Here is a 56916-nt window from a genome sequence, read left to right as displayed (position 1 = left end):
CTGATTTCCAAATCCATCACCACGGGTCTGCTGTTCTTCTCGTGCGCGGTCGCCTGGATCGTGTTGAGCCAGTGGATATGGGGCGGGCTGCAGGCCTTCACGGTCGAACTGTTCCCCTTCATCAACGTCGGCGACTTCCAGTCGGTCTGGTCGATCCGCATCGACGCCCTGTCGGCGGTCATGCTGGTGGTGGTGACGACGGTGTCGTCGCTCGTGCACCTGTATAGCTGGGGCTATATGGCCGAGGACCCGGACAAGCCGCGGTTCTTCGCCTACCTCTCGCTGTTCACCTTCGCCATGCTGGCGCTGGTSACCGCCGCCGACTTCATGCAGCTGTTCTTCGGCTGGGAAGGGGTGGGGCTGGCSTCCTATCTGCTGATCGGCTTCTGGTACAAGAAGTCCACGGCCAGCGCCGCCGCCATCAAGGCCTTCGTGGTCAACCGGGTCGGCGACTTCGGCTTCGCTCTGGGCATCTTCACGGTGTTCTGGATGTTCGGCACCATCCAGTTCGCCGAGCTGTTCCCGATGATCGCCTCSAAGGCGGGCACGGGCTGGGAATTCCTSGGCCACACCTGGTCGGCGATCGATCTGGCGGCCTTCCTGCTGTTCGTCGGCGCCATGGGCAAGTCGGCCCAGTTCTTCCTGCACACCTGGCTTCCGGACGCCATGTTCCTGGTCGGCGATCGATCTGGCGGCCTTCCTGCTGTTCGTCGGCGCCATGGGCAAGTCGGCCCAGTTCTTCCTGCACACCTGGCTTCCGGACGCCATGGAAGGYCCGACGCCCGTGTCGGCCCTGATCCACGCGGCGACCATGGTCACCGCCGGCGTCTACATGGTCTGCCTGCTGAGCCCGATCTTCGAATACGCCCCGGTCGCCTCGGCCATCGTCGCCCTGGTTGGCGCGATCACGGCCCTGTTCGCGGCCACCGTGGGTCTGGCCCAGAACGACATCAAGCGGGTCATCGCCTATTCGACCTGTTCGCAGCTGGGCTACATGTTCTTCGCGGCGGGCGTCGGCGCCTATCAGGCSGCCATGTTMCACCTGTTCACCCACGCCTTCTTCAAGGCCCTGCTGTTCCTCGGCGCCGGCTCGGTCATCCACGGGATGCACCACGAGCAGGACATGCGGAAGATGGGCGGGCTGTGGAAGCTGCTGCCGGTCACCTATGCGGTGATGACCATCGGCACGATCGCCATCACCGGCCTGGGCATTCCCGGCGTCGGCGGCTTCGCGGGCTTCTACTCCAAGGATTCGATCATCGAGAGCGCCTTCGCCTCGTTCGCCAACGGCCACAGCGCCATGGGGCTGTTCGCCTTCATGGTCGGCATCCTGGCCGCCGGCCTGACCGCCTACTATTCGTGGCGGCTGGTGTTCATGACCTTCCACAACAAGCCGGTGTGGAAGGACGCGCATCACGACGATCACGCGCACGCGCATGACGACCACGCCTCGCACGCCCAGCTGGAAACCCATTCCGAGCCCATCGGCGACGACGCGCATGAGGACCACGGCCACCACGGCCCGCTGCATCCGCACGAGAGCCCATGGGTCATGCTGGTTCCGCTGCTCCTGCTGTCGGTCGGCGCCGTCGCGGCGGGTCTGGTCTTCGCCCCGTACTTCATCGGCGACGGCGAGCACGCCTTCTGGCGCGGCGCCATCTTCACCGGCGCCGAGAATCACGTCCTGCACGAGAGCCATTCGGTCCCGACATGGGTGAAGTGGTCGCCGCTGATCCTGACGCTGATCGGCACCTTCGCCGCCTTCTGGCTGTATGTCCTGAAGGAAGGCATGGCGCGGCGCATGGCCGACCGCGGCGGGGTCATCCACGSCTTCCTCTACAACAAATGGTATTTCGACGAGCTGTATGACGCCGTGTTYGTGAAGGGCGCCAAGGCGGTCGGCGAYCTGTTCTGGAAGGTCGGCGAYGTGAAGATCATCGACGGSYTSGGCCCGAACGGYGCGGCCTGGGCSTCGCTGAAATCCGCGGCCCGRCTGGCGAAAATCCAGTCCGGCTATGTSTAYCACTATGCGTTCGTGATGCTGCTCGGCGTGGCCGGTTTCCTCGCCTTCGCCATCTATGCGTGGGGAGCCTGATCTTGCCCCAGATCCCCTACATCCTCAGCGTCGTCACCTTCCTGCCGCTGGTCGGCGCGGTCGTCGTCACCTTCCTGCTGATGTGTACCACTATGCGTTCGTGATGCTGCTCGGCGTGGCCGGTTTCCTCGCCTTCGCCATCTATGCGTGGGGAGCCTGATCTTGCCCCAGATCCCCTWCATCCTCAGCGTCGTCACCTTCCTGCCGCTGGTCGGCGCGGGACTGATCCTGCTGGCGCGCCTGTTCAACAAGGGCTCGGCCGATGGCGCCGCGCGCTGGATTGCGCTGATCACCACTGTTGCGGTTCTGGCGGTCTCCGCCGTTCTGGTGATGCAGTTCAAGCCGGAGCTGGCGACCTACCAATTCGTCGAGCGTTACGACTGGTTCGCGGCGGCCCAGTACCACATGGGCGTGGACGGGATCTCGATCCTGTTCGTSCTGCTGACGGCCTTCCTGATGCCGATCTGCATCGTSGCCAGCTGGAMSACGATCAMSGAYCGCGTCGTCGACTACATGATCGCCTTCCTGGTGCTGGAGACGCTGGTCATCGGGGTGTTCACCTCGCTSGACCTGTTYYTGTTCTACATTTTCTTCGAAGGCACCCTGGTGCCGATGTTCATCATCATCGGCGTGTGGGGCGGRGCGAACCGGATCTACGCCTCGTACAAATTCTTCCTCTACACCCTGCTGGGCTCCGTCCTGATGCTGCTGGCCATGCTGTGGATCTCCGTCCTGATGCTGCTGGCCATGCTGTGGATTGAACACTTCCTGGTGCTGGAGACGCTGGTCATCGGGGTGTTCACCTCGCTGGACCTGTTCCTGTTCTACATCTTCTTCGAGGGCACCCTGGTGCCGATGTTCATCATCATCGGCGTGTGGGGCGGRGCGAACCGGATCTACGCCTCGTACAAATTCTTCCTCTACACCCTGCTGGGCTCSGTCCTGATGCTGCTGGCCATGCTGTGGATGGCCGCCGAAACCGGCACCACCAGCATCCCCGCGCTCAAGGACTACGCCTTCAGCCCGACCGTGCAGCCTTTGCTGTGGCTCGCCTTCTTCGCGAGCTTCGCCGTCAAGATGCCGATGTGGCCGGTCCACACCTGGCTTCCCGACGCCCACGTGCAGGCGCCGACGGCCGGCTCGGTCATCCTCGCCGGCATCCTGCTCAAGCTCGGCGGCTACGGCTTCATCCTGTTCAACCTGCCCATGTTCCCCGCCGCGTCGAAGATGTTCGCGCCGCTGGTGTTCGTGCTGTCGGCCGTGGCCATCGTCTACACCTCGCTGGTCGCCTTCCGGCAGACGGACATGAAGAAGCTGATCGCCTATTCGTCGGTGGCGCACATGGGCTTCGTGACCATGGGCATCTTCGCCGGCAACGCCCTGGGCGTGCAGGGCGCGGTGTTCCAGATGCTCAGCCACGGCCTGATCTCGGGCGCGCTCTTCCTCTGCGTCGGCGTGGTCTATGACCGGATGCACACCCGCGAGATCGCCCTGTACGGCGGCCTGACCGCGCGGATGCCCTGGTTCGCGGCCATCTTCCTGCTGTTCACCATGGCCAATGTCGGCCTGCCGGGCACCTCGGGCTTCATCGGCGAGATCCTGACCATGACGGGCGTCTACGGCGTCTCGACCTGGACGGCGCTGTTCGCGGCCACGGGTGTGATCTTCTCGGCGGTCTACGCCCTGACCCTGTATCGCAACGTCATGTTCGGCGAGATCACCAACCCGGCGATGAAGGCGATCACCGACGTCGACAGGCGCGAGCTGCTGATCTTCGTCCCGCTGATCATCGGCACCCTGTGGCTGGGCGTGCAGCCCGGGCTGGTGCTGGATTACACCGCCGCCTCGGTCGAGGCCCTGACTTCCGCCTTTCAACTTGCGATCGGCGGGTGAGACGATGATGCCTGATCTTGATTTCGCCCTGCGCCTGTCGGCCCCCGAGAGCACGCTCGCCGTCGGCGGCCTCGTGCTGCTGATGCTCGGCGCCTTCCTGGGCGAGAAGAGCGCGCGCCTGATCTCCATCCTGTCGGTCGCCCTGCTGGCGGCCGCCACCGCCGTGACCGTGACGGGTCCGCTGGGCCAGGCCTTCAACGGCGCCTATGTGGCCGACCCGCTGGCGGTCTACGGCAAGGCCCTGATCTTCCTGTCGAGCGCCGTGGCCATCGTGCTGGGCGGCGGCTGGATGCACCGTGCGAAGATCGCGCGGTTCGAATATCCGATCCTGATCGTGCTGGCCTCGGCCGGCATGGGGATGATGGCGTCGTCGGGCGATCTGATCTCGCTCTACATCGGCATCGAGTTGCATTCGCTGGCCCTCTATGTGCTGGCCGCCTTCCATCGCGACGATCTGAAGGCGTCCGAGGCGGGGCTGAAGTATTTCGTGCTGGGCGCCCTGTCATCGGGGCTGCTGCTGTACGGTGCCAGCCTGATCTACGGCTTCACCGGCTCGATGCGGTTCGACGAGATCGCCGCCTATGCCGCGACCAATCAATCGACGGGCCTGATCTTCGGCCTGGTGTTCCTGATCTGCGGCCTGGCTTTCAAGGTTTCGGCGGCGCCGTTCCACATGTGGACGCCCGACGTCTACGAGGGCGCGCCGACGCCGGTCGTGGCCCTGTTCGCCACGGCTCCCAAGGTGGCGGCCATGGTGCTGATCGCTCGGACCCTGGAAGGGGCCTTCGCCGGGTCGCACGACCAGTGGGCCCAGGTGCTGATCCTGATCTCGCTGATCAGCTTCGCCGTCGGCGCTTTCGGCGGTCTGGCGCAGAAGGACTTCCAGCGCCTGTTGGCCTATTCCTCGATCGCCAACATCGGCTACGCCCTGCTGGGCATCGCCGCCGGCACCACTCTGGGCGTCCAGGCCATGCTGGTGTTCATGACCCTGTATGTGATCGACCAGTTCGGCTTCTTCGCCATCCTGCTGTCGCTGTCGCGCGGCGGGCGGCCGATCCGGCGGATCGCCGACCTCGCCGGTCTGCGCAAGGACAGGCCGGTGACGACCCTCGCCCTGACGGTGCTGTCGCTGTCGGTGCTGGGGATGCCGCCGTTCTCGGGCTTCTGGGGCAAGTTCTACGTCTTCGGCGCCGCCGCCGACGCCGGCTACTGGATGGTCGGCGCCGCCGGTCTGGTGGCCTCGGTGGTGGCCGGCTTCTACTATCTGCGGATCATCAAGCTGATGTGGTTCGACAAGGCGCCGGAAGGCGTCGAGCCGACGGACAAGGCGCCGATCGAGGCCAGGACCATCGCCTGGGCCGCGGCGGCCTTCGCCTTCCCGCTGGTGATCGTCGGTCTGACGTGGATCGAGCCGCTGAGCCGCGCCGCCGCCGTCGGATTCGGAGCCGGATAGGGCGCCATGCCCGCCGCCCCGATCCTGCTGCTGGAAGAGACCGACTCCACCAATGCGGACGCCCGCCGCCGGGCCGAGGCCGGCGAGACCGGGCCGCTGTGGATCGTCGCCCGCCGCCAGACGGCCGGGCGCGGACGGCGCGGGCGCGAATGGGCCAGCGAGGGCGGCAATCTGTTCGCCACCCTGCTGCATGTGACGCGCAAGACCCCGGCCGAGGCGGCGCAGGTGACCTTCGTCGCCGCCCTGGCCATCGCCGACCTGCTGGACGCGTATGCGCCGCCGTCGCTGGTGACGATCAAATGGCCCAATGACGTGATGCTGGCCGGCGAGAAGGCCTCGGGTGTTCTGGTCGAATCCGGGGCGCACGAGAGCGGGGGCCTCTGGCTGGCGGTCGGGATCGGCGTCAATCTGGCGCATGCGCCTGACGGGACCGAGCGGCCGGCGACGGCCCTGGTCCAACATCTACGCGGCGACGTGCTGACGCCGCCGACGGTCGAGGCGGCCGCCGCGACGCTGGCCGAGGCGTTCGCGGTGTGGATGGAGCGGTGGGAGACGCTGGGCTTCCAGCCTATCCTCGACGCCTGGCAGGCGAGGACACCGGGGCTGGACGGGCCCGCCGTGGCGCGGCTGGGGCGCGAGACGGTCGAGGGCCGGGCCGAGGGCGTGGCGCCGGACGGGGCGCTGAAACTGAGACTGGCGGACGGGTCGCTGCGGCTGATCTCGGCGGGCGACGTCTTTTTCGGGGAGGCCGCGTAATGCTGCTGGCGATCGAACAGGGCAACACCAATACGCTGTTCGCGGTGCATGACGGGAACGAGTGGGTCGCCCAGTGGCGCACCGCGACGCACGCCAACCGCACGGCCGACGAATACGCGGTCTGGCTGAGCCAGCTGCTGGCCATGCGCGGCCTGTCGATCGGCCAGCTGGACGGCTGCATCATCTCCAGCGTGGTGCCGCAGTCGATCTTCAATCTGCGAAACCTGTCGCGGCGCTACCTGTCGGTCGAGCCGCTGGTCATCGGCGACAATGTCGAGCTCGGCATGACGGCGCGGATCACCAAGCCGAGCGAGGCGGGGGCCGACCGGCTGGTCAACGCCATCGGGGCCCATCTGATGTACCCGGGCGACCTGATCGTCATCGACAGCGGCACGGCCACCACCTTCGACGTGATCGCCGCCGACGGGGCCTTCGAGGGCGGGGTGATCGCGCCCGGCATCAACCTGTCGCTGCAGGCCCTGCACGAGGCCGCCGCAATGTTGCCCCGCATCGCCATCCAGAAGCCCGATCGCGTGATCGGCAAGGACACGGTCTCCAACATGCAATCGGGCGTCTTCTGGGGCTATGTCGCCCTGATCGAGGGCCTGGTCGCACGCATCAAGGCGGAGTGGGGGAAACCCATGACCGTCATCGGCACCGGCGGCGTCGCTTCGCTGTTCGAAGGGGCCACCACATCCATCGACCGGTTCGATCCGGACCTGACCATCCGCGGCCTTCTCGAAATCTGGCGGCGGAATACCCACTCTAAGGACGTATGAAAAAGCAAACCAACGACGAGTTCGTCTTCCTGCCCCTGGGCGGGTCGGGCGAAATCGGTATGAACCTGAACCTGTACGGCTACGGCCCCGAGGCGAACCGCGAGTGGATCGTGGTCGACGTGGGCGTGACCTTCGGCGACCTTTCGACGCCCGGCGTCGACGTGATCGTGCCCGATCCCGCCTTCCTGGAAGGCGAGACGATCCGCGGCATCGTCCTGACCCACGCCCATGAGGACCATATCGGCGCCTTGGGCTGGCTGTGGAGCCGGATGAAGGCGCCGCTGTACGCCACGCCTTTCACCGCCTACCTGATCCGCGAGAAACTGCGCGAGGCCGGGATCCTGGACCAGGTCCAGCTGATCGAGGTGCCGCTGGGCGGGACGGTCAACCTCGGCAAGTTCGACGTCACCTTCGTCACCATGACCCACTCGATCGCCGAGCCGAACGGCCTGGCCATCAAGACGCCGCTGGGCACGGTGCTGCACACCGGCGACTGGAAGATCGACGAGGACCCCGTCATCGGCGAGGTCACCGACGCCGGCGCCATCACCCGGCTCGGCGACGAGGGCGTGCTGGCCATGGTGTGCGATTCCACCAACGTCTTCGTGGACGGGACGGCGGGATCCGAGGGCATGGTCCGGGAAAAACTGTCCGAGCTGATCAGCGGGCTGAGGGGACGCATCGCGGTCGGCTGCTTCGCGTCGAACGTCGCCCGCATGGACAGCGTGATCCGCGCCGCCGAGAAGGCCGGCCGCCGCGTGTCGCTGGCGGGTCGGTCGATGCACCGCATCACCGCCGCGGCGAAGCATGTCGGGATGCTGAACGACATCAAGCCCTTCCTCTCCGAGCAGGAAGCCCGTGTCTGGCCAGCGGACGATATTCTGTATCTCTGCACCGGCAGTCAGGGCGAGGTCCGCGCCGCCCTGTCCCGCGTCGCCGAGGGCACGCACCCCTACATCAAGCTGAGCAAGGGCGATCACTGCATCTTTTCGTCGCGGGTCATCCCCGGCAACGAGCTGTCGGTCGGTCGTCTGCAGGACAAGCTCGCGGATCGCGGCGTGCGGCTCTACACCGAGAAGGACCACCCGGGCATCCACGTCTCCGGCCACCCCTGCCGGGAGGAGCTGAAACAGATGTACCAATGGGCGCGGCCGAAGATCGCGGTCCCGACCCACGGCATGCGCCGCCATCTGGCCGAGCATGCGAACCTTGCGAAGGACATGGGCGTGCCGGAGACGGTCACCCCTCGCAACGGCGACATGGTTCGCCTGGCCCCCGGGCCCGCGGCCATCATCGACGAGGTCCCGAGCGGCCGKCTGTATGTCGACGGCGGSCGYCTGGTCACCGAACAGGGCGAGGCCCTGCACGAGCGSCGTCACGCCTCGACCAACGGCGTGCTGATCGTCAGCTTCGCCATGGACAAGCGCGGCAAGATCGTCAGCTTCGCCATGGACAAGCGCGGCAAGATCGTCAGCGACATCGACGTGCGGGTCCGCTGGTCACCGAACAGGGCGAGGCCCTGCACGAGCGGCGTCACGCCTCGACCAACGGCGTGCTGATCGTCAGCTTCGCCATGGACAAGCGCGGCAAGATCGTCAGCGACATCGATGTGCGGGCCATCGGCCTGCCGGGCGACGCCGAATCGCCGCTGGGCGATGCCCTCGACGATCTGGCCGAACGCGCCGAACAGGCGGTGATGAAGCTGAAGGGCGCGGCGCTCGAGGACGAGATGGTCATCGAACAGGCCGTCTCGCGGGCGCTGAAGAAGGCCAGCCAGCAGATCTGGGACCGGCGGCCGATCGTCGAGACGATCATTCTGCGGATGTAATCGGGGCAGTCAGGCCTTTGAACCGGCGGGTTCGCTTCCTATAAGGAGCCGAATCCGCCGCCCAGGACCGCCCCATGCCCGACGCCCCGCCCGAGTTTCTCTACAAGCGCGTCCTGCTGAAGGTCTCGGGCGAGGTGCTGATGGGCGATCAGGCCTATGGCATCGACCAGAAAACCGTGGCGACCGTGGCCCAGGCCGTGGCCGACGTGGCCCGCGAGGGCGTCGAGATCTGCCTCGTCATCGGCGGCGGCAACATCTTCCGCGGACTGAGCAAGGCCGCGGGCGACATGGAGCGCGCCACCGCCGACTATATGGGCATGCTGGCGACCGTCATGAACGCCCTGGCCATGCAGGCGGCGCTGGAGAAGATCGGCGTCCAGACCCGGGTGCAGAGCGCCCTGACGATGAACGCCGTGGCCGAGCCCTATGTGCGCCGTCGCGCCCTGCGCCATCTCGAAAAGGGCAGGGTGGTGATCTTCGCCGCCGGCGTCGGCGCGCCCTTCTTCACGACCGACTCGGGCGCCGCCCTGCGCGCCGCCGAGATGGGCTGCGACGCCCTGCTGAAGGGCACCAGCGTGGACGGAGTCTACACGGCCGACCCCAAGAAGGACCCGGCCGCGACGCGGTACGAGACCCTGACCTATCACGATGTCCTGGCCAAGGACCTGAAGGTCATGGACGCCTCGGCCATCGCCCTGATGCGTGACTCCGGCATTCCGATCGTGGTCTTCTCTATCCGGGAAGACAATTCGCTGCGCCGGACGTTGACGGGGGAGGGGACCTTTACGGTCATCTCTTCCAAAAAGGCCGCCTGAGCCTTCAAAGCCAAGAAAACGCGAGAGAAACGACCATGGCCAAGCCTGACCTGAAAACCTATCGCGAGCGGATGGACAAGTCCGTCGCCGCCCTGAAGGAAGAGTTCAACGGCCTGCGGACCGGCCGGGCCAACGTCGGCCTGCTGGATCCCGTGCAGGTGCAGGCCTACGGCTCCAACGCCCCGTTGAATTCGGTCGCCGCCATCAGCGTGCCCGAGCCGCGCATGATCTCGGTCAACGTCTGGGACAAGTCGATGGTGGGGCCGGTCGAGAAGGCCATCCGCGCCGCCGGCCTGGGCCTGAACCCGATCGTCGACGGCCAGACGCTGCGCATTCCGGTGCCGCCGCTGACCGAGGAACGCCGCAAGGACCTGGCCAAGCTGGCCGGCAAATACACCGAGCAGCAGAAGATCGCCGTCCGCAACGTGCGCCGCGACGCCAACGAGGACCTGAAGAAGGCCGAAAAGGCCGGCGAGATCAGCCAGGACGAGCAGAAGAAGATGGAGACCGAGGTCCAGAAGGACACGGACGCGGCGATCAAACGCATCGACGAGGCCTTGAGGGCCAAGGAAGTTGAGATCATGCAGGTTTGACGGCGCGAATTGCCGTAGGATAAGCGCCGATGCCCGCCAACCTTCCTCATCCCGCCGCGCCGACTGACGGGCCGCGCCACGTCGCCCTGATCATGGACGGCAACGGCCGCTGGGCCGAAGCGCGTGGCCTGCCGCGCGCCATGGGGCATCGCGAAGGCGTGCAGGCGCTGAAGCGCACCGTTCAGGCCGCGCCGGCGCTCGGCATCACCTGCCTGACGGTGTTCGGCTTCTCGACCGAGAACTGGCGCCGACCCGCGGAGGAGGTCTCCGACCTGATGGGACTGGTCCGGTCCTACGTCGCCAGCGACCTGAAGCGGCTGGAGCGCGAAGGCGTGAAGGTGCGGGTGCTGGGGCGGCGCACCGGCCTGCCCGCCGATATCGCCGCCATCATCGACCGGGCCGAGGCGACCACGGCCCACAACGACAAATTCATCCTGCAGGTCGCCTTCAACTACGGCGGCCGGGCCGACATCGTCGATGCGGCCCAGCGCCATATCGATCTGGTGATGGCCGGCAAGGCCAGGGGACCGCTGGATGAGGACGCGCTGGGTCAGGGTCTTTCGACCGCCGGCGCGCCGCCGGTCGATGTGATCGTGCGCACCTCGGGCGAGCAGCGGCTGTCGAACTTCCTGCTGTGGGAAGCCGCCTACGCCGAGCTGGTCTATCAGAACGTGCTCTGGCCCGACTACGGCCCCGACGCCCTGGCGGACGTGGTCGAACAATACCGTAACCGGGACCGGCGTTTCGGCGGACGCGCGACGTCGAGCCCGGCGCCCGCCCTCGCGGCCGGCTGATGGCGGTCAAGGCGGGCGACATTGGCCTGAGGGCCGCATCGGCCGTCGTGTTGGCCCCTGCCGCCGTTCTGGCCATCTGGGCCGGCGGCCTGTGGTTCCTGGGCCTGATGCTGCTGGCCTGCGCCCTGCTGGCGGTCGAATGGGCGACGATGAGCGCCGCGAAGGCGTGGCGGGTCATGGCCGGGGCGGTGGCCTTCGGTCTGGTCGCCGGCGTCGTGGCGGCCCACGCCGAGCAACTGTCTCTCGCCCTGGTGATGCTGGTCTTCGGGTCCGTGGCTGCGGGCCTGTTCGCGCGCAACCGCGGGCAGGAGGCTCTGGATGCGGCCTATGGGGTGCTCTACCTCGGCTGGCCTGCGGTGCTGCTGATATGGCTGAGGGATGTCGACAGTCAGTCGGGGCTGGCCTGGACGGTCTCCGCCTTCGCCATCGCCTGGGCCTCGGACATCATGGCCTATCTGGTCGGCAGCCTGGTCGGCGGGCCCAAGCTGTGGCCGCGCTTCTCGCCCAACAAGACCTGGTCCGGCTTCATCGGCGGTCTGGTCGCAGGGACGGCCGCGGGCGCGCTGCTGGCCATGTATCTCGACATGGGCGTCAATCCGGCCTGGGGCGCGGTGCTGGGACTGGCGGCGGCGCTGGCGACCATGGCCGGCGACCTGTGGGAATCGGCCCTGAAGCGACGCTATGGCGTCAAGGACGCGGGCAAGCTGATCCCGGGCCACGGCGGCCTGCTGGACCGGGTCGACGGCCTGATGTTCGCGGTCGTGGTGGTGGCCTGCGGGCGGCTGCTGGCCGGCGTGTTCGGAGGGGGCGCGTGATCCGGCGGCGCGTCACGGTTCTGGGCTCGACCGGATCGGTCGGCTGTTCGACCCTGGACCTGATGCACCAGATCCAGGCGGCCGGTACGGGCGCCTTCGAGGTCGTCGCCCTGACGGGGGGAGCCAATATCGCCCGGCTGGCGGAACAGGCCCGTCGCTGGAAGCCCGGCATCGCGGTGACGGCGGACCCGTCCCGGCTGCAGGAGCTGCGCGACGCCCTGGCCGGAACGGGCGTCGAAGCCGCGGCCGGCGACGAAGCCGTCATCGAGGTTGCGACCCGGCCGGCGGACTGGATCATGGCGGCCATCGTCGGCGCCGCCGGCCTGCGTTCGGCCTGGGCGGCGGCCGCGACAGGGGCGACTCTGGCGCTGGCGAACAAGGAAAGCCTGGTCTGCTGCGGCCCGGCGCTGATCCAGCGGGTGCGGCAGTCCGGCGGGCGGCTGATCCCGGTGGATTCGGAGCATTCGGCCATCCACCAGGTCTTCCCGCATGAGGCGCCGGAGCGGGTGGCGAAGCTGGTGCTGACGGCGTCCGGCGGACCGTTCCGCACCATGCCGCGCGAAACCCTGGGCGCCATCACGCCGGAACAGGCCGTCGCCCATCCCAACTGGAGCATGGGGGCCAAGATCTCGGTCGACAGCGCGACGATGGCCAACAAGGGGCTGGAGGCGATCGAGGCGGCCTATCTGTTCGACATGCCGGCCGAGCGGATCGAGGTGGTGGTGCATCCCGAGTCCATCATCCACAGCATGGTCGAATACGTGGACGGCTCGACCCTGGCGCAGATGGGGCCGCCGGACATGAAGACGCCGATCGCCTACGCCCTGGCCTGGCCGGACCGCGTCGCCTGGCCGGCGCCGCGACTGGACCTGGCCGCGCTGGGCCGGCTGACCTTCCAGGCGCCCGACGAGGAGCGGTTCCCGGCCCTCAGGCTGGCCCGGCAGGCGCTGCAGGCGGGAGGGGCGGCCCCGACCGTGTTCAACGCCGCCAACGAGGTCGCGGCCCTGGCGTTTCTTGACCGTCGGCTGGGCTTTCTCAATATTGCCGCAGTCGTCGCCGACACCTTGTCGCGCGTGACGGCCCAGCGGGCGGTTTCCTGTTCCGACGATGCGTGCGACGCGGCCCTCGAGGTTGATGCGCAGGCGCGGCGGACGGCGGAATCGATCATCCAGGGCATCGCGGCGGCAGCCTGACGGCGGAGGGGACCCTTATCGGCATGACGGGCTTTCTTGGTCAGGCATTGCTCTACATCGTACCCTTCCTGCTGGTGCTGACGTTCATCGTCACCATCCACGAGCTGGGCCATTTCCTCGTCGCGCGCGCCTTCGGCGTGAAGATCGACCGTTTCTCCATCGGCTTCGGCAGGACCATCGCCGCCCGGACCGACCGGCGCGGAACCGAATGGCGGCTGGCCTGGCTGCCGCTGGGCGGATACGTGAAATTCGCCGGCGATCTGGACGCCTCGAGCGTGCCCGACCAGGCCGGCCTGGCGGAACTGCGCCAGCGCGTCGTCGCCGAGAACGGAGCGGGGGCCGAACGCGACTATTTCCATTTCAAGCCGATCTGGCAGCGTGCCCTGATCGTCGCCGCGGGCCCGGCCGCCAACTTCCTGCTGGCCACCGTGCTTTTCACCATCCTGTTCAGCGTCATCGGCGAACAGATCGTCGCGCCCCGCGTGGCCGTGGTTGCGCCGGGCAGTCCGGCCGCCGCCGCGGGCTTCCTGCCCGGGGACCGGATCACGGCCATCAACGGCCGTCCGGTCGAGGAACAGGCCGAGGTCACGCAGACGGTGATCATGAGCGCCGGCGACCCCCTGCGGTTCAGCGTGGATCGCGCCGGCCGGCGGCTGGAGCTGGTGGCGACGCCGCAGCGACAGCTCGAGAACGACGAACTGTCGGGGCGGGTGCGCGTCGCGCGCATCGGCCTGGCGCTTCAGCCCCTGCGAGAGGACTACCGGTTTCGCCGCCTGAACCCGCTGGAAGCGGCCGGGAAGGGCGCGGAGATGATCGGGACGACGGTCGGGACGACCGGCACCTACATCGGCCGCATCTTCACGGGCAAGGAATCGGGCGATCTGCTGAGCGGGCCCATCGGAATCGCCCGGGCCGCCGGCGGCGTCACCCGTCAGGCTGTGGCTGCGAATCCCGACCCCGGCTATATCGCGGCGAACCTGGCGCTGACGTTTCTTCAGTTCGCCGCCATAGTTTCGATCGGAATTGGCATTGTTAATCTGCTGCCGATTCCGGTTCTGGATGGGGGCCACCTGCTGTTGATTCCGGTTCTGGATGTTGCAAAAGCTGAGCCTGTTCAAATTCCTCGGCGGGCTCGCATGACGAGCCGACGCCAGCCCCCGATGGTCCCCCGCATGATCCGACAAGACGCGTCCGCCCTTCACTTCGCCCGGCGCCTGAGCCCGAGCTTGCTGGCCCTTGCGGTCGCGGCCGGTCTGGCCGGGCCGGCCCTGGCCCAGACGGCCCCGGCTATCCAGCCCGGCGCGCCGATCGAAGCCGCGTCGGCGCCCCAGGCCGCGCCGGTCCAGGAAGAGCGGCTTGTGATCAACCGGATCCTGGTGCGCGGCAACCAGCGCATCGACCAGACGACGGTCCTGTCCTACCTGCCGATCCAGCCCGGCGACACGGTCGACGCCTCGGTGCTGGACGTCGCCGTCCGCACCCTGACCCGGACCCAGCTGTTCGCCGATGTCCAGCTGGGCGTCTCGAACGGCGACCTGATCGTCCAGATCGTCGAGAACCCCATCATCAACCAGGTGGTGTTCGAGGGAAACAGCGCGCTCAGCGAGGACAAGCTCACCGAGGAGGTCACCCTGAAGCCGCGCGGCATCTACACCCGCGCCCGCGTCCAGGAGGATGTCGGCAAGATCGTCGAGCTCTACCGCCTCTCAGGCCGGATTTCGGCGACGGTGACGCCCAAGCTGGTCCAGCTGGACCAGAACCGGGTCGACGTGGTGTTCGAGATCGACGAGGGCCCGGAAACCGGCGTTCGCGCGATCACCTTCCTTGGCAACACCGCCTTCTCGGACAATGACCTGCGCGGCGTGATGGTGACCCAGCAGTCGGCCTGGTACCGCCTGTTCACCACCAATGACAATTACGACCCCAACCGCCTCGACTACGACCGGGAGCAGCTGCGAAAATTCTACACCAACCGCGGTTACTACGATTTCCGCGTCCTGTCGGCGATTTCGGAACTGGCGCCCGACGACGGCGCCTTCGGCATCACCCTGACGGTGGACGAGGGCGACCGGTATAATTTCGGCACGGTCGACGTGGTCACCGAGAACGACCGGCTGAATCCGGACTTCCTCAAGATGCTGCTGCCGATCCGGACCGGCGACCTCTACGAGAGCGACAAGATCGAAACGGCGGTCGACGCCCTGACCTTCGCCGCCGGATCCGCGGGCTACGCCTTCGTCGAGATCGAGCCCACCTACAAGGCCAATCCGGAGACGGACACGGTCGATGTCACCTTCAACGTCAAGGAAGGCCAGCGGGTCTACGTCGACCGGATCAACGTGATCGGCAACACCCGCACCCTGGACAACGTCATCCGCCGCGAGATGATGCTGACCGAGGGCGACGCCTTCAACCGCACGCTTCAGGAGCGCTCGCGCAACAATCTGCGGGCCCTGGGCTTCTTCAAGGACGTCACGGTCGAGGAGGCGCGCGGTTCGGCGCCGGACCGCTCGGTCATCAACGTCACCGTCACGGAACAGCCGACGGGCGAACTTTCGGTCGGCGCGGGCTTCAGCTCAGTCGACTCCTTCGTGGTCAACCTCGGCATCACCGAGCGGAACTTCCGCGGTCGCGGCCAGAACGTCGTGGCCCGCCTGGAATGGGGCTCGTTGCGCCAGCAGATCGACTTCCGCTTCACCGAGCCGAAATTCCTCGGCCGCGACCTTCGCGCCGGTTTCGACGCCTTCCATTCGCGCTACGACCTCAGCGAATATTCGTCGTATGACTACCGCTCGACGGGCGGAGGCGTGCGTCTGTCGTATCCGTTGAACGGCTACACGCTGCTGAGCACCCGCTACTTCCTCAAGAGCGACGAGATCATCGTCCCGCAGGGCTACTGCACGCCCGGCGGGTCCGGTTCGACGGCGCTCTGCGACCAGGTCGGTTCGTTCCTCAACTCGTCGGCGGGCTACACCCTGATCGTCGACCGCCGGAACGACCCCGTCCGGCCGACGCGCGGCTGGACCGGGTCCTTCCGCCAGGACTTCGCCGGCATCGGCGGGGACGTGAACTACATCAAGACCGAGGGCGACGTTTCGGCCTATTGGGGCATCACCCCCGAATGGGTGGTCACCGCTACCGCATCGACCGGCTATATCGCGGGCTGGGGCGGCGATCCGATCCGCATCAACGACCGCTTCTTCAAGGGCGGCAACAGCTTCCGCGGCTTCGAGACCGCCGGCCTGGGTCCCCGCGACCTCAACACCACTGACGCCCTGGGCGGCAATTTCTACGCGATCGGCACGCTCGAGCTGACGGTCCCGAACTTCCTGCCCGAGCAATACGGCATCCGCACCTCGCTGTTCACCGATGTGGGCACATTGGGAGTCCTGGACGACCGCTATACGGTGAATTCGCTGGGCAATCCGGATCCCGGCATCGTTGATGACCTTGAGCTGCGCGCCTCCGCCGGCGTCAGCATCCACTGGCGCTCGCCCATGGGCCCGATCCGCTTCGACCTGAGCCACATCCTCGGCAAGGAAGAATACGACAAGACAGAAACGTTCCGCTTCTCGACATCCACCCAGTTCTAATTGCGGGACACGGTTCCGCTCAAAGGTCCAAGATGAAATTGTTCGCTCTCGGCGCTTTCGCGCTCGCTTCGCTGGCCGCCGGTTCGGCCGCCGCCCAGGCCCAGGCTCCGGCCAACCCCGGCCCGGCGATTGCCGGCGTCTGCATCTTCCACAACGACCGCTTGCTGGCCCAGTCCACCGCCGGCCAGTCGGTCCAGGCCGGCATGCAGCGTCTGGTCACGGAAGTGCAGGGCGAGCTCCAGCCCTACGCCGCCACGATCCAGACCGAGGCCCAGCAGCTGCAGCAGGGCGGCGCCGCCGCCGATCCGCAGGGCACGCGCCGTCAGGCGCTGCAGCAACGCGCCCAGGAGGCCCAGCAGCTGGAGCAGACCCGCCAGCAGGAGCTGCAGTACACCCAGCAGCTTCAGATCCGCGCCATCGCCCAGGCCGCCGATCCGATCCTGGTCGCCGTCTACCAGGAGCGTGGCTGCGGCCTGCTGCTGGACCGCTCGGCCGTCTATATCGCCAACCCGGCGATGGACATCACTGACGTGGTCATCCAGCGCCTGAACACCGCCCTGCCGTCGCTGAGCTTCAACCGCACCCCGGTGCCGGTGCAAGCGCCGCAGCAGTAAGCTTTTCCATGCCCGATCCGCGCTTTTTCGACAGCCTGCCGGCGCTCAGCGTCGCCGAGCTGGCCGGGCGGATCGGGGGCGAAGTGCACAGAGGCGGAGACCGTCAGGTCTCCGCCGTCGCGCCCCTGGCGTCTGCGGGGCTGACCGACGTCGCCTTCCTCGGCGACCGAAAATTCCAGGCAGCTCTGGCCGAAACCCGCGCCGGCTGCGTGATCGTGCCCCCCGGCGCGGTCGAGTTCGCGCCGGCGGGCGCGGCGGTGATCGTCTCCGGCGAGGCCCCGGCCGCCTGGGCGCGGGCCTCGGTCCTGCTTCACCGGCCGATTCCGCTGGACGTGGCGGTCAAGCGCGATGAGGCCGTCGAGGACGGGTCCGTCGTCCTCGAACCGGGCGTGGTCCTGGGCGCGGGCGTTCGTATCGGAAGTGGAACGCGTATCGGCGCCAACACCGTCGTCGGGCCCGGCGTGCAGATCGGGCGCGACTGCCAGATCGGCTCGAACGTCACGGTCGGATTTGCCCTGATCGGGGACCGGGTGAAAATCTATTCCGGCGCGCGGATTGGCGAACAGGGATTCGGCGCGACGGGATCGCGGGCGGGCCCGGTCGATATTCCGCAGCTGGGACGCGTTATCCTGCAGGACGGGGTCACCGTCGGCGCCAACTCCTGCATCGACCGCGGGGCCTATGACGATACGGTCATCGGCGAGAACACCAAGATCGATAATCTGGTCATGATCGCCCACAACTGCATCATCGGCCGCAACTGCCTGATGGCGGCCAACACCGGCATCTCGGGTTCGGTGATCGTGGGCGACAACGTCATCTTCGGGGGCAAGGCGGGGATCGGCGACCATATACGGATCGGCGAAGGCGCCCGCGTCGCGGCCGGCGCCGGGGTGCTGGCCGACATTCCCGCCGGCGAGACCTGGTCGGGCTATCCGGCCAAACCTCTGCGTCAGTTCTTGCGCGAAACGATCTGGCTCGCCAAACAGGCGTCCGGAAAGGCGCGTTCGTAAGCGTCGTCGGCGAGGAAGGCCGCAGGATGAGCGACGAAGGCAAGATCGACTACGCCGAGGTGATGCGGCGCCTGCCTCACCGGTACCCCTTCCTGCTGATCGACAAGGCCGAGGACTTCGTGCCGAACACCTCGATCACCGGCATCAAGAACGTCACCCACAACGAGCCCTATTTCCCGGGCCATTTCCCCATCGACCCGGTCATGCCCGGGGTGATGATCGTAGAGGCCATGGCCCAGACGGGGGCCCTGCTGATGTCCAAGTCGATGGACGTGACGGTCGAGGGCAAGGTGATCATGTTCATGTCGATCGACGGGGTCCGCTTCCGCAAGCCGGCCCGGCCCGGCGACCAGCTGAGGATGAAGGTGGTGGTGACCAAGATCCGCGGCGACATCTTCAAATTCCGCGGCGAGACCTTCATCGACGGCAAGCTGGCGTCCGAGGCCGACTTCGCCGCCATGATGGTCACCGTCGACAAGCCGGTGAACGCGTGAGCCGCATCCACGCCACGGCGGTCGTCGACGCCGGCGCGCGGATCGCCGATGGCGTCGAGGTCGGCCCCTGGTGCATCGTCGGCCCGGGCGTGGTGCTGGAGACCGACGTGCGGCTGGTCAGCCATGCTGTGGTGCAGCAAGACACGACCGTCGGCGCTCGAACGATCATCCATCCGTTCTCCGTGATCGGCGGAGACCCGCAGCACGGCGGCTACAAGGGCGAACCGGTTCGGCTCGAGATCGGGGCGGACTGCCTGATCCGGGAACACAGCACTTTCAACCGCGGCACGCCCGTCGGCGGCGGGCTGACCCGCATCGGCAAGGGTTGCCTGTTCATGACCGGGTCCCACGTCGGCCATGACGCCATTGTCGGGGACCATGTCACCTTCGCCAACCACGCCACCCTGGGCGGCCATACGGAGATCGGCGACCGGGTCTTCCTGGGCGGTCTGGCGGCGGTCCACCAGTTCGGGCGGGTCGGGCAAGGGGCCATCATCGGCGGACTTGCGGCGGTGACGAGAGACGTCATTCCGTATGGTTCGGCCTGGGGCAACCACGCCCGCCTGCACGGGCTGAACCTGATCGGTCTGAAGCGGAAGGGGTACGACAAGACGGCGATCCGCCGCCTGCTGGCCGCCTATCGCGACCTGTTCGAGGGCGGCGGGACCTTCGCCGGGCGGCTGGATGCGGTCGAAGGCGCCTATGCCGACCTGCCCGAGATCATGGAGATCACGGCCTTCATCCGCGCGGCCGGCAAACGGCCCCTGTGCCTGCCGGGCGAATGAGCGGTCCCGGCGGCAAGCTGGGTCTGATCGCCGGCGGCGGCGCCCTGCCCATATCGGTGGCGGCGCGGTGCGAGGCCGAGGGCCGGCCAGTGTTCGTGGTGCGGCTGACGGGTTTCGCCGATCCGCATCTGGCGCGCTATCCCGGCATAGAGGCCGGCATGGCCGAGATCGGCAAGGTGTTGTCGGCGCTGAAGAAGGCGGGCTGCGCGGCGGTGACCTTCGCCGGAACGGTCAACCGGCCGGATTTCAAGAGCCTGAAACCCGACTTCAAGGGCGCGACCCTGCTGCCGGGCATCGTGGCGGCGGCCAGCAAGGGCGACGACGCCCTGCTGCGCAAGATTCTGTCGGTGTTCGAGAACGAGGGTTACGCCATCGAAGGCGCCGACGACATTCTGGGCGGAGAAACCTTGCCCACCGGCGCCCTGGGCGCGATCGAGCCGTCGCCCGGACAGCTTTCCGATCTCAGGAAAGCGCTTCATATAGCGGAAAAGGCAGGCGAACTTGATATCGGTCAGGGCGCCGTCGTCTGCGACGGCCTGGTTCTGGCGGTCGAGGCGCAGGAGGGCACGGACGCCATGCTGGCCCGGGTCGCCGCCCTGCCGGCGGATTTGCGGGGCTCGGTCGCCGGCCGCAAGGGCGCGCTGGGCAAGGCGCCCAAACCGATCCAGGACCTGCGCGTCGACATGCCGGTGATGGGCGCGCGCACCGTCGAAATGGCCGCCGCGGCGGGCCTGGCGGGCGTCGGCGGCATCGCCGGCAAGCTGATCCTGATCGATCACCCCGCCATCGTCGAGGCCGCCGACCGGCTCGGTCTGTTCGTATGGGGAGAGCCGGGCCGATGAGCCGGCCGCTGAAGATCATGCTGGTTGCGGCTGAGGCCTCGGGCGACGCCCTGGGCGCCGGCCTGGCCGAGGCGCTGAAGGCGCGGCTGGGGCCGGACGTGGTCTTTGTCGGTGTCGGCGGCCCCCGGATGGCGGAGCAGGGTGTGCGAAGCCCCTTCGACATCGCCGAACTGTCCATTCTCGGCTGGCTTGAGGGGCTCAAGGCCTATGGCCTCGTCAGGCGACGCGTGACCGACACCGTCGCCCTCGCCGTCGCTGAAAAGCCTGACGCCGTGGTCCTGATCGACAGCTGGGGCTTCACCATCCGCGTCGCCCGCGCGCTGAGGAGGGCGCTGCGAGGCGTGCCGCTGATCAAATATGTCGGGCCCCAGGTCTGGGCCTCACGACCGGCGCGGGCGAAGACCCTGGCGGCCTCCGTCGATCACCTCCTGGCGCTCTACGCCTTCGACGCGCCGTGGTTCGAGCGCGAGGGGCTGCCGACGACTGTGGTGGGCTCACAGGCCCTGCATGTGGACTTCAGCGGCGCGGATCCGGCGGCCTTCCGGGCGTCGCGCGGCATCGCCGCCGACGCCGGCCTGTTGCTGGTGCTGCCCGGCAGCCGGCCTTCGGAGATCCGGTTGATGACGCCCGTCTTTGAGGCGGCCGTGGCCAGACTGAAGGCGGCCGACCCCGCGCTGGAGGTGGCCGTGGTCGCCGCGGGCACCGTCGCCGACGATGTCGCGGGACGGGTGGCGGGCTGGCCCTTCCGGGCGCATCTGGTGCCCGAGAGCGAGAAATACGCCGCCATGCGCGCCGCCACGGTCGCCCTCGCCACCAGCGGCACGGTGTCGACCGAACTGGCCCTGGCCGGCGCGCCCATGGTGATCAGCTACCGGTTTCAGCCGCTCAGCTATGCGATCATGAAGCCGTTCTTCACCGGCAAGTACGCGACCCTGTTCAACCATGCCGCCGGCGCCGAGATCGCGCCCGAACTGATCCAGAACGACGCCACGCCGGAAAAGCTGGCGGCGGCGGTCGGACGGCTGCTGGCGGATCCGGAGGCGCGCCGGGCGCAGGCGGCCGGGCAGACGGCGGCGCTGGACCTGATGGGACGGGAAGGCCGCGATCCGTCCGAGATCGCCGCCGACGCCGTGCTGCGCGTCATCGCGAGCAGGGCGGCCTAGCCGCCCTGGCGACGCCGGGCCAGCCGTATGGCGGCCGCCACGCAGGCCCCGAACAGGGCGCCTTCCAGACCGCCGGTGATGATCTGGCTGACCGGACCGAAACTGCTTTCGCCGAACAGGGCGCCTATCCGTTCAATCCCGAGGCGTGAATCAGGAAAGCCGTTGGCGAGTTGCTGAAGGCTGCCGCCCATGAGCCGGCCGCCGAGCATGGGGATCACCGCCCCGGCCGCTCCGCCCGCCAGACCTGCGACGGCGACGGCGTGGGAGGGCGACGAAGGCCCCCCGATCCGGAGGCCCAGCCAGACGCCGAAACCGATCGCGCCGCCGAGCAGGGCGCCCTCGGTGGCCCCGGTGATCTCGCCCGGGCTTTGGCCGAACAGCAGACTGAAGGCGTCGATGCCGATCAGCTTGACCACGGCGCCGGTCATCATCCCGCCGACGGCGCCGCCGAGCGTGCTCCCCAGCCAGGGTCGGCCGGTGGACATCGCCCCGCCTGCGATTCCGAGGCCTACGCCGCCGCCGCCCAGAAGGCCGACCACGGCCGTCAGGCAGACCAGCACAAGAATTATCGAGACCGCCCCCATGCCGGACTGCAGGGGCTGGGCGGCGACGATCAAGCCGTAGAACAGGCCGCCAAGGACCCCCGCGGCTCCGCCTCCGATCATTCCAGGTCCGGCGAACCGGACGACGTTCGACCAGGGCGAGAGGCCGGGAGCCTCCCGGCGCGATGGAGGAGCAAGATCCGCTTCGCCGCCGGGTTCCGGATCGATCCGCGTGACCGGCGCGATGAAGCGGTAGCCGTGCTTGGGCACGGTCTCGATGAATCGCGGATTGGCCGCGTCATCGCCCAGCTGCCTGCGGATGGTCCGGACGCATTGGGTCAGGGCTTCGTCGGTGACGGGCACGCCGCGCCAGACCTCGTCGAGGAAGCGATCCTTGGAAACCAGCCGGCCGTCCTCGCGCACCAGCATCGCCAGGGCGTCGAGATAGCGGGCGTTCAGTTCCACCGGCACGTGGTCCCGCGTCAGCAGCCTGTCGCCGGTGTCGAGCTGGAAGCGTTCGAAGCGAAAGCGGCCGTGCGCCATGTGTTCAGAAAGACCCCGGGTGTCGCCCAGCGTCCCCCATCAACGTCGGCAAGGCAATGGCCTGACATCCAACGAAAAACGCCGGAGCGAAGGCCCCCGGCGTCTTGTCGTGCGGGTCGTATCAGCCGCGACTGCTGATCGGCACGTAATCGCGTTCGGTCGGGCCGGTGTAGAGCTGGCGCGGGCGGCCGATCTTCTGGCCGGGGTCGGCCATCATTTCCTGCCACTGGGCGATCCAGCCGACGGTGCGGGCCAGCGAGAACAGCACGGTGAACATCGACGTCGGGAAACCCATCGCCGACAGGGTGATGCCCGAATAGAAGTCGACGTTGGGGAACAACTTTCTCTCGATGAAATATTCGTCGTTCAGGGCGATGCGCTCCAGCTCCTTGGCGACCTGGAACAGGGGGTCGTTGGGGTCGCCGACGGCGGCCAGCACCTCGTCGGCGCTCTCCTTCATCACCTTGGCGCGCGGGTCATAGTTCTTGTACACGCGGTGGCCGAAGCCCATCAGCTTGTATTTCTTGGCCTTCACGCCCTCGATGAACTCCGGGATCCTGTCCGGGGTGCCGATCTCCTTGAGCATGTTCAGCGCCTCTTCATTGGCGCCCCCGTGCGACGGACCCCACAGACAGGCGATGCCAGCGGCGATACAGGCGAAGGGGTTGGCGCCCGACGAGCCGGCCAGGCGGACGGTCGAGGTCGAGGCGTTCTGCTCGTGGTCGGCGTGCAGGATGAAGATCCGGTCCATGGCCCGGGCCAGCACCGGATTGACGACATAGTCCTCGGCCGGGACGGCGAAGCACATGCGCAGGAAATTCTCGGCGTAGGTCAGGTCGTTGCGCGGCGAGATGAAGGGCTGGCCGATATGATATTTGTACGCCCGGGCCGCGATCGTCGGCATCTTGGCGATCAGGCGGATGGCCGAGATGTTGCGCTGGACCGGATCGTGGATGTCCAGGCTGTCGTGATAGAAGGCCGACAGGGCCCCGACGGTGCCGACCATGATCGCCATGGGATGGGCGTCGCGGCGGAAGCCCTCGAAGAAGCGGTCGAACTGCGAATGCAGCATGGTGTGCATGGTGACGCTGCGCTCGAACGCCTCATACTGGGCGGCGGTCGGCAACTCGCCGTGCAGCAGCAGGTGGCAGACCTCGACGAAGTTGGACTGCGACGCCAGCTGGTCGATCGGATAGCCGCGGTGCAGCAGGGTGCCGATATCGCCGTCAATGAAGGTCAGGGCGCTTTCGCACGAGGCGGTCGAGGTGAAGCCGGGATCGTAGGTGAAGGCCTCGGTCGCGCCATACAGCTTGCGGATGTCGATCACGTCCGGCCCGGTGGATCCTGACAGGACCGGCAGTTCGACGCTCTTGTCGCGGAAGGTGAGGGTCGCCGAGCCGGCGGGTTTGGCTTGTTCAGTCATTGAAGCCCCTGGGGGTTTGGCGGAGACCGGCGCGGAGAGGCGCAATCCACGGTCTGATGAATTGTCAGATAGTCTGTTGCAGCGCATCATCCAAGCGCCCGAGGCTTTCTTCGCGTCCCAGGGCGGCGAGGGTTTTGGCGATGTCGGGCGAGACGCCGTCGCCCGTCAAGGCCGCGCGCACGGCGGGGCCGATCTTGCCGAAGCCGACGGCCTCCTCCTCGGCGAAGACCTTGAGCTCGGCCTCGAGCGCGAACACGTCCCAGCTGGCGAACAGTTTCAGCCGATCGCGCAGGCGGGCGATGCGTTCGCCCGATTCGCCCGCCAGCATCGGCAGGCCTTTTTCGTAGATCTTCAGAGGGCGCGGACGCAGGACGAAGGCGGTCTGGTCGGCCAGTTCCAGCACCGTCCTGGCCCGGTCTTTCACGAACGGCATCGCCGCGAGCAGGCGCGCCTCGTCGTCCGGGCCCAGGGCGTGGCCGCGGGCCAGATGCACGTCGAGCGTCATCTTGGCGAGCCGGTCGTCGTCGGCCAGCCGAATCCAGTGGGCGTTGACGTGGGCCAGCTTGTCGAAGTCCAGCCGGGCCGGCGCCTTGCCGACGCCGGTCAGGTCGAACCATTCCAGCGCCTGGGCGCCGCAGCTCCAGCGCCGTTTTCGCGCGGTCCTTCACGAACGGCATGGCTTTGAGCAGGCGCGCCTCGTCGTCGGGCCCCAGGGCGTGGCCGCGCGCCAGGTGGACATCCAGCGTCATCTTGGCCAGCCGGTCGTCATCAGCCAGCCGGATCCAGTGGGCGTTGACGTGGGCCAGCTTGTCGAAGTCCAGCCGGGCCGGCGCCTTGCCGACGCCGGTCAGGTCGAACCAYTCCAGCGCCTGGGCGTCGTTGAACAGYTCGTCGTCGCCRTGGGCCCAGCCCAGCCGGGCCAGRTAGTTGCGCATGGCCTCCGGCAGATAGCCCATTTCGGCGTATTCATGCACGGCCTGGGCCCCGTGGCGCTTTGACAGCTTGGCSCCGTCGGGGCCGTGGATCAGGGGGATGTGGGCGAAGCTCGGGCGGGCCCAGTCGAGCGCGTCATAGATCAGGCTCTGGCGCGCGGCGTTGTTGAGATGGTCGTCGCCGCGGATGACGTGGGTCACGCCCATGTCGTGGTCGTCCACCACCACGGCGAGATTGTACGTCGGCGCGCCGTCGGAGCGCAGCAGGACCAGATCGTCGAGATCGTCATTGGCCCAGCTGACCGTACCTTGCACCTGATCCTCGACCGTCACCTGGCCGGGCAGGGGGCGGCGGAAGCGGACGACGTGAGGCTGCGTCAGATCGTCGACGGAAGGTTCGCGGTCCCGCCACGGCGATTCGAACGTGCGCCGTTCGGCCTTGGCGAGGTCCCGCAGGCGACCGGTCTCTTCGGCAGAGGTGAAGTCTCGATAGGCGGCGCCCCGCTCCAGCAGGTCGTTGACCACCTCGCGATGGCGGTCGGCGCGGCTGAACTGGAAGACCGGCTCCTCGTCGGCGAACAGCTCCAGCCAGCTCAGGCCGTCGAAAATGGCCTTGACGGCTTCGTCGGTCGACCGTTCCCGGTCGGTGTCCTCGACTCGGACCAGGAACTTCCCGTTGCGTCCCTTGGCGTACAAATAGTTGAAAAGCGCCGTTCGGGCGCCTCCTATGTGCAGGGAACCGGTCGGCGAAGGGGCGAAGCGGGTGACGACGGCTGGCGTGGGAGCGGACGGGGAGGTCATGGCGGGCGTTATAGCGCCGACGCCGGCAAAGCCCAGCCTCGCCGCGCGCGGCCGGACCTTACTGTCGGATCAGTTCCGCGCACAGACCCTGCGGTGGCGGATGTGGGCGCCGGTGGCGTTCGGCGGCGGCTGCGCGGTCTATTTCGCGTTGAAGAGCGAACCGCCGGCCTGGCCGTTGCTGCTCGCCGCCCTGATCGCCGCCGCACTCTGGCTGGGCGCGCGGCGTCTGGCTCTTGGGCGCGTCTGGACCCTGCCGCTGCTGATGCTCGCCTGTTTCGCCCTCGGCTTCGCCGTGGCCAAGCTGCGGACCGACGCGGTCGCCGCGCCCATCGCTCCGGCCATGGCCGAGCCTACGGTGGTCGAGGGTTGGGTGGTCGATGTCGACAGTCCGGGATCGGCGGGGCCGCGCGTTGTGATCGCACCGGTGCGGATCCGGGGCCTGACGCCGGAGCAGACGCCGGTCCGCCTGCGCGCCACGGTCCGGGGCGAGACGCCGGCCCCGGGTCAGGCGGTGCGGCTGTTCGCGATCCTCAACCCGCCGCCGGCCCCGGCCAGTCCGGGCGCCTATGATTTCGGACGCAACGCCTTCTTCCAGAGCCTGGGCGGGGTGGCCTTCTCGCTCGGGGAGACACGGCCGGCGTATCTGACGCCCCCGCCGTGGCGGGTGCGGGCGGCGATGGCGGTCAACGGCATGCGGTTCGCGCTGGCCCGCCGCATTGTCGCGCGCCTGGGCGACCGGACGGGCGGAATCGCCGCGGCCATGACCACCGGGCAGGAGGCGTGGCTGAACCCGGACGACGTCGATGTGATGCGCGATTCCGGGCTGGCCCACATCCTGTCGATCTCGGGCCTGCATATGGCGGTGGTCGGCGGCTTCGCCTTCTTTCTGGTGCGGCTGCTGGTCGCCGCCTGGCCGTGGCTGGCGCTGCGCGTCCCGGGCAAGAAGGTCGCGGCGATCGGAGGGCTGCTGGCCGTGGGGACCTATCTGGTGGTGTCCGGCGCCCCGCCGCCCGCCGAGCGGGCGGCGATCACCGCCTCTATCGCCTTCCTCGCCATCCTGCTGGACCGGCAGGCGATCACCATGCACGCCCTGGCGGTCGCGGCCTTCGTGGTCCTGCTGCTGCAGCCCGAGGCGATCGTGACGCCCGGCTTCCAGATGTCGTTCGCGGCGACGGCGGCCCTGGTCGCCCTGGTCGAGGCCTGGCCGCGCCGGCCGAAGGAAATCTCCGCGCCCCTCCCGATCCTGATCGTCCAGCGGGCGGGCGCATGGCTGGCGGCGGCGGTGCTGGCCAGTCTGGTCGCGGGCGCCGCGACCGGACCGTTCGCCATGCAGCATTTCAATCGCACGGCCATGTACGGCCTCGCGTCCAATCTGGCGACGGCGCCGGTGTCGGACTTTCTGATCATGCCGATGCTGGCGCTGGGCGCCTTGCTGGAGCCCCTGGGCCTGGGCGGGCCCTTCCTGTGGCTGGCGGGGCAGGGGATCGGCCTGATGCTGGCCATCGGCGCCTGGACGGCGGGCCTGCCCGGCGCGGTCCGGACCGTGGCGAGCGCGCCGGACCTCGTCCTGCCGATCTCCTTCCTCGGCGTGCTGTTCTGCTGCCTGTGGCGCGGGCCGTTGCGGTGGCTGGGCCTGCCGTTCGCGGCGGCGGTCATGCTGTGGCCGCGCGCGCCGACGCCGGATGTCTGGATCGGCGACGGCGGGACCAACGCCGCCTGGGTTCAGGCAGGACAGACGATGGTCATGCGGCCGGGCGTGCGGCAGTTCGCGGTCGACGTCTGGTCGCGGCGGCGCGGGCTCCTGCCGCAGGAGCGTCCGTCGGAAGGCTGGACCTGCACCCGGTTCGCCTGCGCGCCAGAGGCTCCGGCAGCCGGGCCCCTGGCTCTGTGGTGGGGAAAGAAGGCGCCGTCCCCCGAACAGATCGACGCCCTGTGCCGCGCGGCGCCCGTGGTCAGCGCGCGCGCCGCCCTGACGGCCCTGCCGCCGTCATGCGACGGCCGTCTGGTGCTGGACGGCGTCGACTACGCCCGGGGCGGGGCGGTGGAGCTGTGGCGCGATGGGCCGCCGTCGGCCGGTCGCTGGCGCGCGGTGTGGGCGGCGGCCATGCGCGGCGACCGACCGTGGAGCCGGTTCGGCGATCCCGACGTCAGTGATAGCGGCGGATGAGTCCGACCAGCTTGCCCTGAACCTCGACCTGATCCGGGCCGAAGATGCGGGTCTCGTAGTTGCGGTTGGCGGGCTCCAGCGCGATCGAGCCGCCCTTCTTGCGCAGACGCTTGAGCGTGGCTTCCTCGCCCTCGACCAGGGCCACGACGATCTCGCCCGAGGTGGCGGTGTCGGTCGATTTGATGATCACCAGATCGCCGTTGAGGATGCCGGCCTCGATCATGGAGTCGCCCTCGATCTCGAGCATGTAGTGCTCGCCCGCGCCCAGCATGGCCTCGGGCACCGGGTAGCGGGCGGTCTCGTGCTCGATGGCGGCGATGGGCGTGCCGGCGGCGATCTTGCCCATCAGCGACAGTTCGCGGGTGTCGTTGGCGGGCTCGGCGGCCATGGGGCGTCCGCCGCCCTGGATGACGTCGGGACGGAAGGGCTGACGCCCGCGCGGCTGGGAGGTGGTGGCCTGTTCCGGGAGTTTGGTCACTTCCAGCGCCCGCGCCCGGTGGGCCAGGCGGCGGATGAAGCCGCGTTCCTCCAGCGCCGTGATCAACCGGTGGATGCCCGATTTGGACGCCAGATCCAGCGCCTCCTTCATTTCGTCGAAGGAGGGCGAGACACCCGTTTCCTTGATGCGCTCATGGATGAACATCAGGAGTTCGTGCTGTTTGCGCGTGAGCATGGCGTCGAATCGTCCAGAACAAGGCGTGAACCGTTGCCGATGTTCTGTAAGTGTTCTTGCCTAATGTCAACTTAACGGCGGGTGGGCGCCTACGACCGTTTCTGACGCATGCATCGCTTACTGTGACCGTCGTCGAAGCGCCGCGAGCCTCCTGAAGTCCGGTGCGTGAATGGAGTTGATGGGGTCAGATCGGAGAAGCAGGGTGAAAGCTTATGAATGTCAGTTGTTTGATCATTCCGACCTGGCCGGGCCAGAGTCCGGTGAGTCCGTAATGTCCGCACTTTTCGAGCGGACTCTCGGCCCCTCAGACCAGCAGTGCCCGCGTCGCCGCCTCGACGTCGGCCTGACGCATCAGGCTTTCGCCGACCAGAATCGCCTGGGCGTGGGCGTCCGACACCCGGGTCACATCGTCCCGCGTGAAGATGCCGCTCTCGGCGACCAGCAGGGCGTGGACAGGGCTCAGCATGGCCAGTCGTTCGGTGACCGCCAGATCGACCTCGAAGGTGCGCAGGGACCGATTGTTGATCCCCACCAGATCGCCGCCCAGCTTGCAGGCGCGGGCCATCTCGGTCTCGTCGTGAGTTTCGATCAGGGCGTCCATGCCGAACCGTCCGGCCTCGGCCAGCAGCTCGGCGGCGAGGGCGTCGTCGACCATGTCGAGGATGATCAGGATGCAGTCGGCGCCCAGGGCGCGGCTTTCGGCCACCTGCCAGGGGTCGACGAGGAAGTCCTTGCGCAGGCAGGGCAGGGCGACGGCGTCGCGAGCGGCGGTCAGGAAGGCGTCATCGCCCTGGAAGCTGGGGCCGTCGGTCAGGATCGACAGACAGGTCGCGCCGCCGCGCTCGTAGGCGCGGGCGAGCGCCGGTGGGTCGAAGTCGGCGCGGATCAGGCCCTTGGACGGGCTGGCCTTCTTGATCTCGGCGATCAGGGCGGGGCGGCCGGTTCCCTCGACGTGGCGCTCGAGGGCGGCGCGAAAGCCGCGGGGGGGCGAGGCGTGACGCGCCAGCGCCTCGACGGCGGCCTGCGAGGTCGCGGCCTTGCGGGCGGCCACCTCGTCCCGCTTGTAGGCGGCGATGCCGGCGAGGACGTCGCTCACGCCGGCTCTTCCGGTTCGGGGGCGTTGGTGGCGACTACCAGATCGTTCAGGGCCTTTGCGGCTCGACCGTCGTCGATGACCGCGGCGGCGATGGCGGCGCCCTCCTTCAGATCGGCGGCGCGGTCGGCGACGACCAGGGCGGCGGCGGCGTTGAGCAGGACGATGTCGCGATAGGCGCCCCGTTCGCCTGCCAGCAGATTGCGCAGGGCAAAGGCGTTCTCCTCGGCGTCGCCGCCGCGCAGATCCTCGATCGAGGCCCGGGGCAGGCCGGCGTCCTCGGGCGTGACGGTGAAGCGGCGGACGGCGCCGTCCCGCCATTCGGCGACCCCGGTAGGCCCCGTGGTGGTGAGCTCGTCCAGGCCCTGCCCATGCACCACCCAGGCCCGATCGGCGCCCAGCCGGCCCAGCACCTCGGCGAGCGGCTCCAGCAGGCGGGGATCATAGACGCCCATCACCTGACGCTTCGCAGACGCGGGATTCGAAAGTGGTCCCAGAAGGTTGAAAACCGTGCGGAAACCGATCTCGGCACGCACCGGCCCGACGTGGCGCATGGCCCCGTGGTAGGCGGGGGCGAACAGGAAGGCGATGCCGGCGTCATCCAGCGAGCGGCGCTGCTGGGCCGGGCTGGCGGCCAGGTTGACGCCGAGGGCCGCGAGCACGTCGGACGAGCCGGACTTCGAGCTCAGGGCCCGGTTGCCGTGCTTGGCGACCTTCAGACCGGCGCCGGCCAGAACCAGCGCGGCGGCCGTGGAGATGTTGAAGGTGTGCTGGCCGTCGCCGCCGGTGCCGCAGGTGTCGATGACGTCGTACGGATGGTCCAGTCTCAGAGCCGCGTCGCGCATCGCCGTGGCGAAGGCGGCGATCTCCTCCACCGTCTCGCCGCGGATCCGCAGGGCGGTGACGGCGGCGGCGACCTGGGCCGGGGTCGGCTCGCCGCGCAGGCAGGCGGCGAAGAAGGCTTGGGCCTCATCCGGGGTCAGGATGCGGCCGTCGACAAGCTTGGCCAGCAGGGGTTTGAAACCGTCGGCCATCTAGACCATCGCCCGGCGTTTGATGTTGGCGAGGTCGAGGAAATTGGCCAGCAGGTCGTGGCCATGTTCGGTGGCGATGGATTCGGGGTGGAACTGGACCCCGTGGATGGGCCGCGTCTTGTGCGCCAGCCCCATGATCTCGCCGTCGGCTGTCCAGGCGGTGACCTCAAGCACCTCGGGCAGGGTTTCGCGGCGCACCGCGAGGCTGTGATAGCGGGTGGCGGTGAACGGCGAGGGCAGGCCCCTGAACACGCTCCGGCCCGCGTGTTCGATCGGCGAGGTCTTGCCGTGCATCAGGGACTTGGCGCGGATCACCTCGCCCCCGAACGCCTGCCCCATGGCCTGATGGCCGAGGCAGACCCCGAAGATGGGCATGGCCAGCGGCGCGGTGTCGAGAATGGACAGGCAGACGCCCGCTTCATTCGGCGTGCAGGGACCTGGCGACAGCAGGACGGCTTCGGGCTTCAGGGCCCAGGCCTCGGCTGCGGTCAGGTCGTCGTTGCGCACCACGCGCGTCTCCGCGCCCAGCTCCGCGAGGTAGTGGACGAGGTTCCAGGTAAAGCTGTCGTAGTTGTCGACGACCAGGATCATGGTCTGGCTTCTAGGGGGTGCGGAGCGACGCGCCAAGCGCATCCCGCCGTAAGTCTTCGTTAACCGAACCGTCCCGAATTGGGATTGTGGAACGGAGACCGGCCATGACCGACAAGACCATCGCCAGGGCGCGCGTCCTGCTGACCCCGGCGCCGGCCCCGGCGAACCCCTATGCGACGCTGGGCGCGGCGGCGCTGGCGGCGACGGCGGCGGTGTTGATGGCCGGGGTGCTGGTCCTCGGACCGGGCGTGCGGTTCGACGAAACCGCAGTCTCGGCCCGGCCCTAGCGGTTGCCGAACGGATAGCGCCAGGCGTCTTCGGCCGCCCGCATGGGGGCCCGCGCCTTGGCCTGGGTCTCGGCGTATTCCGCGGCCGGATCGCTGTCGGCCACGACGCCCGCGCCGGCCTGGACATGGATCCTCCCGGCCGCGAACAGGGCGGTTCGCAGGACGATGCAGATGTCGGCCTCGCCGCCAGCGGAGATGTAACCCACGCCGCCCCCGTAGCCGACGCCGCGCTTGGTCGTCTCCAGCTCGTCGATGATCTCCATCGCCCGCACCTTGGGCGCGCCCGACAGGGTGCCGGCGGGGAGGGCGGCCAGAAGGGCGTCCACGGCGTCGAGGTCGGCGCGCGCGTCGCCCTGGACCTCGGAGACGATGTGCATGACCGAGCTGTAGCGTTCGATGCGGAAGCTCTCGACGACCTCGACGGTCCCGGGCGCGGCGACGCGGCCGACGTCGTTGCGGCCGAGGTCCAGCAGCATCAGATGCTCGGCCCGCTCCTTGGGGTCAGCCAGCAACTCGGCCTCCAGGGCGCGGTCGGCCTCGGGCGTGTCGCCGCGCGGGCGCGTGCCGGCGAGGGGGCGGATGGTGACCCGGCCGTCCTTCAGACGGACGAGGATCTCGGGGCTCGATCCCGCCAGCTGGAAGTCGCCGAAGTCGAGGAAGAACAGATAGGGCGACGGGTTCGAGCGTCGCAGGGAGCGGTAAAAGGCGAACGGATCGGCGCTCCAGGGCGCGGCGAAGCGGTGGCTGAGGACCACCTGGAAGATGTCGCCGGCGGCGATGTAGTCCTTGGCCCGCGCCACCAGTTCGCCGAAGTCCGCGGCGTCGACCGGTGAAGCGAAGTCGGGCGCGGAGGCCTCGACCGCGAGGGGGAGGGCGGGCAGGGGCGCGCGCAGTTCGGTCTCGAACGCGTCCAGCCGGTCGATGGCGGCGGCGAAGGCGGCTTCAGCGGTTCCGCCGCCGTCAGGGTAGGCCGCCGAAACGAGCACGATCTCGTGCCTGACGGAATCGAAGATGGCCACCAGGGTGGGACGGGTCAGGACAGCGTCCGGCAGATCCAGCGGATCCGGGTTCGCCGCGCCCAGCGGCTCGAGCAGCCGCACCATGTCATAGCCGAAGACGCCGAACAGGCCGGCGGCCATGGGCGGCAGATCGCCGGGCAGGTCGAAGCGCGAGGCGGCCATCAGCGTCCGCAGCGAGGCCAGGGCGTCGCCGCTCTCCGGCGTGAACCGGGCTTCGGCGATCGCGGGGCCGCGCGCCAGTTCAGCCCGACCGTCCCGGCAGCGCCAGACGGCGTCGGGTTCGCGCGTGATGATAGAATAGCGGCCGTTTACGGCCCCGCCCTCGACGGACTCCAGCAGGAAGGCGTGGGTCCGGCCGTGCCCGACCTTCAGGAAGGCCGAGACGGGGGTTTCCAGGTCGTCGACCAGCCGGCGGACGACGATGCGGGGAAGGCCGGCGGCCCAGCCGCGCTGGAAGCCGGCGAAGTCGGCCGCGTCGGCGTTCCGGCTCATTGCCCCGGGGCAGGAGCCGGACGCCGGGGCGCCGCAGCGCCCGCGGCCGCCGCGGGCGCCTCGGCGGGGAGGCCGAGGGCCATGCGGGCGAGGGCTTCGTCGTAACGGGCCTTCGAGCGCGCCGAGGCCGCCTTGAGCGCCAGCTCGCCGACAGCGTTCACATTGTCGCCGGCCATGCGCTGGCGGAACTGCTCGGCCACGGGCGCGGCCAGAACCGCCGAGGCCGGCGTGATCCGCTCGGTGCGGCCGATGACGAAGCTGTCGCTGGTGTTCTGCTGCGAGAACACCTCGCCGCGGGCGCTGCCGAACACGCCGGCAATGACGCCCTGGCCGTGCTCCTGGGCCGACTGACGGGTCAGACCGTTTCCGGTCCGGATGGTCGCGCCGGCCGAGGCGGCCAGGGCGGCGAGATCCTCGCCGCGGCGCGCGCGGGCGGCGAGGGCGTTGGCGCGGGTCGTCAGCAGACGGACGTTTTCGCGCAGCACCCATTGCTGGGCCAGCGGGGCGCGGATCGCGTCCAGGGGCGGCAGGGCGGCGGGGGTGACCTCGTCCACGCGGACGACGAAATACTGGCCCTGGCCCATGTCGATGACTTCGCTCTCGGCGCCCTTGCCCAGCGTCCACATGGTCTGGACCAGTTGGGGCGGCAGCGGCGGGTTGATGTCCTGACCGTTGCGCAGCTTGCCGTCCTGGCGGATGGCGGGAACCTGGATGATCCGGGCGCCGATCTCGGCCACCGCGGCGTCCAGCGTCTTGCCGGCCTGACGGGCCTTCTCATAGGCCTCGACGCGGCGATAGACGGCGGCGCGGGCATCCTCGGTGCGAAGTTCCTGGACGACCTGTTCGCGCACGTCGGCGAGGGTGGCGGGGCGCCCCGGGGTGATGGCGGTGACCTTGGCGACGACGAAGCCGACGCTGGCCTGGACCGGAGCGGACACCTCGTTGGCGGCGAGGCCGAAGACGGCGGCGGCGATGGCGGGGTCGCCAAGGGCGCTGCGCGGCGTGTCGGCGTAGTCAGCCGGCTGGATATTGTTGGCGCTGGCGACGGCGGCCGGCGCCTGGCCGGCCCGCAGGGCGGCGGCGATGCGGTCAGCGGCGGCGCGGTTCGGCGCCGTCAGGGTCACGAAGGTGCGCTTCTCGGGCAGGGACAGGGCGTCGCGGCGGAAGTTGAACCGCTCCTCGATCCGGGCCTCGCTGATCGCGGCGGGCGCCGCGCGGTCGTCGAACAGGACGACGGAGGCGGTGCGCGATTCGGGCAGGCGCAGCTCGGCCGCGTTCTGGTTCATGAAGGCGGTCAGCTGGGCGTCCGTCGGGGCCGGGGCCGTGCCGGCCATGGCCTGGGTGACTGTGAACCAGCGGCCGTCCCGGGTCTCCAGCGCCTGGCTGGCCAGGACCGCGCCATAGATGCGCGGCAGGCGCATGCCGGCGCCGAGGGCGGAGCCATAGTGCTGGGTGATGTACTGGTCGCGCAGCTGCGCCTCGAACATCTCGGGCGTGGCGTTGTTTTCCGCCAATTTGGACCGGTACTGGTTCTCGTCGAACTTGCCGGTGACCGAATCGAAGAAGCCCGGCGCCTGGCGGATCTGGCGCAGGACCAGTTCCTTGCCGGGGCGGATGCCCGTCTGCCAGGCCCAGTTCAGGAAGCCGAGCTGCTGCGCCCGCTGCTGCAGGTACTGGGTCAGTCCGCCCTCGCCGATCAGCTCCTCGAAGGTCAGGGCGCGTCCGGCCTGTTCCTGGGACTGCTGGAGAATACGGTCCATCTCGCCGCGGAATTCGGCCTGGCCGACACTGCGGTCGCCCGCCGTGATCACGTGCTTCGGTCCCAGGTTGCCCAGCACGTCCAGCTGGGTGCCCCCGGTGACGAGCAGCGCAAGCGCCAGAACGACAAGCAGGCCGATGGCCCATCTGGATTTGGCGAAGGTGCGGAATGCGGTGAGCATGGTCTGTCCTGGCGGAACGGCAGCGAGTGTCGCTTGGCCTATAGGGGGTGAGCGACCCGCACGGCAAGACGATGGCCATTCTTGTCGGGCCGCGTGGCTTGGCTTGGACGATCTCGCCGCATAGAAGGCGCACATGAAACAATCCGTGAAGCTGGTCGCCGGCAATTGGAAAATGAACGGTCTGGGTGCGAGCCTGACCGAGGTCGAGGCCCTGCGCGCCGCACTGGAGCGCGAGCCCGCAGCCTGTCGTGTGGCCCTGTGTCCGCCGGCAACCCTCATCGAGCGGATGGCGCGGGCTGCGGCCGGGGGCCCTATAGAGATCGGAGGTCAGGACTGCAGGGCCGAGACCCACGGCGCCTTCACCGGCGACGTCTCCGCGGCGATGCTGAAAGACGCCGGCGCGGGTCTCGTGATCCTGGGCCACTCGGAGCGCCGTCAGGGATATGGCGAGACCGATCTTCTGGTGTCGGCCAAGGCCGAGGCGGCGCTGTCCGCCGGACTGGCGCCGATCATCTGTGTGGGCGAAACGCTGGAACAGCGCGAGGCGGGGCGGGCGGTCGAGGTGGTGCGTTCGCAGGTCATGGCGTCCCTGCCGCCGGCGTTGACGGGCCGCGACTTCGCCGTGGCCTATGAACCGGTCTGGGCGATCGGCACGGGCCTGACGCCGACGCTGGAGCAGATCGAGGAGGTGCACCGCGCCGTCCGGGCCGCCATGATCGAACGGCTGGGGCTGGGGATCGCGGCGACGCCGATCCTGTACGGCGGCTCGGTCAAGCCGGACAACGCGATGGAGATTCTGGCCGTCGCGGAAGTCGGCGGCGCATTGGTGGGCGGGGCGTCGCTGAAGGCTGCGGACTTCCTGGGCATCGTCCGCGGCGCGTGATCCCGGGCCGTTTCGGCCCCCCTGGGCCGACAACCACGACCGGGGGGGAAAGCGCGTTTGCTCCCGTCCCGCATCAATGTTAGACGCCGCCGCTTGATCGGCGCGGGTGCGCGCCACACATATCGGCTGCCATGCTCCAGACCATTCTCCTCGTCGCCATGATCCTCATTTCGGTCGCGCTCGCCGGCGTGATCCTGATTCAGCGCTCCGAAGGCGGCGCCCTGGGCATGGGCGGAGGCCCGTCGGGCTTCATGACGGCGCGCGGCGCGGGCAATCTGCTGACCAAGACGACCTGGGTCCTGTCGATCCTGTTCTTCCTGTGCGCCATCGGGCTGACCATCCTGGGCAACGTCGAGCGCTCGAACCGTTCGATCGTCGACGCGGACGCGATCGGCGAGCTGGTCGCCCCGACGACGCCGCAGACCGCGCCGACGCAGGCTCCGGCCACCGCGGCCCAACCGGCCGCGCCCTCGCTGCAGGATCTGGAATCCAGCCTGTCTGGAACCGCTCCGGCGCCGGCTCCCGCCCAGCCCGCCCCGGCGCAGTAAGGATGAGCGGGGACCTTATCCCCGCCTTCCGCTCCCGCCCTCAAAGTCTCCGCAGTACGCCGCTCGAATCAGCGGTAGAGTGATCTCCCATGGCCCGTTACGTGTTCATCACCGGCGGCGTGGTTTCCTCATTGGGAAAAGGCCTCGCCTCCGCCGCTCCCTCATTGGGAAAAGGCCTCGCATCCGCCGCTCCGGCCTTGGGTCAGGCCGCCCTCGTCAACCCTCGGCGCGCTTCTGCAAGCGCGCGGCTACAAGGTTCGCCTTCGTAAGCTCGACCCCTATCTGAACGTCGATCCGGGCACGATGAGCCCGTATCAGCATGGCGAGGTCTTCGTCACCGACGACGGGGCCGAGACAGATCTGGACCTGGGCCACTACGAGCGCTTCACCGGCGTCTCGGCGGCCAGGTCGGACAACATCACCACGGGCCGGATCTATTCGACGATCCTCGAGAAGGAGCGGCGCGGGGACTATCTCGGCGCCACGGTCCAGGTGATCCCGCACGTCACCGACCAGATCAAACAATTCTGCCTGACGCCCGCCCTGACTGACGACGGGGAAGGCGTGGACTTCGTGCTGGTCGAGATCGGCGGCACCGTCGGCGACATCGAGGGCCTGCCGTTCTTCGAGGCCATCCGCCAGCTGGGCCAGGACCTACCGCGTGGCCAGTCGTGCTTCGTGCACCTGACGCTGCTGCCCTTCATCAAGACCGCCGGTGAGATGAAGACCAAGCCGACGCAGCATTCGGTCAAGGAGCTGCGTTCGATCGGCATCCAGCCCGACATCCTGCTGTGCCGCTGCGAATTCCCGATCCCGCCCGAGGAGAAGCGCAAGATCGGCCTGTTCTGCAACGTGCGCGAAAGCAGCGTCATCCAGGCGATGGATTCGGCCGATATCTACGCCGTTCCGCTGGACTATCACCGGGAAGGGCTGGACGCCGAGGTCCTCGCCCATTTCGGCATGACGGACGCGCCAGCCCCGGACCTGTCGATGTGGGAAGAGATCGCCCGGCGGCGCCTGCACCCCGACGGCGAGGTCACCGTGGCCGTGGTCGGCAAATACACGGTGCTGAAGGACGCCTACAAATCCCTGATCGAGGCCTTGCAGCACGGCGGGGTCGCCAACAACGTCAAGGTCAACATCGACTGGGTCGAGGCCGAGACCTTCGAGGGCGACCGCGAGGCCTGCGACGCCCGTCTGCAGGCGGCCCACGCCATCCTGGTGCCCGGCGGCTTCGGCGAGCGTGGTTCGGAAGGCAAGATCGAGGCGGCGCGCTTCGCCCGCGAACGCAAGATTCCCTATTTCGGCATCTGTTTCGGCATGCAGATGGCGGTCATCGAGGCAGCCCGGAACCTGGCGGGCTATCCGAAAGCCTCATCGACCGAATTCGGCCCGACGACCGAGCCTGTGGTCGGCCTGATGACCGAATGGACCCAGGGCAACCAGCGCGTCCTGCGCCAGCAGGGCGGCGACATGGGCGGCACCATGCGTCTGGGCGCCTATGACTCGACGCTGCGGCCCGGCTCGAAGATCGCGCAGATGTACGGTTCGACCACCATCAGCGAGCGGCACCGCCACCGCTATGAGGTCAACATCAACTATCGCGAGGCGATCGAACAGACGGGCGGCCTGACCTTCTCCGGCCTGTCTCCCGACGGCGTCCTGCCCGAGACCGTCGAGCGCGAGGACCATCCCTGGTTCATCGGTGTCCAGTATCACCCCGAACTGAAGAGTCGGCCATTCGCGCCGCACCCCTTGTTCGCCGGCTTTATTGAAGCGGCGGTGGTGCAGAGTCGGCTGGTTTGACGGGGGCGACAATCCCTTCGAACGGTCGACGGTGGCGGCAGCGGACGCACACTTGAGTGCCCGGCTGGCTTTTGCTGTCAACGTACATATGACCCTTGCGGGCGCATTTCAGTGACTCGAACACAGCCGCTTCCCCTCGTGTGTTTCGCCAAGTAACCATGTTACATTCGTCGTTGCGGTGCAAGCTCTGAACAGTAAACGCCGGTTTCAGGTCCCCGTGAACATGGTCCGGTCAGCCCTGACAGCTTCGAGGATCATGGCCGTAACCGCCCGGATCCGGGCCAGCGGCTTCAGGTCCGCATGAGTCACCAGCCACAGGCTGCGGTCCAGGTGCACGGCGTCCGGCAGGACCCGCCGCAGTCCGGCTTCACGCGCCGCGATGAAGTCCGGCAGCACGCACAGGCCGGCGCCGGCCAGGGCGGCCTGCAACTGGGCGATCAGGTTTGAACTCTGCAGGGCCACGTGAATGTCCACGTCCGGGGCCTGCATGTAGTCCAGCTCGGGCGCGTAGAGCAGGTCGCCAATATAGCCGATGAAGCGCTGACCGGCCATGTCGGCCCGCGTCAGGATCGGCGGACGCGCGTCCAGATACGAGGGGGCGGCGTACAGGCTCAGGCCGTAGTCGGTCAGCTTTCGCGACACCAACCGGCCTTCACGCGGCGCGCTGAGCGTCACGGCGATGTCGGCTTCGCGCTTGGACAGGCTGAGCACGCCGGAGATCGCCACCAGCTGGATATCAAGGCCGGGATGACGATCGGCCAGCCGCGCCATCAACGGAGCCAGGACATAGCTTCCGAACCCCTCCGGCGCGCCGATGCGGACCGTGCCGCTCAGCGCCTGGTCCGCCTCGCCGAGCTCATGGGCGGCGCGCAGGGTCAGGCTCTCGATCTTCTCGGCCGTCGGCATCAACCGCTCGCCATGCGGAGTCAGGGCGTAGCCGTGGGGGCTGCGATCGAACAGCTGGGCGCCCAGACCCGTCTCCAGCGCCGCGATGCGCCGCGCCACCGTCGTATGATCCATGCCGACGCGGACCGCCGCGGTGGTCAGTCGCCCGGTGCGGGCCACCGCCAGGAAGGCCCGCAAGTCATTCCAGTTGAAGTCCGCCATGGGCCTCCTTGTGCAAAAATGCACAACCGTTGCGCAAGTACTGGCATCGTCAGAACAGAAAAGCCATGAGATACCGCCGCTATCGAACGCGACTTCGTTCAGGGGACCTTCGTCATGGCTTTCGACTCCGCCGCCTACATGCCCGTCGCGCCCTCGCCGGTCGCGGCCCTCATCGAGGCCGCGGTGGAACCGTGTCCGGTCTGGGCCGCCGAGAACCCCGACCGCGCCCTTGCGTTGCTGTTTGTCGCCCCGCGCGCCTGCGCCGCCGTCGACGTCCTCGTCTCGCTGTAAGCGAAAGCCACACCATGCCAGTCTCGCCGCCGATCCCCTCCGCGCCCGATCCGATGGTCGTGGCCGAAACCCTGACTACTCTGATGCAGAATGCCGTCGCCGCCGTGCGCACGACGATGGTGCAGGCGACGACGCCCCAGGTCCTGCCTTACGATCCGACGACGCTGGCCCGGGCGATGATCGACTTCAACACCTCGGTGATGATGCGTCCGGCGACGCTGTTCGAAGCCCAGGCGAAGAACTGGAACGACTGGACCGCCCTGTGGCGGACCATGGGCGAGCGGGCGATGGGGCGGGAGACCGCGCCGGTCGCGGCTCCCGCCAGGGGCGACCGCCGGTTCTCCGACCCGGCCTGGAGCGAGGAGCCGGTCTACGACTGGCTGAAGCAGGCCTATCTGCTGGCCGCGCGCCAGCTACAGGAATTTGTCGCTACGGCCCCGGTCGATGAGGAGACCCGCGCCCAGGTCGATTTCGCCAGCCGCCAGATGATGAACGCCCTGGCCCCGACCAATTTCGCCCAGACCAATCCGCAGGTCGCCCGTCGGATGGTCGAGAGCGGCGGTCTCAGCCTGATGACCGGCGTATCGAACCTGCTGGAAGACATCGGCAAGGGGCAGGGCCTGGTCAGCCGCCGGGCGCCGAACGATTTCGAACTGGGCGTCAATGTCGCCGCCACCCCGGGAGCGGTGGTGTTCAGCAACGCCCTCATGGAGCTGATCCAGTACGCACCGACGACGGACAAGGTCTATCGCCGGCCGCTGCTGTTCGTCCCGCCGCTGGTCAACAAATACTATCTCTTCGACCTCACCCCCAAGGCCAGCTACCTGAAGTGGCTGGTCGACCAGGGCCACACCGTCTTCGTCATCTCCTGGGCCAACCCGGACGAAAGCCACGCCGACAACGGGCTGGACGCCTATGTGAAGGACGGCGTGATCGCCGCCCTGGACGCCGTTGAGGCGGCGACGGCCGAGCCGGACGTCGATCTGGTCTCCTACTGCCTGGGCGGCACGCTGTCGGCGATGACCCTCGCCTATCTGGCCGCGACGGGCGCGGCCGACCGCGTGGCCTCGGCGACGCTGATCGCCACGCTCGTCGACTTCGGCGACATGGGCGAATGGTCTGTGTTCACCGGGGACAAGGATCTGAAGGCGTTCAACCGTTATCTGGACGAGCGCGGCTATGTCGAGGCGCACGACCTGACCAAGCTGTTCTCGACCGTGCGGGCCAACGATCTGATCTGGTCGTCGGTGGTGAACCATTATCTGCTGGGCGACGAGGCGCGGGCCTCGGACCTGCTGTGGTGGTTCGACGACGGCTCGCGCATCCCGGCCCGGATGCTGAAGGAATACGGCGCCCAGGTGCTGCGCGGGAACCGGCTCAGGGAGAAGGGGGGGGTGTCCATCGACGGCGTCCCGCTGGATCTCGGCGCGATCGAAACCCCGGTCATGATCGTGGCCCTGAAGGACGATCACGTCGCGGCCTGGAAGAACACCTACGCCGGTCGGAACTTCTTCGGCGGACCGACACGCTTCCTGCTCGGCGGTTCGGGCCACAACGCCGGAATGATCAATCCGCCGGCGGCGAACAAGCACGGCTACTGGATCAATGACGCGGCGCCGGACGAGGCTGACGCCTGGCTGGCGGGCGCCGAACAGAAGACAGGTTCGTGGTGGCCTGAATGGCAGGGCTGGCTGGACGCCGCCGCCGCCGACGAAAAGGTCAAGGCGCGCAAGGTCGGGGCCGGCAAGTTGAAGGCCGGAGAGGCGGCTCCCGGATCATATGTCCGCGTCCGCCACTGAGGTCTGATACGCCTCGCGCGTGCAATCCGGTGAATTTGGTTTAACCCTTCTCTTTCGAGTCAGCGGCTTAGGTCCTGACCGTCTGTAGGGGTGGAGCATGGGCGACCGGCTATCGCGGCGGCAGCTGCAGTGTGTTCGACTGGCTGGAGAGGGGCTTTCCAACAAGGAGATCGCCCGGCGGCTGGGCGCGACGATCTCGCCGAGCACCGTCAACAACCATCTTTCGAACGCCTACAAACGGCTCGGGACGTCTGATCGCTACGAAGCCGTGCGTATTGTCTCCCGGGACTACCCGCTTTCCTCCCCGTTTTCTCCCGGTCCCCTTCCCAGCGGTCCATCCCCGACGTTCCCTGGTTCGGCGCCGGACGAGCAATCCGGCGTCCCAGGTGATCGCCCGGGCCCGTCCAGCTGGTTCCTCCCGCGTCCTGACCGGCGCATCCTGGTTCGGCTGTCTCTGGTCCTCGCGTTCGCGATGGGAGCCGCGATCGTGTCGATCGGAATCGTGTCTGTGATGGCGGCGACTACACGCACCGCCGCCGAACAGGCGCCTCCCGGCGCGATCCGGACCTTGTCGGAACCATAGACCAGCCACGGAGCGCGGACGTGAAGAGAGCACAGGTAGGGGTGAGGATCGCCCGGCAAATCCACACGACGGAGCACGCCGTCGACAGAGCCATGGTGGCCGCAAGCGAGTTGTTGCAGACGATGCTCGACGGTCGGCGGGACGCGGCGGTGGGAGCCGACGTCGGTCATGCCGAGATCAGCGACGTGGTGGCAAGTCTGGCGCAACTGAACGGGGCGCGAGGCCTGGTGGTCCGCAGTCACGGCGGGCTCGCCCAGATGGCCGAGACACTCGGCGTGTCGTGGCGCATGGAGGGGCCGGGGGAGGACAAGAATCCGCTGGCGCCCATGACGATCGCCGCAAACGGCTGACATGCTGGGTGACGGGTACAGCCTGGCTCAACATGCGATCTGGCTTCTGAGCTATTTGACGATCGGTCTCCTGTTTGTGGCCGGACGGCTCGCCGAACGGATTGCAGGAGCCGCCTTCCTCGTGGCGATGGTCGGAACGACGTTCGTGGACCATCTGCATATCGGCGAAGTTCGTTACGGGGTGGCGATTCTGGGTGTGGCCCTGTTTGTGACGCTCATCGTGCTGGCGTTGCGGACGGACCGCTGGTGGCTGATCGCCGCAGCCGGAGTGCAGTTGCTGTCGATCGGCCTTTGGACAGCAACAATATTCGGCGACCTGCAAATCTGGGGCGCGGTCACGGTTCGCATCGTGATCTGGGTGCAGCTGATGCTGCTCGCCCTGTTCGGGGTGTGGGAGGCCCGCGCGGCTCCTTATGCCCAACCTTCATCACCAGCCGGACCCGGGGTCTGGCCAGGAGCACTATCATGACGACCAAGCGCGCCTTTGGACAGGCGATCGCGCTGTGGGAAGCCACGCGCCAGACAGCCAGCGACGATGATTTCGCTACACTGGAAAACGCCGAGCGCGTGATCCTCGCCCATAGACCCGGTTCACTCGCCGAGGCGGCCAGCATGCTGGAGGTGGTGATGGAGCAGCGTGGCGACGGTCGCAGCGATGGTCTCGATCTGCGCGCGCTCGAGCGGGTCGTCTCACTGCTCCGCAATGGTGCGGCCGGGAATGGGCGTCTTGCGCAGACGACCGGCACGGTGCTGGGATTTGGAGCGGGCCGGGCCTGAAGCGATCCGGGGTGGGTGGCGGGGTCCGCCCACTGCGGACGGTCAGCGGGTCGCCTGTTCACCGACCCTTGATTTGCCTCTGCCGCGATACGGATGGACCGTAGGCGCGGAGGCGGCAGGATGCGTGGCTCGGGCGCCAGTTTGACGAGGATCGAGCGTGAGCTGGAGATCCTGCGTATCGCCGAAGCCTTGGCGCAGCGTGGCTTCCATGTGTTCGGTTCAACTCCGGCCGGCGCCCGGACCGATCCGCCGGTCACGACGCCCGCGGATACGCATCCGCCCGGGGCCATAAAGCGAAACGCAGGCTAGCCGCCTGGCGCATTTCGCCGCAACGGCAGCGCTTGCACCGGCCGCGCTTTCGGGCCTCTTGGCTGCACGCATGGCCAGACGCCCCTCCACAGCAAGGAAGACCCTGTCCGAGGCCAATCTGGCCGCCCTCGGTGGGGATCGTCTCGCCGCCCTGCTGATCGAGGTTGCGAACGGGGACCTGAAACGGCGGCTGCGAATGGAGCTGGCCGCGGAGGTCGGAGCGCCCGACCTGGCGCTGGAACTGGACAAGCGGCTGACCACCCTGGCCGCCAGCCGGGCCCGCGTGTCCTGGCGCAAGCGGCCGGAACTGATCGCGGACCTCCAGATGCTGCGGCGGATGATCGTCGGGCGGCTCGCCCCCATGGATGCGAAGCTGGCGTTCGACCGTCTGGCGGCCTGGTTTGACCTCTATCCATCGCTGACCGCACGGGTGAAGGACCCCAAGGGCGAACTCACCCTCGTCTTTGACGGCGCGACGGCGGATCTGGCGTCGCTGGCTTCGGCGGTCGGCCCGGATGTCGCCGCGCCCGTGTTGACGGAGGCCCTGTCCGCAAGGCTGTCGGAATGGGCTTCGTGGGTCGGGCGCGGCGCAGCCGCCCTGAGCCCGGCTGTGGCCAAGAGGCTGTTGGCCGACCTGACGCGCGGACGGCCGCGCCCGACGGGCCGGCTTGCCTTGGTCGTGCGCAAATTGGCGGATCGGGCGGGCGACATCGACGCCTGGGTCCTGGCCATCCCGGATGATGACCGACGAAAGCCCGATGTCGCCGCAGGGATCGCCAGACGTCTTGCCGAGGCCGGCCGCGCGGAAGAGGCGCGCGCGGCGCTCGAAGCGTCGCGGACGGAAAGTCCGCCGGCCAGCCGATGGGGCCGGGCCAGGGCCGTGGAGCCGGCGCCCCTGCCGGAAAGCTGGCACGCGGCCGAGATCGCGGTCCTGGAAGCGGAGGGAAAGACCGCCCGGGCGGAGGAAGCCCGGTGGACGCTGTTCGGGCGGACCCTTTCGGACGACACGCTGAGGACCCTGCTGGCGGGGCTGCCGGACTTCGAGGACGTCATCGCGCTGGACCGGGCCTTCGCCCTCGCCGGCGCCCACGTCGACCCGATGAAGGGGCTGGCGTTCCTCATGACCTGGCCCGCGCATCGCGAGGCGGCCGCTATGATCCTGGCCCGGCGCGAGGAGATCCGGGGATCGTTCGACGATCTGCCCCTGTGGGCCGCGCGGCTCGCCGGCCGCTATCCGGACGCCGCCCTGCTGCTTGTCCGTGCGCGGGCCGAGGCTCTCGTTCGCCTTGGCGACGGCATGACAGACGAGGTGGAGGGCCTGATCGGCGAGGCGGAAACCCATGCGGTGGCTGCGGGCGAGGATTCTGAAATCCACGCCGCCTTTATCAAAGGGCTCCGGTCGCTCGCAGCGACGAAGCGTCCCGGCTGGCGGTGAAACGAGGGGGTGGAAGCCATCATCCGCGTTTGACGAAGGCCGCAGGGCCATGCCCTATGCCGCTCCCGTCCTCGGCCTCAATCATCGAAAGTCGTCCATGCGCGCTCGTCTTGTCTCCCTTGCGGCCCTTCTCGCGGTCGTCGCACCGCCGCTGACCCTCGCCGGGGTCGCCGCCGCCCAGACTCCCGTGACCGCCGAAGGCGCCCAGGCGCCTGAATTGCCGGCGGCGCCGGTCGCGGACCTGGTGTCCCGGGTCAACATCCCCTGGTCGCGCTTCACCCTGGACAACGGCCTGACCGTCATCGTCCACACCGACCGCAAGGCCCCCGTCGTCGCGGTGTCCATCTGGTACAATGTCGGATCCAAGGACGAGCCGGCCGGTTCGACCGGCTTCGCCCACCTGTTCGAACATCTGATGTTCGGCGGGTCTGAGAATTCGCCGAACAGCCACCTGCAGGCGATGCGCGGCGCCGGCGCCACCAGCCTGAACGGCACGACCTGGTTCGACCGGACCAACTATTTCGAGACCGTCCCCACGCCGGCGCTGGAGCAGACGCTGTTCCTGGAAAGCGACCGCATGGGCTATCTGCTCGGCCAGGTCGGCCAGGAGGTGCTCGATCTGCAGCGCGGCGTGGTCCAGAACGAAAAGCGCCAGGGCGACAACCAGCCCTATGGCCTGTTCGAATACGCCCAGCTGGAAGCGCTCTTCCCCGAGGGTCACCCGTACCGGCACTCCACCATCGGTTCGATGGCAGACCTGGACGCCGCCAGCCTCGAAACGGTGCGCGGCTGGTTCCGCGAGAATTACGGTCCCAACAACGCGGTGCTGGTCCTGTCCGGCGACATCGACGAGCCGACGGCTCGCACCCTGGTGGAGAAATATTTCGGCGCCATCCCCCGCGGCCCGGTGAACACGCCGGCCGAGGCCGCCATCCCGACCCTGGCCGCGCCGGTCAGCGCCGTGATGCGCGACCGCGTCGCCAACGTCCGCCTGACCCGCAGCTGGGCCGTGGCCGGCCTGCTGGACGAGGACACCATCCCGCTGTCTGTCGGGGCCTCCGTACTGGGCGGCCTGGCGAGTTCGCGGCTGGACAATGAACTGGTGCGCGGGGACCAGTCGGCGGTGTCGGCCAGCGCCTCCGTGTCGGACTTCCACCGCCTCGGCATCTTCGACATCTCGGTGGACGTGAAGCCGGGACAGGACCCCGCGGCCGTCAACGCCCGGCTCGACGCCATTCTGGCGGACCTGATCGCCAACGGCCCCACGGACGAGGAAGTCGCCCGCGTCGCCACCAGCTATGCCTCGCGTCAGATCCAGAGCCTCGAACAGGTCAACGGCAAGGCCTCGGTTCTCGCCGAGGGCCAGCTCTATGCGGGCGATCCCGACCACTACAAGCATCAGCTCGAAGCCTATGCGTCGGTCACCCCGGCCCAGGTTCAGGCCGCACTGCGGAAGTGGCTGTCACGGCCGGTCTACAGCCTGACCATCGAGCCGGGCGAGCGCGAGGCCTATGCCGAGGCCGCCGCCTCGCCCTCGGGCGCGGCGCCCGTGGCGGCGGCGGCGATTGAACGGATCGCCCGCGATCCGATGCCTGTGATCGGAGCCGTGTCGGACCTGTCCTTCCCCGCCATCGAGCGCACCCGGTTGTCCAATGGCGTCCCGGTCGTCTACGCCCGCAGCGCCACCGTGCCGGTGACGCGCGTGGCCGTCGAGTTCGACGCGGGCTATGCCGCGGACCGCGCCGACCGGCTGGGCGCCCACAGCCTGATGCTGGACCTGATGGATGACGGGACGACGACCCGCAGCTCGACCCAACTGGCCCAGGAAGAGGAACGCCTCGGCGCCTCGATCAATGTCGGCGCCTCGATGGACCGTTCGGCCGCCAACCTGACGGCCGTGACGACCAATCTGCGCCCGTCTCTGGCCCTGCTGGCGGATGTGGTCCGCAACCCGGCCTTCGCCCCGGGCGAGGTGGAGCGCCTGCGTAACCAGCGCCTCTCGTCGATCGCCAGCGAGCGGACCAATCCCAACGCCTTGGCCATCCGCGCCCTGCCGCCGTTGCTCTACGGGGAGGAGAGTCCGTACGGCCGTCCTTTCACCGGCACCGGCGACGAGATAAGCATCGCGGCGCTCGCCCGCGCCGACATCGTCTCGGAACATCAGACATGGGTGCGGCCCGACAACGCCACCATCTTCGTTGTGTCGGACCTGCCTCTGGACCAGGTCACGCCTGAGCTGGAGGCGGCGTTCGGTAACTGGAGCGCTCCCGCTGTCCCGCGCGGCTCAAAGACCTTCGGCCCGGCCGCGACCGCCGGGACCAGCCGCATCGTCCTGATCGACCGGCCGCAATCGCCGCAGTCGCTGATCTACGGCGGCGTCGTTCTCCCGCTGTCGGGCACGGACGACCTGCTGGCGCTGAACACCGCCAACTCCATTCTGGGCACGGACTTCCTGTCGCGCATCAACGCCGACCTGCGCGAAACCAAGGGCTGGTCCTATGGCGTCCGCGGGACCATCAACCAGATGCAGCATCAGGTGCCCTATCTCATCTCGGCGCCGGTCCAGGCCAACCGTACGGGGGAATCCATCACCGCCCTGATGCAGCAGTACAATGCCTTCCTGACGACGGACGGCGTCACCCCGCCCGAGCTGGAACGGACGATCAACGGCAACACCCGGTCCCTGGCCGGTGGGTTCGAAACCTCGGCCCAGCTGCTGGGGGCGCTTCGCAGCAACGCCCTGTACGGCCGTCCGGACGACTATTACGACACCATCGCCAGCCGCACCCGCGCGCTGTCCGCGGCCGATCTCGACGCGGCCGCGCGCGGCGCGATCCGTCCGGAAGGCTTCGTCTGGGTCGTGGTGGGCGACGCCGCCGTCGTGAAACCCCAGCTGGATACGCTGGGCCTGCCGGTCGAGGTCCGGTCCACAACGCAATAAGCTCGCAACCCTCTCGGCCGAACGAGGCGCGCCGTTTCGCGGCGCGCCTTTTTCGTGAGCGGCCGGCCGGTGTCGGCCTGTCGCCCGCGACACGGTTCAATATGAACCAACCGGGGGCGGCGTCGTTTAGACTCACCGATGTCGCCCCATCGTGCGCGACCCCTATAAACTCATGGTCGGTAGCGTTTGATTCACTCCGCGGGGCCACCCTGCTAAGGGGGGGCGTAGCGGTTGGAGTTCCGACGTCCCATGAATGCGAGTCGCGTCCTGATCGCCGACGACGATCCCTTGCTGAGATCATTGCTGGTCCACAAGCTGTCGGCTGACGGCCACCATGTCCTGGTCGCCGAGGACGGCGCGCAGGCCCTCGCGGCGATCCAGGAGCAGAACCCCGACCTGATCGTTCTCGACGCGCTGATGCCGGTCATGGACGGCTTCGAAGTGCTGCGTCGGCTGAAGGGCGGTCACCTGTCCAATGCCCCCGTCATCATGCTCACGGCGCTGAAGCGTGAAAAGGACATCGTCGGGGCCCTGCAACTCGGGGCCGCCGATTATCTGGTGAAGCCCTTTATCCCCGACGAATTGAGCGAACGCGTGCGGCGTCTGTTGCTTGTGGCTTCCTCCCGCGCGCGGGGGGACCGCAATGATCGCGATCGCGCCTGAAACCCCCGCCATCGTACAGGCCGATCCGCAGGCGCTCTATGAGGCGGCCGTGGCGGACCGCCGGGCGGGTCGACCCGCCGACGCGGTCGCGAAACTGGAGGTCGTTCTGGCGGCCCGTCCCGACAATGTCGACGCCCGGCTCAACCTTGGTCTGGCCTTGCTGGCGCTTGGCAGGCTCGACCAGGCCGAGGCGGCGTTCGCCGCGGTCATCGCCCGGTCGCCGGACTATGCGGACGCTCATGCGGGCCTCGCGCGCGTTGCTCAACGGCGCGGCGATCCGGCCACCGCGCGCCGCGAGTCGGCCGAAGCCTCACGGCTTGCTCCCGCTGATGCGGAGGCGGCGGCCCTGGCCCGCTCGCTCGCGACGGAGCCTCGATGGGGGCTGGATATCCACACCTCCCGCAGCGCGTTGTCGGGCGGCCTCCCGGACTGGTCCGAGGCCCGGATCGCTGTGTCGAGATCCCTGGGCGACCGCTGGAACGGCGCACTGGCGGTCGAGGCGACCGAACGGTTCGACCATCACGACACCTATGTCGAGGCCCGTCTGGATCACCGGCTCCGGCGGGGCGGCGTCTACGCCTCCCTGGGCGGCGCGCCGGATGCCGACTATCGGCCGGAGTCGTCTCTCGGCCTCGGCGGAGAGATACGCCTGACGGACCGGTTGTCGGCGACGCTGGACGGCTCGGCGGCCCGCTATGCGGCCGGACGCGTGACCACGCTCCAACCCGGCGCGATCATCGAGGTCGTGCCCGATCGGCTGCAGCTCGCGGCCCGCTGGATCATCGTCCGCGACGAGACCGGCGACGATCGGCAGGGCTATTCGATCCAGTCGCGCTGGCAGATCGTGAACCGGCTCGGCCTGAGGCTGGGCTATGCCGCCGCGCCCGAAAGCTCGGAAGGTTTCACCGTCGACGTGACCGCGTGGAACGTCGGCGCCGATGTCAGCCTGACGGATCGGCTCGTGCTGCGTCTCGGCGCGGTCTCGGAGGATCGTGGCGCCTATGACCGCCAGGAAGGCTCCGTCGGGCTCGGCCTGCGGTTCTGATGAGCGGCCTGCTGCTCCTGTGGTGGACGTCGATCACCCTTGCCGCAGGGGCGCTCGCCTGGATATCCGCCCTGGTCATTGGCCGGCTGTTCCGGGAGCAAAGGGACGCCCGGCGGGGCCGCGACCGGGATCGAGCCTGCGACGCCTTTCTCGACGTGATGAATGGCTCGGGAGACGCCCTGGGGCGGTTGCGCGGCATCGATCATCGTGCGCGGCTGATGGGGGAGGTCCTTCTCGAACTGCTGGCCATGGTGCGGGGCGTCGAGCGGGACCGGCTGATAACCGCCCTGCGCTCGATCAATATGGACGATCGATGGCGCCGGCGCCTGTTCAGGGGCCGGCTCGCGGGCCGTATGGTGGCTGCGGAAGCCCTGTCGATATTCCCGGGCCCGGAAACGGTGAACGCCCTCCGCGAGGCCCTCGATCAGGCGCGCAACGGGAATTTGCGGGTGGCGCTCATGCGGTCGCTGATTGAACTCGACGCCGCGCCGCCGCTCGCGCAGGTGCTGCGGGACATCCATCGCAGTCGTGGCTCGGAGTCCCTGCTGTACCTTCCCCTGATGGGCCGGCTCGTGAACGGCGACACGAGGGCGGCCCTGCGCGCCTTCGGCGATCCGGAAACTCCGGCGCGGGCGCGCGTCATCCTCGCCGAGGCGCTCGGCGCCAGCGGGGACTTTCGCGCCCTGAAGCCGCTTTGCATCGCGACCCGCGCGCCCGATATCGAACTGAGAATCGCCTCCGTGCGGGGGCTCGCCGCCATGGGCCACCCGGTCGCCGAGGCGCATATTCTCGCGGCCCTCGAGGACCCCGTCTGGATGGTTCGGTCGGCCGCCTGCGAGGCAGCGGGCCGGATAGGTCTGCAGGCGGCCGTGCCTCTGCTCATCGCCCAACTGTCCGATCCCGTCTGGTGGGTCCGCTTCCGCGCCGGGGGAGCCTTGTCAGTCCTCGGCCCGATCGGCGTGCAAGGCCTGCAGGCGGCGGCTGCGGGGCAGGGCGATCTTCCTCGCCGGGCCGCGTCCCTGGCGCTTGCGGAACGCGGTCTTGCGAAGGAAGCCGCATGAGCGACCCGGTCATCCATGGACTGACGGTCTTCGCGCAGTCGATTGCAGCCTTTGTCGTCGTGACCGGCCTGCTTCAGAACCTCGTCTATCTCGTTCAGCTGGCCCTGGCGGCGGCGGCGCTGATCCAGACTCCGCCGACGCCCTCCGGCGGGCTGCTGTGGCGACGCTATGCGGACGCCTCTCCGCCGATCGCCCTGCTGGCCCCCGCCTACAACGAGGCCATGACCATCGCCGAAAGCGTCCATTCGCTGCTGTCGCTGCATTATCCGAGTTTCGAGGTGATCGTCATCAATGACGGATCCAGCGACGGCACCCTACAGGTCCTGATCGACAGCTTCGGTCTGCGGCCCATCGAACGGCACTATGACCTGTCGATCGACCACAAGCCGGTCCGCGGCGTCTACGGCGGGGAACACCAGCCACGGCTGATCATCGTGGACAAGGAAAACGGCGGAAAGGCCGATGCCCTGAACGCGGGCATCAACGTCTCACGCGCGCCGATCTTCTGCTCGATGGACGCCGACTCGCTGCTGGAGCCGGACGCGCTGCTGCGGGCGGTCAGGCCCTTCGTCGAGGACCCCGAACGGACGGTGGCCGTTGGCGGCACCGTCCGTATCGCCAACGGCTGCCGCATCGAGCACGGCCGCGTGCTGGAGATCCGGCCCCCGCGAAACCTCCTGGCCCAGCTGCAGACCGTGGAATATCTGCGCGCCTTCCTGATGGCCCGCCTGGCCTGGAGCCGGATCAACACCCTGACCATCATTTCGGGCGCCTTCGGCCTGTTCCGCCGCAACCGCGTGATCGAGGCCGGCGGCTACACGCGCGGCACGGTCGGCGAGGACATGGAGCTGGTGGTCAAACTTCACCGGCTGATGCGTGACAAGGGCCTGCCCTATCGGGTCGCCTTCGTGCCCGAGCCCGTATGCTGGACCGAGGCGCCCGAGACGCTCCGGGTCCTCGGTCGCCAGCGCGCCCGCTGGCACCGGGGCTCGCTCGAGACTTTCGAGCGCCATTGGGACATGATCTTCCGGCGGAAGTACGGGCGGGTGGGAGTCGTCGGTTTCGGCTACATCTTCCTCGTCGATGTCCTGGGTCCCATCGTGGAATTGCTGGGATATTTCCTGATCCCGCTGTTCTGGCTGACCGGCCTGCTTTCGAGCGAATATCTGCTGGCCTTTATCGCCGTCACCTTCATCTTTGGCGTGGTCATCTCGGTCGGGTCGCTGGCGCTGGAGGAATCCAGCCTGCGTCGCTTCCCGCGGGCCCGCGATCTGATGCAACTGACCCTGGTCGCGATCCTTGAAAACTTCGGCTACCGGCAGCTCAACAATTTCTGGCGACTGCGCGGAGTGTGGCAGTACCTCCGGCGCAGCCAGTCCTGGGGTGCCATGACCCGGAAGGGCTTCGGCGCGCCTGCGGCGAGGCAGGGAGCGAGCGTCCCGTGAGCGAGGATCCCGTGCCATCGATCGCCGAAACCGTCCTGCCCGAAAACGAACAGGCGCGTCTTGAGGCCCTCCGCGCGTTGAGGGTGCTCGATACGCCGCCCGAACCACGGTTCGACCGGCTCACCCGCCTGGCCGCGACCCTGTTCAACGCGCCGACGGCGCTGATTTCGCTGATCGACGCCGAGCGGCAATGGTTCAAGTCGCGGCACGGGTTCAATGCCTGCGAGACTCCACGCGGCGACGCCTTCTGCAGCAGCGCCCTCCTGTTGCCCGGCGGCAGCGTGATGGTCGTCGAGGATGCGACGAAAGACCCGCTCTTCGCCCGCAATCCGCACGTTACCGGGACTGATCATGTGCGGTTCTACGCCGGCGCCCTGCTGACCACCGCGTCCGGCCACAACCTGGGCACGCTCTGCATCGTGGATACCGAACCGCGGCGATTCTCGGAGGCGGAGCGCGCCTTGCTGCGCGAACTGGGCGACCTGATCACCGAACAACTCGAGTTGAGCACCGAGCGGCTGGAGGCCGAGGAGAAGCGGCGGCTGCTCGAACTGGCCGAGACGGTCTCCCATGTCGGTCACTGGCGCCGGACGGCGGCGGGCGAGACGACCTGGTCGGCGGAAGTCTACCGGATCTTCGGCCTGCCTCCCCGGAAGCCCGGCACGCCGGTCGCCATGGACGTCGTCCGTTCCGCCTACGGCGCCGACCAGAGGGCGCGGCTGGATGACTTCCTGGATCGGGCGATGGACCAGGACGCGACCGGCGAGTTCCAGACGTCCATCACCCGGCCGGACGGCAAGCTGCGCCAAGTGGTGGTCAGCGCGCGACGCCAGTTGGACGAGGGAGGGCGGGTCGAGGCCCTGTTCGGCGTGGTGCAGGACGTGACCGACCGCCACAGGGCGCAGGAACGGGTCCGCCGCAGCGAGGCGCAATTCCGTCTGCTGGCGGACCATATGGGCGATGTCGTCACCCGATTGCAGCTGGACGGGTCGAGCCGCTACATCTCGCCCGCCATCCGGGGGTTGTTGGGCTACACCCCCGAGGAGATGGAGGGGCGGTCCGCCCAGGCTTTCCTGCATCCCGACGACCGGTCCGGGCTGCTCAATGCGTTCGCCCGGATTGCCGGCGGCGAGCGCCGGTCCATTCTCCAGCTTCGCGCCCTGCACCGCGACGGTCACGTGGTCTGGGTGGAAACCACCTTCCAGGCGGTGCTCGACAGCGAGGGCCGGCCGGCCGAGGTGATCGCCGTGATCCGCGACGTATCCGAGCGTCACACGCTCGAGGAAGAGCTTCGCGACGCGCGTGACAAGGCCGAGGCGGCGTCGGAGGCCAAGACCCGCTTCCTGGCCAATATCAGCCACGAGGTCCGGACCCCCCTGACCAGCATCATCGGCTTCTCGAAACTGCTCCAGGCGCGTGAGGGTCTGGGCGCGGTCGAGCGGCAGTGCGCCGACCGGATCAGCGTATCGGGAGAGGCCCTGCTCAACGTCATCAACGACGTGCTGGACTATTCCAAGCTTGAGGCCGGAGCCATGGTGCTCGCAGCCCAGCCGTTCGAGATACGCGCCCTCATCCGCGAGACCGCCGAGATCGTACTCGGTCAGATCGAGGACAAGGGACTCTCGTACGCCGAGGACGTGGGCGAGGATGTGCCCGCCGTCCTCGTCGGCGACTCCGTCCGGTTACGGCAGGTCCTGCTGAACCTGATGAGCAACGCCATCAAATTCACGGAACACGGCGGGGTGAGCGTCTCCGTGCGATCGAACACCGGACCGAACGGTCGACCCAGGGTCCGGGTGGCTGTGACCGATACCGGAATCGGGATCGCGCCGGAGGTGGCGGCCACGCTCTTTGAACGGTTCGTCCAGGCTGACGAATCGACCACGCGCCGGTTCGGCGGGACCGGTCTGGGTCTCGCCATATCGCGCCAGCTGGTCGAGATGATGGGCGGTGCGATCGGCGTCCACAGCAGGCCCGGACAAGGGTCGGAGTTCTGGTTCGAATTCCCCCTGCAGCCCGATCCGGCGGAAGGAGCCACGCCATGCTGATCCTCCACGTCGATGACGACGAGGGCATCCGCGCCCTCACCGAACTGGCCTTCTCCCTTGGCGGCCACGGAACCGTGCGCTCGGCCGCCTCTGGAGCCGAGGCGATCTCGGTTCTGGAGTCCGGGACAAGGCCGGACGTGATCCTGCTGGATGTCATGATGCCAGAACTCGACGGGCCCGGCGTCCTGGCGCAGATCCGGACGCTGGCCGATCACGGTGAGACGCCCGTGATCTTCATGACCGCGCAAACCCAGGACCACGAACTGAACCGCCTCGTCGCCCTCGGCAGCATCGGCGTCATCATCAAGCCATTCGACCCCTTGACGCTGGCGGAGCGCGTCAGGGGGATGTTGGGGGACAGTCCCCCGTGACGGACCCCATCGCCACGCTAAGGTCGCTCTTCGTGGAGCGTTGCCGGGATGACGTTCGCGACATCCGGCGCCTTCGCGAGCGGTCCGATATGGACGGGTTGTGCGCGATCGTGCACCGCCTCGCCGGCGCGGCGGGCTCATTCGGATTTCCGGACATCAGCCGGGCCGCGCTCATCGTGGATCAACACATCCGGTACGACCACGAAATCCCGGAGGCGGATATGGAGCGGTTGCTGGCGCTCCTGGTCGAGCTCTCGACCGCAACCGCGTCGCCTCCCGTCAAGGGGCCTTCGACCGGCATCGGGTAGGCGTGGCGGTGGGCGCAGTCATCCGCGAACTTGTCTCCACCTTCTCACGCCCCCAAGAGCCATTCCAAAGGCAGGGGAGGTCGGCTTTCGACCCTTAGCGGACATTTGCCGGAGAGCGTCTGGGCGCCATCTTCGCAGCCTGCAAGACTAACCATAGCCCGAGAACGATCTGGATCAGCAAGAGGAGGCCGGGACCTAGGAAGATCACATTGGCGATGATCTGGGGAACCGTTCGTGCTGGTTGTTGACCCTTTTCTAGGAACGGAACGCAGAGCAACTGGATGGACGCGGCGAGGGCGGTTGTACTCAAAGCCAGAACAACAAGCTCTAGTCCCCGTCCCGGACGACCGACAAACCGGGCCCAAAGAGAACAGGAGAAACCCGTCAGGGCGGTAAGGGCGAGGGGTAAGCCTGCAAGCAGGTAGAGCCACTCTGGATGCACCTCAGGCGGCGTGCCCATGATCACCCAAGCCCGGTCTGTGATCGTGAAGAGCCCGTTCGCCCACAATGACCCGGCAGACGCCACAATCATCGACGAAAGGATCACACGCCGGTTGTCGATGGATCTCATTTTCACACCTCCAGGACTTCATCCTCAAGCGTCTCGCCGAGCGGCAGGTAACCATCAACGATGAAGTCGAGGATCGCATGAAGAACGTAGTCGACCCCATGGCCGAGTAGTATTGACGATGCTTCCAGCTGTTCCCGAAGCGCTGCGTGGCCGCGCCCAGACGCGCGCCGAACCGAGATGATATGGCTGTGGCCGAGGAAGATCGCGGTCTCGCCGTAGCGGATGTTACCTTCCTCTAGCCAAGCCGTTTTGGCGACGACAAATAGCTGATTGCCGAACACATCAAGCTTCGGCAGTTGATCGCCTTTGGCAGCGTCCGCGACTGCCAAAGGGTGAAGGCTGTAATTCTGCTCTAGCGTTTTCAGTTCGTCCAGCGTCGGATCAACGAGGCCGATCCAGACGAACTGCGACTTGTCCTCCGGACAGTCGATCCGCTCATCAATCGCGACCGGGCGAACCCGAATACCGCTCTGGTAGAGATAGGCGGCAACAACGCTCATGCTGATCGGCTCATGGCTGTCGTAGGATCAGGCGAAGGAGCTTGACGACACGCGATGCTGCGGTCAGATCTTCCTCTTGAAGGCTGATGGGCAGCTGGCTGCGCTCAGCGCCAGCCAATCGACAGACCCTTAAATCGATAAGAACGCGCCCCTCCACGAGAGCCTGCCCGATCAGAAGTGTTTGTTAGAGTACACCTTCAGGTCGGCGGTTGAGTCCGCACGATCTCAACCCCGCAAGCTAGCTGCTTAGGCCGGTGCCCGAACCGGAGCGTCATGTCATCCGGGTGACTCAAATCTTCACCTGTGCGCCCATCTCGATCACGCGCGCAGGCGGGAGTTGGAAGAACTCGGTCGGGTTGCCAGCATTGCGAAGCATCGTGACGAACAGGTGGTCTTGCCATAGCGGCATACCGAAGTTTTTCGACGGGACGGCGGTCCGCCGGCTCAGGAAGAACGACGTCGTCATGATGTCGAACTTCAATCCCTTCCGACGCGCCAACGCCAACGCGCGCGGGATGTGGGGTTGTTCCATGAAGCCGTAGTTCACCGTCAGCCGCTCGAAGTCCTTGCTGAGCGTCTCGACCTTGATCCTGTCGCTCTCCGCCACCCGCGGAACCTCCGCGACGTGCACGTTGAGGATGACGTTCCGCTCATGCAGCACGCCATTGTGCTTGAGATTGTGCAGAAGCGCCGCTGGCGTCTTGTCCGGGTCGGATGTCAGGAAGATCGCTGTGCCCTTGGTGCGATTGCAGGGCCTTCGGCTCAAGGCGGCCATTGTGTCGGTCAGGGGGACAGCGGTCTTCGCCGAGTGCTGGCTAAGGAGCGCCACCCCGCGCGACCAGGTCTCCATGATCAGAACTACGGCCGCTCCGAGAACCAGCGGGATCCAAGCGCCATTCGGGATTTTCAGCAGGTTCGAGGTCAGGAAGACGATATCGAGGAGCGCGAATAGAGACACCGCGGCGATCGCCTGCCAGAGGGGCCGCTTCCAGCGGAAGCGGATGATGACGAAGAATAGCA

General features: G+C 68.0%; 51 protein-coding genes and 4 pseudogenes (2 of these 55 running past the window's edge). 41 read left to right on the top strand and 14 right to left on the bottom strand.

All coding sequences use genetic code 11. The features are described 5' to 3' along the window. From ASD25_RS33045 to lpxB, 21 genes and pseudogenes are all read left to right on the top strand, one after another. Positions 1–609: pseudogene (locus ASD25_RS33045) on the top strand (proton-conducting transporter membrane subunit) (its annotated part extends 90 nt beyond the left edge of the window); the annotation flags it as partial. A 109-nt stretch (positions 610–718) separates the two neighbouring features. Beyond that, positions 719–2095, top strand: a complete 1377-nt coding sequence (locus ASD25_RS33040) for an NADH-quinone oxidoreductase subunit L (protein WP_369816541.1) — start codon at positions 719–721, stop codon at positions 2093–2095. Between the two features lie 171 nt (positions 2096–2266). Further along, positions 2267–3988, top strand: a complete 1722-nt coding sequence (locus ASD25_RS03225) for an NADH-quinone oxidoreductase subunit M (RefSeq protein ID WP_369816544.1) — start codon at positions 2267–2269, stop codon at positions 3986–3988. A gap of 7 nt (positions 3989–3995) precedes the next feature. Then, positions 3996–5441, top strand: coding sequence for an NADH-quinone oxidoreductase subunit NuoN (nuoN, locus tag ASD25_RS03220; RefSeq protein ID WP_082560053.1), 1446 nt, complete (start codon positions 3996–3998; stop codon positions 5439–5441). Between the two features lie 6 nt (positions 5442–5447). Further along, on the top strand, positions 5448–6197 hold the full coding sequence (locus ASD25_RS03215; RefSeq protein ID WP_055829317.1) for a biotin--[acetyl-CoA-carboxylase] ligase: 750 nt from the start codon (positions 5448–5450) through the stop codon (positions 6195–6197). After that, positions 6197–6976, top strand: coding sequence for a type III pantothenate kinase (locus tag ASD25_RS03210; protein WP_055829320.1), 780 nt, complete (start codon positions 6197–6199; stop codon positions 6974–6976). Before ASD25_RS03215 ends, ASD25_RS03210 begins: the two co-directional genes overlap by 1 nt. After that, positions 6973–8535: a ribonuclease J gene (locus tag ASD25_RS03205; RefSeq protein WP_082572175.1), complete on the top strand. Its 1563-nt coding sequence runs from the start codon at positions 6973–6975 to the stop codon at positions 8533–8535. Before ASD25_RS03210 ends, ASD25_RS03205 begins: the two co-directional genes overlap by 4 nt. Then, a complete protein-coding gene (locus ASD25_RS03200) occupies positions 8529–8804 on the top strand; it encodes a hypothetical protein (RefSeq protein ID WP_056614961.1) in 276 nt (91 codons plus the stop codon). The genes ASD25_RS03205 and ASD25_RS03200 overlap by 7 nt, the downstream gene beginning before the upstream one ends. Before the next feature lie 74 nt (positions 8805–8878). After that, positions 8879–9619: a UMP kinase gene (gene pyrH, locus ASD25_RS03195; protein WP_055829327.1), complete on the top strand. Its 741-nt coding sequence runs from the start codon at positions 8879–8881 to the stop codon at positions 9617–9619. A 35-nt stretch (positions 9620–9654) separates the two neighbouring features. Then, positions 9655–10212 (top strand): ribosome recycling factor, encoded by a 558-nt coding sequence (gene frr / locus ASD25_RS03190; RefSeq protein ID WP_055829332.1) that lies wholly within the window; start codon positions 9655–9657, stop codon positions 10210–10212. Positions 10213–10241: 29 nt separating this feature from the next. Continuing rightward, complete coding sequence (gene uppS / locus ASD25_RS03185; RefSeq protein ID WP_055829335.1) at positions 10242–11006, top strand: polyprenyl diphosphate synthase; 765 nt, start codon at positions 10242–10244, stop codon at positions 11004–11006. After that, a complete protein-coding gene (locus tag ASD25_RS03180) occupies positions 11006–11821 on the top strand; it encodes a phosphatidate cytidylyltransferase (protein WP_055829338.1) in 816 nt (271 codons plus the stop codon). Before uppS ends, ASD25_RS03180 begins: the two co-directional genes overlap by 1 nt. After that, the gene (dxr, locus tag ASD25_RS03175) at positions 11818–13014 is read left to right on the top strand and encodes a 1-deoxy-D-xylulose-5-phosphate reductoisomerase (RefSeq protein WP_055829343.1); all 1197 of its coding nucleotides are present in this window, start codon (positions 11818–11820) and stop codon (positions 13012–13014) included. The genes ASD25_RS03180 and dxr overlap by 4 nt, the downstream gene beginning before the upstream one ends. A gap of 23 nt (positions 13015–13037) precedes the next feature. Next, positions 13038–14084 (top strand): annotated as a pseudogene (locus ASD25_RS31170) (RIP metalloprotease); the annotation flags it as partial. A 102-nt stretch (positions 14085–14186) separates the two neighbouring features. Continuing rightward, entirely contained in the window at positions 14187–16607 is a 2421-nt protein-coding gene (gene bamA, locus ASD25_RS03170) for an outer membrane protein assembly factor BamA (RefSeq protein WP_055829759.1), read from the top strand. A 32-nt stretch (positions 16608–16639) separates the two neighbouring features. Continuing rightward, positions 16640–17221 (top strand): OmpH family outer membrane protein, encoded by a 582-nt coding sequence (locus tag ASD25_RS03165; protein ID WP_055829347.1) that lies wholly within the window; start codon positions 16640–16642, stop codon positions 17219–17221. 8 nt (positions 17222–17229) lie between these two features. Beyond that, on the top strand, positions 17230–18234 hold the full coding sequence (gene lpxD / locus ASD25_RS03160; RefSeq protein ID WP_055829350.1) for a UDP-3-O-(3-hydroxymyristoyl)glucosamine N-acyltransferase: 1005 nt from the start codon (positions 17230–17232) through the stop codon (positions 18232–18234). 26 nt (positions 18235–18260) lie between these two features. Next, entirely contained in the window at positions 18261–18728 is a 468-nt protein-coding gene (gene fabZ, locus ASD25_RS03155) for a 3-hydroxyacyl-ACP dehydratase FabZ (RefSeq protein ID WP_055829354.1), read from the top strand. Next, positions 18725–19513, top strand: coding sequence for an acyl-ACP--UDP-N-acetylglucosamine O-acyltransferase (gene lpxA / locus ASD25_RS03150; RefSeq protein ID WP_055829356.1), 789 nt, complete (start codon positions 18725–18727; stop codon positions 19511–19513). The genes fabZ and lpxA overlap by 4 nt, the downstream gene beginning before the upstream one ends. Continuing rightward, positions 19510–20355, top strand: a complete 846-nt coding sequence (locus ASD25_RS03145; protein ID WP_055829359.1) for an LpxI family protein — start codon at positions 19510–19512, stop codon at positions 20353–20355. The genes lpxA and ASD25_RS03145 overlap by 4 nt, the downstream gene beginning before the upstream one ends. Beyond that, entirely contained in the window at positions 20352–21518 is a 1167-nt protein-coding gene (lpxB, locus tag ASD25_RS03140) for a lipid-A-disaccharide synthase (RefSeq protein WP_055829362.1), read from the top strand. Before ASD25_RS03145 ends, lpxB begins: the two co-directional genes overlap by 4 nt. Here the strand turns inward: lpxB and ASD25_RS03135 are convergent. The 4 genes and pseudogenes from ASD25_RS03135 to gltX all read right to left on the bottom strand — a co-directional run. Then, positions 21515–22603, bottom strand: coding sequence for a transcriptional regulator (locus ASD25_RS03135; protein WP_055829365.1), 1089 nt, complete (start codon positions 22601–22603; stop codon positions 21515–21517). The genes lpxB and ASD25_RS03135 overlap by 4 nt on opposite strands. Positions 22604–22724: 121 nt before the next feature. Then, positions 22725–24026, bottom strand: a complete 1302-nt coding sequence (gene gltA, locus ASD25_RS03130; protein WP_055829368.1) for a citrate synthase — start codon at positions 24024–24026, stop codon at positions 22725–22727. Positions 24027–24090: 64 nt separating this feature from the next. Then, positions 24091–24531, bottom strand: coding sequence for a hypothetical protein (locus ASD25_RS03125; RefSeq protein WP_235562580.1), 441 nt, complete (start codon positions 24529–24531; stop codon positions 24091–24093). A gap of 130 nt (positions 24532–24661) precedes the next feature. Next, positions 24662–25759: pseudogene (gltX, locus tag ASD25_RS03120) on the bottom strand (glutamate--tRNA ligase); the annotation flags it as partial. Between gltX and ASD25_RS03115 the strand changes: the two are divergent. After that, the gene (locus tag ASD25_RS03115) at positions 25758–27926 is read left to right on the top strand and encodes a ComEC/Rec2 family competence protein (protein WP_055829760.1); all 2169 of its coding nucleotides are present in this window, start codon (positions 25758–25760) and stop codon (positions 27924–27926) included. The pseudogene gltX and the gene ASD25_RS03115 sit on opposite strands and share 2 nt — an antisense overlap. Here the strand turns inward: ASD25_RS03115 and lexA are convergent. The 4 genes from lexA to ASD25_RS03095 all read right to left on the bottom strand — a co-directional run bounded on the left by lexA (position 27907) and on the right by ASD25_RS03095 (position 31317). Then, the gene (lexA, locus tag ASD25_RS03110) at positions 27907–28599 is read right to left on the bottom strand and encodes a transcriptional repressor LexA (protein ID WP_055829373.1); all 693 of its coding nucleotides are present in this window, start codon (positions 28597–28599) and stop codon (positions 27907–27909) included. The genes ASD25_RS03115 and lexA overlap by 20 nt on opposite strands. Before the next feature lie 304 nt (positions 28600–28903). Further along, the gene (gene trpC, locus ASD25_RS03105; RefSeq protein ID WP_055829375.1) at positions 28904–29695 is read right to left on the bottom strand and encodes an indole-3-glycerol phosphate synthase TrpC; all 792 of its coding nucleotides are present in this window, start codon (positions 29693–29695) and stop codon (positions 28904–28906) included. Further along, complete coding sequence (gene trpD / locus ASD25_RS03100; protein ID WP_055829378.1) at positions 29692–30726, bottom strand: anthranilate phosphoribosyltransferase; 1035 nt, start codon at positions 30724–30726, stop codon at positions 29692–29694. The genes trpC and trpD overlap by 4 nt, the downstream gene beginning before the upstream one ends. After that, positions 30727–31317 (bottom strand): aminodeoxychorismate/anthranilate synthase component II, encoded by a 591-nt coding sequence (locus ASD25_RS03095; protein ID WP_055829381.1) that lies wholly within the window; start codon positions 31315–31317, stop codon positions 30727–30729. A 104-nt stretch (positions 31318–31421) separates the two neighbouring features. On the opposite strand from ASD25_RS03095, the gene ASD25_RS03090 reads away from it, so the two are divergent. Further along, positions 31422–31604 carry a hypothetical protein gene (locus tag ASD25_RS03090; protein ID WP_055829383.1) on the top strand — a complete coding sequence of 61 codons (183 nt, stop codon included), beginning with the start codon at positions 31422–31424 and terminating at the stop codon, positions 31602–31604. On the opposite strand, the gene trpE is transcribed toward ASD25_RS03090, so the two are convergent. Together trpE and ASD25_RS03080 are read right to left on the bottom strand one after the other, a co-directional pair. Further along, on the bottom strand, positions 31601–33115 hold the full coding sequence (gene trpE / locus ASD25_RS03085) for an anthranilate synthase component I (RefSeq protein WP_055829387.1): 1515 nt from the start codon (positions 33113–33115) through the stop codon (positions 31601–31603). The genes ASD25_RS03090 and trpE overlap by 4 nt on opposite strands. After that, positions 33112–35055: a peptidylprolyl isomerase gene (locus ASD25_RS03080; protein ID WP_055829389.1), complete on the bottom strand. Its 1944-nt coding sequence runs from the start codon at positions 35053–35055 to the stop codon at positions 33112–33114. The genes trpE and ASD25_RS03080 overlap by 4 nt, the downstream gene beginning before the upstream one ends. 133 nt (positions 35056–35188) lie before the next feature. Here ASD25_RS03080 and tpiA point away from each other — a divergent pair, with 133 nt between their 5' ends. The 3 genes and pseudogenes from tpiA to ASD25_RS03065 all read left to right on the top strand — a co-directional run bounded on the left by tpiA (position 35189) and on the right by ASD25_RS03065 (position 38292). After that, the gene (gene tpiA, locus ASD25_RS03075) at positions 35189–35938 is read left to right on the top strand and encodes a triose-phosphate isomerase (protein WP_055829391.1); all 750 of its coding nucleotides are present in this window, start codon (positions 35189–35191) and stop codon (positions 35936–35938) included. A 131-nt stretch (positions 35939–36069) separates the two neighbouring features. Beyond that, on the top strand, positions 36070–36486 hold the full coding sequence (gene secG / locus ASD25_RS03070) for a preprotein translocase subunit SecG (RefSeq protein ID WP_082560054.1): 417 nt from the start codon (positions 36070–36072) through the stop codon (positions 36484–36486). Positions 36487–36575: 89 nt separating this feature from the next. Next, positions 36576–38292 (top strand): annotated as a pseudogene (locus tag ASD25_RS03065) (CTP synthase). A 207-nt stretch (positions 38293–38499) separates the two neighbouring features. Here ASD25_RS03065 and ASD25_RS03060 read toward each other — a convergent pair. Beyond that, positions 38500–39399, bottom strand: coding sequence for a LysR family transcriptional regulator (locus tag ASD25_RS03060; protein WP_055829399.1), 900 nt, complete (start codon positions 39397–39399; stop codon positions 38500–38502). Positions 39400–39513: 114 nt separating this feature from the next. Between ASD25_RS03060 and ASD25_RS30950 the strand changes: the two genes are divergently transcribed. From ASD25_RS30950 to ASD25_RS02995, 15 genes are all read left to right on the top strand, one after another. After that, on the top strand, positions 39514–39690 hold the full coding sequence (locus tag ASD25_RS30950) for a hypothetical protein (protein WP_162246620.1): 177 nt from the start codon (positions 39514–39516) through the stop codon (positions 39688–39690). Between the two features lie 14 nt (positions 39691–39704). Continuing rightward, entirely contained in the window at positions 39705–41489 is a 1785-nt protein-coding gene (locus ASD25_RS03055) for an alpha/beta hydrolase (protein ID WP_056614958.1), read from the top strand. 97 nt (positions 41490–41586) lie between these two features. Next, entirely contained in the window at positions 41587–42072 is a 486-nt protein-coding gene (locus tag ASD25_RS29100) for a helix-turn-helix transcriptional regulator (protein ID WP_082560056.1), read from the top strand. Positions 42073–42092: 20 nt separating this feature from the next. Continuing rightward, positions 42093–42422, top strand: a complete 330-nt coding sequence (locus ASD25_RS03050) for a hypothetical protein (protein ID WP_056614955.1) — start codon at positions 42093–42095, stop codon at positions 42420–42422. A 1-nt stretch (position 42423) separates the two neighbouring features. Further along, positions 42424–42891 (top strand): hypothetical protein, encoded by a 468-nt coding sequence (locus ASD25_RS03045; protein ID WP_055829407.1) that lies wholly within the window; start codon positions 42424–42426, stop codon positions 42889–42891. Further along, positions 42888–43199: a hypothetical protein gene (locus ASD25_RS03040; RefSeq protein WP_055829408.1), complete on the top strand. Its 312-nt coding sequence runs from the start codon at positions 42888–42890 to the stop codon at positions 43197–43199. Before ASD25_RS03045 ends, ASD25_RS03040 begins: the two co-directional genes overlap by 4 nt. A 379-nt stretch (positions 43200–43578) precedes the next feature. Then, entirely contained in the window at positions 43579–44943 is a 1365-nt protein-coding gene (locus ASD25_RS03035) for a DUF6880 family protein (RefSeq protein ID WP_200943521.1), read from the top strand. A gap of 97 nt (positions 44944–45040) precedes the next feature. Next, positions 45041–47884, top strand: a complete 2844-nt coding sequence (locus ASD25_RS03030; RefSeq protein WP_055829411.1) for a pitrilysin family protein — start codon at positions 45041–45043, stop codon at positions 47882–47884. A gap of 249 nt (positions 47885–48133) precedes the next feature. After that, positions 48134–48547 (top strand): response regulator transcription factor, encoded by a 414-nt coding sequence (locus ASD25_RS03025; protein ID WP_055829414.1) that lies wholly within the window; start codon positions 48134–48136, stop codon positions 48545–48547. Beyond that, positions 48528–49592, top strand: coding sequence for a YaiO family outer membrane beta-barrel protein (locus ASD25_RS03020; RefSeq protein ID WP_055829418.1), 1065 nt, complete (start codon positions 48528–48530; stop codon positions 49590–49592). The genes ASD25_RS03025 and ASD25_RS03020 overlap by 20 nt, the downstream gene beginning before the upstream one ends. Beyond that, complete coding sequence (locus tag ASD25_RS03015) at positions 49592–50653, top strand: HEAT repeat domain-containing protein (RefSeq protein ID WP_055829421.1); 1062 nt, start codon at positions 49592–49594, stop codon at positions 50651–50653. Before ASD25_RS03020 ends, ASD25_RS03015 begins: the two co-directional genes overlap by 1 nt. After that, entirely contained in the window at positions 50650–52098 is a 1449-nt protein-coding gene (locus ASD25_RS03010; protein ID WP_055829425.1) for a glycosyltransferase family 2 protein, read from the top strand. Before ASD25_RS03015 ends, ASD25_RS03010 begins: the two co-directional genes overlap by 4 nt. Continuing rightward, positions 52095–54146 carry an ATP-binding protein gene (locus ASD25_RS03005; protein WP_055829428.1) on the top strand — a complete coding sequence of 684 codons (2052 nt, stop codon included), beginning with the start codon at positions 52095–52097 and terminating at the stop codon, positions 54144–54146. The genes ASD25_RS03010 and ASD25_RS03005 overlap by 4 nt, the downstream gene beginning before the upstream one ends. Beyond that, a complete protein-coding gene (locus ASD25_RS03000) occupies positions 54140–54517 on the top strand; it encodes a response regulator (protein WP_055829431.1) in 378 nt (125 codons plus the stop codon). The genes ASD25_RS03005 and ASD25_RS03000 overlap by 7 nt, the downstream gene beginning before the upstream one ends. After that, entirely contained in the window at positions 54514–54825 is a 312-nt protein-coding gene (locus ASD25_RS02995) for an Hpt domain-containing protein (RefSeq protein WP_055829435.1), read from the top strand. The genes ASD25_RS03000 and ASD25_RS02995 overlap by 4 nt, the downstream gene beginning before the upstream one ends. Positions 54826–54919: 94 nt before the next feature. On the opposite strand, the gene ASD25_RS02990 is transcribed toward ASD25_RS02995, so the two are convergent. The 3 genes from ASD25_RS02990 to ASD25_RS02980 all read right to left on the bottom strand — a co-directional run. Then, positions 54920–55396 (bottom strand): hypothetical protein, encoded by a 477-nt coding sequence (locus tag ASD25_RS02990; RefSeq protein ID WP_055829438.1) that lies wholly within the window; start codon positions 55394–55396, stop codon positions 54920–54922. A 2-nt stretch (positions 55397–55398) separates the two neighbouring features. Further along, positions 55399–55896 (bottom strand): CorA family divalent cation transporter, encoded by a 498-nt coding sequence (locus tag ASD25_RS02985; protein ID WP_055829439.1) that lies wholly within the window; start codon positions 55894–55896, stop codon positions 55399–55401. A 289-nt stretch (positions 55897–56185) separates the two neighbouring features. Further along, positions 56186–56916 carry the 3' portion of a potassium transporter Kup gene (locus tag ASD25_RS02980; RefSeq protein ID WP_055829442.1) on the bottom strand. The gene runs 1219 nt beyond the window's last position, so 731 of the gene's 1950 nt are visible here — the last part of the coding sequence; its start codon lies off the right edge, out of view; its stop codon occupies positions 56186–56188.

This window comes from Brevundimonas sp. Root1423 (assembly GCF_001426805.1).
The sequence above is the reverse complement of the archived record's forward strand: the minus strand, read 5'-3'. Positions and strand labels throughout refer to the sequence as shown.

Excerpts from the sequence above, each read along its gene's own strand:
- ASD25_RS03055 (WP_056614958.1), top strand. The coding sequence starts at position 39,705 with ATGCCAGTCTCGCCGCCGATCCCCTCCGCGCCCGATCCGATGGTCGTG.
- ASD25_RS03035 (WP_200943521.1), top strand. The coding sequence starts at position 43,579 with ATGGCCAGACGCCCCTCCACAGCAAGGAAGACCCTGTCCGAGGCCAAT.
- secG (WP_082560054.1), top strand. The coding sequence starts at position 36,070 with ATGCTCCAGACCATTCTCCTCGTCGCCATGATCCTCATTTCGGTCGCG.
- trpD (WP_055829378.1), bottom strand. The coding sequence starts at position 30,726 with ATGGCCGACGGTTTCAAACCCCTGCTGGCCAAGCTTGTCGACGGCCGC.
- lpxB (WP_055829362.1), top strand. The coding sequence starts at position 20,352 with ATGAGCCGGCCGCTGAAGATCATGCTGGTTGCGGCTGAGGCCTCGGGC.
- pyrH (WP_055829327.1), top strand. The coding sequence starts at position 8,879 with ATGCCCGACGCCCCGCCCGAGTTTCTCTACAAGCGCGTCCTGCTGAAG.
- ASD25_RS03080 (WP_055829389.1), bottom strand. The coding sequence starts at position 35,055 with ATGCTCACCGCATTCCGCACCTTCGCCAAATCCAGATGGGCCATCGGC.
- ASD25_RS03030 (WP_055829411.1), top strand. The coding sequence starts at position 45,041 with ATGCGCGCTCGTCTTGTCTCCCTTGCGGCCCTTCTCGCGGTCGTCGCA.
- lexA (WP_055829373.1), bottom strand. The coding sequence starts at position 28,599 with ATGCTCACGCGCAAACAGCACGAACTCCTGATGTTCATCCATGAGCGC.
- lpxD (WP_055829350.1), top strand. The coding sequence starts at position 17,230 with ATGCCCGATCCGCGCTTTTTCGACAGCCTGCCGGCGCTCAGCGTCGCC.
- ASD25_RS03045 (WP_055829407.1), top strand. The coding sequence starts at position 42,424 with ATGCTGGGTGACGGGTACAGCCTGGCTCAACATGCGATCTGGCTTCTG.
- ASD25_RS03125 (WP_235562580.1), bottom strand. The coding sequence starts at position 24,531 with ATGACGCTCGACGTGCATCTGGCCCGCGGCCACGCCCTGGGCCCGGAC.
- ASD25_RS03020 (WP_055829418.1), top strand. The coding sequence starts at position 48,528 with ATGATCGCGATCGCGCCTGAAACCCCCGCCATCGTACAGGCCGATCCG.
- ASD25_RS03180 (WP_055829338.1), top strand. The coding sequence starts at position 11,006 with ATGGCGGTCAAGGCGGGCGACATTGGCCTGAGGGCCGCATCGGCCGTC.
- ASD25_RS03025 (WP_055829414.1), top strand. The coding sequence starts at position 48,134 with ATGAATGCGAGTCGCGTCCTGATCGCCGACGACGATCCCTTGCTGAGA.
- tpiA (WP_055829391.1), top strand. The coding sequence starts at position 35,189 with ATGAAACAATCCGTGAAGCTGGTCGCCGGCAATTGGAAAATGAACGGT.
- ASD25_RS03015 (WP_055829421.1), top strand. The coding sequence starts at position 49,592 with ATGAGCGGCCTGCTGCTCCTGTGGTGGACGTCGATCACCCTTGCCGCA.
- ASD25_RS03145 (WP_055829359.1), top strand. The coding sequence starts at position 19,510 with ATGAGCGGTCCCGGCGGCAAGCTGGGTCTGATCGCCGGCGGCGGCGCC.
- bamA (WP_055829759.1), top strand. The coding sequence starts at position 14,187 with ATGATCCGACAAGACGCGTCCGCCCTTCACTTCGCCCGGCGCCTGAGC.
- fabZ (WP_055829354.1), top strand. The coding sequence starts at position 18,261 with ATGAGCGACGAAGGCAAGATCGACTACGCCGAGGTGATGCGGCGCCTG.
- ASD25_RS03040 (WP_055829408.1), top strand. The coding sequence starts at position 42,888 with ATGACGACCAAGCGCGCCTTTGGACAGGCGATCGCGCTGTGGGAAGCC.
- frr (WP_055829332.1), top strand. The coding sequence starts at position 9,655 with ATGGCCAAGCCTGACCTGAAAACCTATCGCGAGCGGATGGACAAGTCC.
- ASD25_RS03000 (WP_055829431.1), top strand. The coding sequence starts at position 54,140 with ATGCTGATCCTCCACGTCGATGACGACGAGGGCATCCGCGCCCTCACC.
- ASD25_RS03090 (WP_055829383.1), top strand. The coding sequence starts at position 31,422 with ATGACCGACAAGACCATCGCCAGGGCGCGCGTCCTGCTGACCCCGGCG.
- ASD25_RS03010 (WP_055829425.1), top strand. The coding sequence starts at position 50,650 with ATGAGCGACCCGGTCATCCATGGACTGACGGTCTTCGCGCAGTCGATT.
- ASD25_RS03095 (WP_055829381.1), bottom strand. The coding sequence starts at position 31,317 with ATGATCCTGGTCGTCGACAACTACGACAGCTTTACCTGGAACCTCGTC.
- ASD25_RS02990 (WP_055829438.1), bottom strand. The coding sequence starts at position 55,396 with ATGAGATCCATCGACAACCGGCGTGTGATCCTTTCGTCGATGATTGTG.
- ASD25_RS03165 (WP_055829347.1), top strand. The coding sequence starts at position 16,640 with ATGAAATTGTTCGCTCTCGGCGCTTTCGCGCTCGCTTCGCTGGCCGCC.
- ASD25_RS03060 (WP_055829399.1), bottom strand. The coding sequence starts at position 39,399 with ATGGCGGACTTCAACTGGAATGACTTGCGGGCCTTCCTGGCGGTGGCC.
- nuoN (WP_082560053.1), top strand. The coding sequence starts at position 3,996 with ATGCCTGATCTTGATTTCGCCCTGCGCCTGTCGGCCCCCGAGAGCACG.
- ASD25_RS30950 (WP_162246620.1), top strand. The coding sequence starts at position 39,514 with ATGGCTTTCGACTCCGCCGCCTACATGCCCGTCGCGCCCTCGCCGGTC.
- ASD25_RS03215 (WP_055829317.1), top strand. The coding sequence starts at position 5,448 with ATGCCCGCCGCCCCGATCCTGCTGCTGGAAGAGACCGACTCCACCAAT.
- ASD25_RS03210 (WP_055829320.1), top strand. The coding sequence starts at position 6,197 with ATGCTGCTGGCGATCGAACAGGGCAACACCAATACGCTGTTCGCGGTG.
- uppS (WP_055829335.1), top strand. The coding sequence starts at position 10,242 with ATGCCCGCCAACCTTCCTCATCCCGCCGCGCCGACTGACGGGCCGCGC.
- ASD25_RS29100 (WP_082560056.1), top strand. The coding sequence starts at position 41,587 with ATGGGCGACCGGCTATCGCGGCGGCAGCTGCAGTGTGTTCGACTGGCT.
- ASD25_RS03135 (WP_055829365.1), bottom strand. The coding sequence starts at position 22,603 with ATGGCGCACGGCCGCTTTCGCTTCGAACGCTTCCAGCTCGACACCGGC.
- ASD25_RS02985 (WP_055829439.1), bottom strand. The coding sequence starts at position 55,896 with ATGAGCGTTGTTGCCGCCTATCTCTACCAGAGCGGTATTCGGGTTCGC.
- gltA (WP_055829368.1), bottom strand. The coding sequence starts at position 24,026 with ATGACTGAACAAGCCAAACCCGCCGGCTCGGCGACCCTCACCTTCCGC.
- trpE (WP_055829387.1), bottom strand. The coding sequence starts at position 33,115 with ATGAGCCGGAACGCCGACGCGGCCGACTTCGCCGGCTTCCAGCGCGGC.
- ASD25_RS03115 (WP_055829760.1), top strand. The coding sequence starts at position 25,758 with ATGGCGGGCGTTATAGCGCCGACGCCGGCAAAGCCCAGCCTCGCCGCG.